48 protein-coding genes and 4 pseudogenes (1 of these 52 running past the window's edge) are annotated in these 55985 nt (G+C 73.0%); 20 read left to right on the top strand and 32 right to left on the bottom strand.

Translation table 11 applies throughout. From position 1 onward, the window contains the following. Nucleotides 1-544 carry the 3' portion of a fasciclin domain-containing protein gene (locus ACF1BN_RS32045; protein ID WP_392335084.1) on the top strand. It extends 104 nt beyond the left edge of the window, so the window shows 544 of its 648 coding nt (coding positions 105-648); its start codon lies off the left edge, out of view; its stop codon occupies nucleotides 542-544. A 139-nt stretch (nucleotides 545-683) separates the two neighbouring features. Here the strand turns inward: ACF1BN_RS32045 and ACF1BN_RS32040 are convergent, their stop codons facing one another. After that, nucleotides 684-3062, bottom strand: a complete 2379-nt coding sequence (locus ACF1BN_RS32040; RefSeq protein WP_392335083.1) for an MMPL family transporter — start codon at nucleotides 3060-3062, stop codon at nucleotides 684-686. 173 nt (nucleotides 3063-3235) lie between these two features. Here ACF1BN_RS32040 and ACF1BN_RS32035 point away from each other — a divergent pair, with 173 nt between their 5' ends. After that, nucleotides 3236-4408: a sensor histidine kinase gene (locus ACF1BN_RS32035; protein ID WP_392335082.1), complete on the top strand. Its 1173-nt coding sequence runs from the start codon at nucleotides 3236-3238 to the stop codon at nucleotides 4406-4408. Beyond that, complete coding sequence (locus ACF1BN_RS32030) at nucleotides 4383-5045, top strand: response regulator (protein ID WP_392335081.1); 663 nt, start codon at nucleotides 4383-4385, stop codon at nucleotides 5043-5045. The genes ACF1BN_RS32035 and ACF1BN_RS32030 overlap by 26 nt, the downstream gene beginning before the upstream one ends. 506 nt (nucleotides 5046-5551) lie before the next feature. Here ACF1BN_RS32030 and ACF1BN_RS32025 read toward each other — a convergent pair. Continuing rightward, nucleotides 5552-5920, bottom strand: coding sequence for a hypothetical protein (locus ACF1BN_RS32025; protein WP_392335080.1), 369 nt, complete (start codon nucleotides 5918-5920; stop codon nucleotides 5552-5554). Between the two features lie 130 nt (nucleotides 5921-6050). After that, complete coding sequence (locus ACF1BN_RS32020; protein ID WP_392335079.1) at nucleotides 6051-6173, bottom strand: hypothetical protein; 123 nt, start codon at nucleotides 6171-6173, stop codon at nucleotides 6051-6053. 246 nt (nucleotides 6174-6419) lie between these two features. Between ACF1BN_RS32020 and ACF1BN_RS32015 the strand changes: the two genes are divergently transcribed. Beyond that, nucleotides 6420-7247: a hypothetical protein gene (locus tag ACF1BN_RS32015; protein WP_392335078.1), complete on the top strand. Its 828-nt coding sequence runs from the start codon at nucleotides 6420-6422 to the stop codon at nucleotides 7245-7247. A gap of 171 nt (nucleotides 7248-7418) precedes the next feature. On the opposite strand, the pseudogene ACF1BN_RS32010 reads toward ACF1BN_RS32015, so the two are convergent. Next, nucleotides 7419-8271, bottom strand: a pseudogene (locus tag ACF1BN_RS32010) (putative RNA methyltransferase). A gap of 488 nt (nucleotides 8272-8759) precedes the next feature. Here ACF1BN_RS32010 and ACF1BN_RS32005 point away from each other — a divergent pair. Next, entirely contained in the window at nucleotides 8760-9059 is a 300-nt protein-coding gene (locus tag ACF1BN_RS32005; protein WP_392335077.1) for a hypothetical protein, read from the top strand. A 1735-nt stretch (nucleotides 9060-10794) separates the two neighbouring features. Here the strand turns inward: ACF1BN_RS32005 and ACF1BN_RS32000 are convergent. From ACF1BN_RS32000 to ACF1BN_RS31975, 6 genes are all read right to left on the bottom strand, one after another. Next, nucleotides 10795-11346: an EF-hand domain-containing protein gene (locus ACF1BN_RS32000; RefSeq protein WP_392335076.1), complete on the bottom strand. Its 552-nt coding sequence runs from the start codon at nucleotides 11344-11346 to the stop codon at nucleotides 10795-10797. A gap of 415 nt (nucleotides 11347-11761) precedes the next feature. Further along, nucleotides 11762-13081 (bottom strand): LLM class flavin-dependent oxidoreductase, encoded by a 1320-nt coding sequence (locus ACF1BN_RS31995; protein ID WP_392335075.1) that lies wholly within the window; start codon nucleotides 13079-13081, stop codon nucleotides 11762-11764. Beyond that, nucleotides 13078-14520, bottom strand: a complete 1443-nt coding sequence (locus tag ACF1BN_RS31990) for an NtaA/DmoA family FMN-dependent monooxygenase (RefSeq protein ID WP_392335074.1) — start codon at nucleotides 14518-14520, stop codon at nucleotides 13078-13080. The genes ACF1BN_RS31995 and ACF1BN_RS31990 overlap by 4 nt, the downstream gene beginning before the upstream one ends. A gap of 591 nt (nucleotides 14521-15111) precedes the next feature. Next, nucleotides 15112-16113: a sporulation protein gene (locus tag ACF1BN_RS31985; protein ID WP_392335073.1), complete on the bottom strand. Its 1002-nt coding sequence runs from the start codon at nucleotides 16111-16113 to the stop codon at nucleotides 15112-15114. Between the two features lie 99 nt (nucleotides 16114-16212). Then, nucleotides 16213-16431, bottom strand: a complete 219-nt coding sequence (locus ACF1BN_RS31980; protein ID WP_392335072.1) for a hypothetical protein — start codon at nucleotides 16429-16431, stop codon at nucleotides 16213-16215. A 406-nt stretch (nucleotides 16432-16837) separates the two neighbouring features. Then, nucleotides 16838-17674 carry a class I SAM-dependent methyltransferase gene (locus tag ACF1BN_RS31975; protein ID WP_392335071.1) on the bottom strand — a complete coding sequence of 279 codons (837 nt, stop codon included), beginning with the start codon at nucleotides 17672-17674 and terminating at the stop codon, nucleotides 16838-16840. A gap of 63 nt (nucleotides 17675-17737) precedes the next feature. On the opposite strand from ACF1BN_RS31975, the gene ACF1BN_RS31970 reads away from it, so the two are divergent. After that, nucleotides 17738-18370: a TetR/AcrR family transcriptional regulator gene (locus ACF1BN_RS31970; protein ID WP_392335070.1), complete on the top strand. Its 633-nt coding sequence runs from the start codon at nucleotides 17738-17740 to the stop codon at nucleotides 18368-18370. Nucleotides 18371-18820: 450 nt separating this feature from the next. On the opposite strand, the gene ACF1BN_RS31965 is transcribed toward ACF1BN_RS31970, so the two are convergent. The 7 genes and pseudogenes from ACF1BN_RS31965 to ACF1BN_RS31935 all read right to left on the bottom strand — a co-directional run bounded on the left by ACF1BN_RS31965 (nucleotide 18821) and on the right by ACF1BN_RS31935 (nucleotide 27214). Beyond that, complete coding sequence (locus ACF1BN_RS31965) at nucleotides 18821-20113, bottom strand: VWA-like domain-containing protein (protein ID WP_392335069.1); 1293 nt, start codon at nucleotides 20111-20113, stop codon at nucleotides 18821-18823. A 12-nt stretch (nucleotides 20114-20125) separates the two neighbouring features. After that, nucleotides 20126-21448: an AAA family ATPase gene (locus ACF1BN_RS31960; protein ID WP_392335068.1), complete on the bottom strand. Its 1323-nt coding sequence runs from the start codon at nucleotides 21446-21448 to the stop codon at nucleotides 20126-20128. Next, on the bottom strand, nucleotides 21445-23295 hold the full coding sequence (locus tag ACF1BN_RS31955; protein ID WP_392335067.1) for an ankyrin repeat domain-containing protein: 1851 nt from the start codon (nucleotides 23293-23295) through the stop codon (nucleotides 21445-21447). Before ACF1BN_RS31955 ends, ACF1BN_RS31960 begins: the two co-directional genes overlap by 4 nt. A gap of 245 nt (nucleotides 23296-23540) precedes the next feature. Then, nucleotides 23541-24710, bottom strand: a complete 1170-nt coding sequence (locus tag ACF1BN_RS31950) for a gala protein (protein WP_392335066.1) — start codon at nucleotides 24708-24710, stop codon at nucleotides 23541-23543. A gap of 56 nt (nucleotides 24711-24766) precedes the next feature. Beyond that, a pseudogene (locus ACF1BN_RS31945) lies at nucleotides 24767-24839 on the bottom strand. 178 nt (nucleotides 24840-25017) lie between these two features. Further along, complete coding sequence (locus tag ACF1BN_RS31940; RefSeq protein ID WP_392335065.1) at nucleotides 25018-25923, bottom strand: aldo/keto reductase; 906 nt, start codon at nucleotides 25921-25923, stop codon at nucleotides 25018-25020. A gap of 367 nt (nucleotides 25924-26290) precedes the next feature. Continuing rightward, entirely contained in the window at nucleotides 26291-27214 is a 924-nt protein-coding gene (locus tag ACF1BN_RS31935) for an NADP-dependent oxidoreductase (protein WP_392335139.1), read from the bottom strand. 124 nt (nucleotides 27215-27338) lie between these two features. Here ACF1BN_RS31935 and ACF1BN_RS31930 point away from each other — a divergent pair, with 124 nt between their 5' ends. The 3 genes from ACF1BN_RS31930 (at nucleotide 27339) to ACF1BN_RS31920 (ending at nucleotide 29854) form a co-directional block, all read left to right on the top strand. Continuing rightward, a complete protein-coding gene (locus tag ACF1BN_RS31930; protein WP_392335064.1) occupies nucleotides 27339-28385 on the top strand; it encodes a GlxA family transcriptional regulator in 1047 nt (348 codons plus the stop codon). Between the two features lie 235 nt (nucleotides 28386-28620). After that, nucleotides 28621-29043: a hypothetical protein gene (locus ACF1BN_RS31925; RefSeq protein WP_392335063.1), complete on the top strand. Its 423-nt coding sequence runs from the start codon at nucleotides 28621-28623 to the stop codon at nucleotides 29041-29043. A 133-nt stretch (nucleotides 29044-29176) separates the two neighbouring features. Beyond that, entirely contained in the window at nucleotides 29177-29854 is a 678-nt protein-coding gene (locus tag ACF1BN_RS31920) for a DUF6308 family protein (RefSeq protein ID WP_392335062.1), read from the top strand. 112 nt (nucleotides 29855-29966) lie between these two features. On the opposite strand, the gene ACF1BN_RS31915 is transcribed toward ACF1BN_RS31920, so the two are convergent. The 4 genes from ACF1BN_RS31915 to ACF1BN_RS31900 all read right to left on the bottom strand — a co-directional run bounded on the left by ACF1BN_RS31915 (nucleotide 29967) and on the right by ACF1BN_RS31900 (nucleotide 32693). Then, on the bottom strand, nucleotides 29967-30260 hold the full coding sequence (locus tag ACF1BN_RS31915) for a hypothetical protein (RefSeq protein ID WP_392335061.1): 294 nt from the start codon (nucleotides 30258-30260) through the stop codon (nucleotides 29967-29969). A gap of 57 nt (nucleotides 30261-30317) precedes the next feature. Continuing rightward, complete coding sequence (locus ACF1BN_RS31910; RefSeq protein ID WP_392335060.1) at nucleotides 30318-30908, bottom strand: TetR/AcrR family transcriptional regulator; 591 nt, start codon at nucleotides 30906-30908, stop codon at nucleotides 30318-30320. Next, nucleotides 30905-31267 (bottom strand): DUF1304 domain-containing protein, encoded by a 363-nt coding sequence (locus ACF1BN_RS31905; RefSeq protein WP_392335059.1) that lies wholly within the window; start codon nucleotides 31265-31267, stop codon nucleotides 30905-30907. Before ACF1BN_RS31905 ends, ACF1BN_RS31910 begins: the two co-directional genes overlap by 4 nt. Nucleotides 31268-31418: 151 nt before the next feature. Then, the gene (locus ACF1BN_RS31900; protein WP_392335058.1) at nucleotides 31419-32693 is read right to left on the bottom strand and encodes a DUF6357 family protein; all 1275 of its coding nucleotides are present in this window, start codon (nucleotides 32691-32693) and stop codon (nucleotides 31419-31421) included. Between the two features lie 156 nt (nucleotides 32694-32849). Between ACF1BN_RS31900 and ACF1BN_RS31895 the strand changes: the two genes are divergently transcribed. Then, nucleotides 32850-33173, top strand: a complete 324-nt coding sequence (locus tag ACF1BN_RS31895; protein ID WP_392335057.1) for a hypothetical protein — start codon at nucleotides 32850-32852, stop codon at nucleotides 33171-33173. 332 nt (nucleotides 33174-33505) lie between these two features. On the opposite strand, the gene ACF1BN_RS31890 is transcribed toward ACF1BN_RS31895, so the two are convergent. Continuing rightward, complete coding sequence (locus ACF1BN_RS31890) at nucleotides 33506-34450, bottom strand: SMP-30/gluconolactonase/LRE family protein (RefSeq protein ID WP_392335056.1); 945 nt, start codon at nucleotides 34448-34450, stop codon at nucleotides 33506-33508. 235 nt (nucleotides 34451-34685) lie between these two features. Then, nucleotides 34686-36398 carry an FAD-binding oxidoreductase gene (locus tag ACF1BN_RS31885; protein ID WP_392335055.1) on the bottom strand — a complete coding sequence of 571 codons (1713 nt, stop codon included), beginning with the start codon at nucleotides 36396-36398 and terminating at the stop codon, nucleotides 34686-34688. 70 nt (nucleotides 36399-36468) lie between these two features. Between ACF1BN_RS31885 and ACF1BN_RS31880 the strand changes: the two genes are divergently transcribed. Further along, nucleotides 36469-37278 (top strand): TetR/AcrR family transcriptional regulator, encoded by an 810-nt coding sequence (locus ACF1BN_RS31880; protein WP_392335054.1) that lies wholly within the window; start codon nucleotides 36469-36471, stop codon nucleotides 37276-37278. Next, complete coding sequence (locus ACF1BN_RS31875; RefSeq protein WP_392335053.1) at nucleotides 37275-38504, top strand: metallophosphoesterase; 1230 nt, start codon at nucleotides 37275-37277, stop codon at nucleotides 38502-38504. The genes ACF1BN_RS31880 and ACF1BN_RS31875 overlap by 4 nt, the downstream gene beginning before the upstream one ends. A gap of 126 nt (nucleotides 38505-38630) precedes the next feature. Here ACF1BN_RS31875 and ACF1BN_RS31870 read toward each other — a convergent pair whose 3' ends face one another. Both ACF1BN_RS31870 and ACF1BN_RS31865 read right to left on the bottom strand, forming a co-directional pair. Further along, nucleotides 38631-39164: a hypothetical protein gene (locus tag ACF1BN_RS31870; RefSeq protein ID WP_392335052.1), complete on the bottom strand. Its 534-nt coding sequence runs from the start codon at nucleotides 39162-39164 to the stop codon at nucleotides 38631-38633. A 33-nt stretch (nucleotides 39165-39197) separates the two neighbouring features. Then, nucleotides 39198-39416: a hypothetical protein gene (locus ACF1BN_RS31865; protein WP_376601790.1), complete on the bottom strand. Its 219-nt coding sequence runs from the start codon at nucleotides 39414-39416 to the stop codon at nucleotides 39198-39200. A 292-nt stretch (nucleotides 39417-39708) separates the two neighbouring features. Here ACF1BN_RS31865 and ACF1BN_RS31860 point away from each other — a divergent pair, with 292 nt between their 5' ends. Further along, nucleotides 39709-40452 carry an SDR family NAD(P)-dependent oxidoreductase gene (locus tag ACF1BN_RS31860; RefSeq protein ID WP_392335051.1) on the top strand — a complete coding sequence of 248 codons (744 nt, stop codon included), beginning with the start codon at nucleotides 39709-39711 and terminating at the stop codon, nucleotides 40450-40452. 104 nt (nucleotides 40453-40556) lie between these two features. On the opposite strand, the gene ACF1BN_RS31855 is transcribed toward ACF1BN_RS31860, so the two are convergent. Then, nucleotides 40557-40760 carry a DUF5708 family protein gene (locus ACF1BN_RS31855; RefSeq protein ID WP_392335050.1) on the bottom strand — a complete coding sequence of 68 codons (204 nt, stop codon included), beginning with the start codon at nucleotides 40758-40760 and terminating at the stop codon, nucleotides 40557-40559. Nucleotides 40761-41085: 325 nt separating this feature from the next. Beyond that, complete coding sequence (locus ACF1BN_RS31850) at nucleotides 41086-41529, bottom strand: PPOX class F420-dependent oxidoreductase (protein ID WP_392335049.1); 444 nt, start codon at nucleotides 41527-41529, stop codon at nucleotides 41086-41088. A gap of 238 nt (nucleotides 41530-41767) precedes the next feature. On the opposite strand from ACF1BN_RS31850, the gene ACF1BN_RS31845 reads away from it, so the two are divergent. Together ACF1BN_RS31845 and ACF1BN_RS31840 are read left to right on the top strand one after the other, a co-directional pair. Beyond that, the gene (locus ACF1BN_RS31845) at nucleotides 41768-42505 is read left to right on the top strand and encodes an ATP-grasp domain-containing protein (RefSeq protein WP_392335138.1); all 738 of its coding nucleotides are present in this window, start codon (nucleotides 41768-41770) and stop codon (nucleotides 42503-42505) included. A 184-nt stretch (nucleotides 42506-42689) separates the two neighbouring features. Continuing rightward, a complete protein-coding gene (locus ACF1BN_RS31840; protein WP_392335048.1) occupies nucleotides 42690-43346 on the top strand; it encodes a hypothetical protein in 657 nt (218 codons plus the stop codon). Between the two features lie 33 nt (nucleotides 43347-43379). Here ACF1BN_RS31840 and ACF1BN_RS31835 read toward each other — a convergent pair whose 3' ends face one another. Next, a complete protein-coding gene (locus ACF1BN_RS31835; protein WP_392335047.1) occupies nucleotides 43380-43814 on the bottom strand; it encodes a hypothetical protein in 435 nt (144 codons plus the stop codon). 616 nt (nucleotides 43815-44430) lie between these two features. Here ACF1BN_RS31835 and ACF1BN_RS31830 point away from each other — a divergent pair. After that, nucleotides 44431-47328, top strand: coding sequence for a BTAD domain-containing putative transcriptional regulator (locus tag ACF1BN_RS31830; protein WP_392335046.1), 2898 nt, complete (start codon nucleotides 44431-44433; stop codon nucleotides 47326-47328). A 108-nt stretch (nucleotides 47329-47436) separates the two neighbouring features. Here the strand turns inward: ACF1BN_RS31830 and ACF1BN_RS31825 are convergent, their stop codons facing one another. Further along, entirely contained in the window at nucleotides 47437-48117 is a 681-nt protein-coding gene (locus ACF1BN_RS31825; protein ID WP_392335045.1) for an NAD(P)H oxidoreductase, read from the bottom strand. A 110-nt stretch (nucleotides 48118-48227) separates the two neighbouring features. On the opposite strand from ACF1BN_RS31825, the gene ACF1BN_RS31820 reads away from it, so the two are divergent. Next, the gene (locus tag ACF1BN_RS31820; RefSeq protein ID WP_392335044.1) at nucleotides 48228-49157 is read left to right on the top strand and encodes an AraC family transcriptional regulator; all 930 of its coding nucleotides are present in this window, start codon (nucleotides 48228-48230) and stop codon (nucleotides 49155-49157) included. Between the two features lie 496 nt (nucleotides 49158-49653). Here ACF1BN_RS31820 and ACF1BN_RS31815 read toward each other — a convergent pair. Then, a pseudogene (locus ACF1BN_RS31815) lies at nucleotides 49654-50949 on the bottom strand (PAS domain-containing protein); the annotation flags it as partial. Nucleotides 50950-51238: 289 nt separating this feature from the next. Continuing rightward, nucleotides 51239-52891, bottom strand: coding sequence for a PAS domain S-box protein (locus ACF1BN_RS31810; RefSeq protein WP_392335043.1), 1653 nt, complete (start codon nucleotides 52889-52891; stop codon nucleotides 51239-51241). Nucleotides 52892-53274: 383 nt separating this feature from the next. Between ACF1BN_RS31810 and ACF1BN_RS31805 the strand changes: the two genes are divergently transcribed. From ACF1BN_RS31805 to ACF1BN_RS31795, 3 genes are all read left to right on the top strand, one after another. Continuing rightward, the gene (locus ACF1BN_RS31805) at nucleotides 53275-54054 is read left to right on the top strand and encodes an MHYT domain-containing protein (protein WP_392335042.1); all 780 of its coding nucleotides are present in this window, start codon (nucleotides 53275-53277) and stop codon (nucleotides 54052-54054) included. Between the two features lie 310 nt (nucleotides 54055-54364). Further along, a complete protein-coding gene (locus ACF1BN_RS31800) occupies nucleotides 54365-54862 on the top strand; it encodes a hypothetical protein (RefSeq protein ID WP_392335041.1) in 498 nt (165 codons plus the stop codon). Between the two features lie 298 nt (nucleotides 54863-55160). Then, on the top strand, nucleotides 55161-55868 hold the full coding sequence (locus ACF1BN_RS31795; protein WP_392335040.1) for a response regulator transcription factor: 708 nt from the start codon (nucleotides 55161-55163) through the stop codon (nucleotides 55866-55868). Here the strand turns inward: ACF1BN_RS31795 and ACF1BN_RS31790 are convergent. Then, a pseudogene (locus tag ACF1BN_RS31790) lies at nucleotides 55858-55985 on the bottom strand (class E sortase); the annotation flags it as partial. The gene ACF1BN_RS31795 and the pseudogene ACF1BN_RS31790 sit on opposite strands and share 11 nt — an antisense overlap.

Raw genomic sequence — 55985 nt, 5'->3', positions numbered from 1 at the left:
CGCCCCGTCGAGCGCGGCGGGCAACGAGGCGGAGACCGGCGCGACGCCCACCGAGGACGCGATGACCGACGACCAGCCGTTCGGCCCGGCCTGCGCCGGCGTGCCGAAGGAGGGCGCGGGCTCCTTCGACGGCATGGCCAAGGACCCGGTCGCCACCGCCGCGTCGAACAACCCGGCCCTGTCGACCCTGGTCACCGCGGTCAAGCAGGCCGGCCTCGTCGACACCCTCAACAACGCGGAGAACATCACCGTGTTCGCGCCGACCAACGACGCCTTCGCCAAGATCCCGAAGGCCGACCTCGACAAGGTCCTCGCCGACAAGGCCACCCTCACCAAGATTCTCACCTACCACGTGGTCGGCCAGAAGCTCACCCCGAAGCAGCTGGAGAACGGCAGCTTCGAGACCCTCCAGAAGGGCACGGTCACCACCAAGGGCTCGGGCGAGGACTACACCGTCAACGACACCGCCAAGGTCGTCTGCGGCAACGTCAAGACCGCCAACGCCAATGTGTACATCGTCGACACCGTCCTGATGCCCAAGTAGCCCGCGGCGACAGCCTGAACGGCCACGGGCCGGTGACCCCGCACCCTTCCCAGAAGGGCCGGGGCGACCGCCCCGTGGCGTGCCGCCGGACGCGTCCGGCGGGCGACGAACACGTCGAGTCACCCGAGAACGAGCCGATTCACATGCCGACCGGCCGCGGGCCGGGGGCCTCACCCGTGGGCTCCGGGCCGAGGTGGTCGGTGTCGGCCGGACCTCGGGGCAGGATGCGCTCCAGCCACTTCGGAAGCCACCAGTTGGCCTCGCCGAGGAGGGTCATGGTCGCCGGTACCAGCACCATGCGTACGACCGTCGCGTCGAGGAAGATCGCGGTGGCCAGACCGAGTCCGAACATCTTGGCGGAAGGGTCGTCGGCGACGGCGAAGGACAGGAAGACCGCCACCATGATGAGGGCGGCCGAGGTGATGATCCGGGCGGTGCCCGAGACGCCCTCGACGATCGCTGTGGCGTTGTCGCCGGTGCGCAGGTACTCCTCGCGTACGCGGGAGAGGAGGAACACCTCGTAGTCCATGGACAGGCCGAACAGGATGGCGAAGAGGAACATCGGGATGAACGACACGATCGGAACCGTCGCCGCCAGCCCGATGAGCGCGCCGCCCCAGCCCCACTGGAAGACCGCGACCATGATGCCGTAGGCCGCGCCGATGCTCAGCAGATTCAGCAGTACCGCCTTGAGCGGTACGAGCACCGAGCGGAAGACCAGCATCAGCAGCAGGAACGACATCGCCAGCACGGCGGCGACGAACAGCGGCAGGCGTTCGCTGGTGCGTCGGCCCACATCGGACAGGCTCGCGGCGGCACCGCCGACATGAGCCCTGGCCGGGCCGGTCCCGATCGCCGCGGGCAGCACGTCGGTACGCAGCCGGGCGATGGTGTCTGCCGTGGCTTCGTCCTGGGGGCTGGTCGTCGGGAACACCACGAGGGTCCCGATGCCCGTGGTCCCCTCGACGCGCGCCGGCGTCACGGACGCGATGCCCGGATCCGCCGTGACCCTTGCGGCGATGCGGTCCAGCACTCCCGGATCACCGTGGGGGTCAGCGGCGATGACGAGGGGGCCGTTGACGCCCGGGCCGAACCCCTCGGCGACGAGGTCGTGGGCCCGGCGTTCGGTGCGGTCGTGGGGCAGTGAGCCGTCGTCGGGCAGGCCGACGCGCAGGCCGAGCACGGGCAGCGTCGCGATCAGCAGCAGGGCCGCCGCGCCGATCGCGTACGCCACGGGGTGCCGGCCGACGTGCCCGATCCAGCGCCGCCAGCCGACGGCGGGAGCGGCGCCCGGCCCCGTGTCCCTCTGCCGCGCGGGGAGGTCCGACTGCCTGGTCCGCGGCGCCCGCCCGATCCAGCCGATCCGGCCCACCCGACCGATCCGGCCGATCCGGCCGACCTGACCGATCCGACCGCCCCGGCCGATCCGGTCGATGTGGTCGATCCGGCCAATCCGGCCAATCCGGCGGGCTTGGGCCAGGCGCGGGCCCGCTGCTCCGAGGAAGGCCGGGAGCAGCGTCACCGACGCGAGCATCATCGTGAGGACGACGATCGAGACGGCGAGCCCGCCCACCGTCATGAACGGCACGTTCGCGACCGCCAGGCCGAGGATCGACACGACGACGACACCGCCGGCGAAGACCACGGGCCTCCCCGCCGTGGCCACCGCTCGCCCCGCCGCCTCGTGCGGATCGAGCCCGCGCGCGAGGTACTCCCGGTGCCGGGCGAGCACGAACAGCGCGTAGTCGACGCCCACTCCGAGCCCGACCATGCTGCCCAGGACGGGGGCGAAGGCCGGGACGTCCGTCACCCCCGCCAGCAGCCTCATCGTGGCGACTCCGATGGTCAGCCCGAAGACCGCCATCCCGATCGGCAGCGCGGCGGCGACGAGCGAACCGAACGCCAGGAAGAGGATCGCGGCCGCGGCGAGGAGACCGATCAGCTCGCTCACTCCGCCGTCGGGGTCGGAGAAGGCGTAGAAGAGGTCTCCGCCCATCTCGATACGCAGCGGCAGCTCGGCGCGCAGCCGGTCCCCGAGTTCGACCAGGGCGTCGAGGTCCTCGGCCGACAGCCGGCTCTGGTCGGGGTACTGCACCCGGACGACCGCGATCCGCCCGTCGGCCGAGAGGAGGCCGCCGCGCACGGCGGTGTCCCGGCCCAGGTCGAGCGCTCCCGCCGGGTCGCCCGTGCCGAGCACGTGCGGCAGCCGCGCCAGGTCGGTCTGAAGCCGCGTGAGTGCGGCGCGCGCGCCGCCGTGCCGGAAGAACGTCGCGTCGTCGTCGACGGGGGTGACGACCACTTGGGCGGTCATCCCCGCCTGGCCGGTGCCTGCCCGCTCGATCAGTTCCGCGGCCCGCTGGGAGTCCAGTCCCGGTGCGGTCATCGAGTCCGTGGTCCGCCCGCCGAAGGCGACGGCGGCGAGGACGGCGAGCGTGGCGGCGATCAGCCATCCCGCGATCACCCGCCAGGGACGGCGGGCGGCGCCTGCCCCCAGGCGCGACAGGGCTTTCGAGAGCATCGGGTCCTCCAACCAGCATGCCGGCCGTCCTTGTGCGGCCGTCGAGCCGAGGCTCGTCGCCACGGCCCTCCCGGGCATCGGCCCGGGGGCCGCGGATCCGTCGGCCCCGGGGAGGAGTGACGACCCGTCCTTTCGGCCGATGCGCGGTACGCGGTGGTCCCTAGGCTGGGACCGTGCTCCGAGACGACCTGCGAACCCTGTGGACCGAACCCCGGCCGTCCGACGCGCCCGTCCGGGTGCGGCGGGACTGGGCGCTGCTCGCCGCGGGCCTTGCCGGTGTGGCATCGGAGGCCGCCCTGCGCGAGAACGTCATGTGGCGGCCGGTGGCGGTGCTGTTCGCCGTGTGGCTGTGCGTGCTGCCCCTGTGGCGCCGGACCCGTCCGCTGGAGATGGTGGCCCTGGGCTTCGGCTCGGTGGTCCTGCTTCAGGTGGGCTCGCTCGTCGCCGCGTCGCGCGAGCCCGTCGGCCTGCACACCGGCGCGGTCGTGCTCGTGCTGGTGTACGCGCTGACCAGGTGGGGGTCGGGACGCGAGATCGTGCTGGGCGGCGCGGTGATCCTCGCGGCCGGGGCGCTGTGTTCCGTCACGGACGAGGCGCCGCTCGCCGAGAACGTCGTGGGCCTCGTCTTCCTGCTGCTGCCCGGGGTGGTCGGGGTCGCCGTGCGGTTCTGGGTGACGGCTCGCGAGCGGCAGTGGGAGCAGGTGCGCTCCCGCGAGCGCGAGCGGCTCGCCCGGGAACTGCACGACACGGTGGCCCACCACGTCTCCGCCATGGTGATCATCGCCCAGGCGGGCCGGGTGCTCGCGGGCACCGACCCGTCCGCCGCCGTCGAGGCGCTGGAGGGAGTCGAGGAGGAGGGGGCGCGCACGCTGGAGGAGATGCGTGCCATGGTCGCCGCGCTGCGCGACCGCGGGCTCGGCGCCGAGCTGGCGCCGCCTGCCGGTGTCGCGGATCTGGAGCGCCTGGTGCGCACCCCGGGTGGCCGCCTCAGGGTCGACCTGGGGCTCGACGGCCCACTGGACGCGCTGCCCCCGGCCGTGGACGCGGCGGTCTACCGGATCGTGCAGGAGTCGGTGACCAACGCGCTGCGCCACGCGGTCGACGCGACCGAGCTCGTCGTTCGGGTCGCCGCGGAGCCGCACACGGTACGGGTGAGCGTGCGCGACGACGGCCGGCGTACCGGCCGGGTCCGCGACGGGTACGGGATCGCCGGGCTGCGCGAGCGCGCGACCCTGCTGGGCGGCACCCTGCGAGCCGGCCCGGATGCCGACCGGGGCTGGCGTGTCGAAGCCGAACTGCCGAGAGCGAGGAGCGGGAACCGTGTCCATTCGCGTCCTCGTCGCTGACGACCAGACGATCATCCGCACCGGGTTGCGGATCATGCTGAACGCCCAGCCCGGAATCGAGGTCGTCGGCGAGGCGGCCGACGGACGGGAGGCGGTTCGCCTGGCCCGCGAACTGCGCCCCGACGTCTGCCTGTTCGACATCCGCATGCCCCTGCTCGACGGCCTCCAGGCCACCCGGCTGGTCACCGGCCCGGACGTCGCCGACCCGCCGGCCGTGGTCGTCATCACCACGTTCGACCTCGACGAGTACGTCTACGGCGCGCTGCGTGCCGGCGCGCGCGGCTTCCTCCTCAAGGACACGGGCCCGGATCTGCTGGCCCAGGCCGTACGCTCAGCGTCCGGCGGTGAGGCGCTCATCGCGCCCAGCGTCACCGTCCGCCTGCTCCAGGCCTTCGCGGAGCTGCCCGCCGGCCGGCCCGTGGCCCAGCCGGTCTCCCCCATCACCGCCCGCGAGGAGCAGGTGCTCCTCGCCGTCGCCCGCGGGCTGACGAACACCGAGATAGCCGACGCGCTGCACATCAGCCTCAGCACGGTGAAGACGCACCTGGCCAGCCTGATGGCCAAACTCGGCGCCCGCAACCGGGTCGAGATCGCGATGTGGGCGTACGAGACGCGCCGCGTCCTCCCCGGCACGTGAGCCGGTCGCCGAGTGCGCGGTGGCGGGCGGCGGACCGGGGCTCCGTGACGCGCCCGGTACGTCCGCCCACCATCGCGCCGTGGTTCCTCTCGCCGCTCTGGTCCTGGCCGGCTCCGGTCGACCGGACCACGGTGCTCGCGGCGTCGCACACGTCGATGTCGATACCCATCCCCGTGTCGTCCCGTCGGGACCGGGCGCCGGACGCCACCGCCTCCCGGGCGAGCGACAGAACGCGCTCGCGGGAACCCAGCACAGCCGGGGGCCAAGGATCGTCGCTGTAGGCGTCGATCTGCGCGGAATCGATGCGGGCGCGCAGCACCCTCAGCGCTTCACGGTGAACGAGCGCCACGTCCGAGGGGCTCAATCCGGCGATGAGTACGAGTGCGCGGTCCACGCCGCCGTGCTGATCGCTCACGACCATGCCCCTTCCACACGTGCGCCTGATGCTCGTCCGCCAGAGGCGCACCACCCGCCCCCAGGTCCCCTGTGCTCTCACGTCCCCGCTTTCACTGTTTCTCGTCCAGACGGATGGCACGCCGCAGCTCATCGGCTGCTTCATGACTCGTGCCCTCGCGCTGCTCCAGCAGCGCCGCGGCAATCGCGTCCAGCTTGCGCTGCACGGCGTGCGTGTCGCGTTGTTCGGCGTTCTTCAGCAGGGCGAGCAGCAGGAGGTTGAGCGATGCCATGACGTCTCCGGCGAAGATCAGCCAGGACAGGGGCGGGTGCACGAAGTGCAAGGCGATCGTGCCGAGGACCAGGAGCACGCAGAGGACGTAGAAGAGCGGGGAGCTGGTGATGTTGGAGGCCCGGTCCGAGAACCGCGCGAACCTGTCGTGTCCGGCACCGCCCCGCTCGGCGGGATGATCAATGGTCATGGGCGCCATGTTCCCTCAAACCCCTCCGCTCCCCCACCCTCAGGACCGCGCCCCGGCACAACCGAGACCGAGAAGTCCCGACAGCTTCCTTCAGCGGATAGCCGTCCGCATGCCGGCACACGGACCGAAGTCACCCGTCCGTCTGCTCTGCGCAGGCAGGACCCGACGTGGACTCGTCGGCCTCGGGGAGTTTGGGGATGATCGCCCGCTCCAGGCCCGTCATGGTACGCAGGAACGCGTCTTCCGAATCCACCCCGTAGAGCCTGGAGAGGACGATCACCGGACAGCGGCAGTTCGTCAGAGCTGAGCGGGGGGAGCACACGGTGGACGGACCCAACGGCAGCGGAAACAGCGGCCAGGGCGTCCGGCGGTTGCGCCGAGGTGGAACTGGAAGGTCTCGCCCACGCGACAGGCGCGCCGATACGCTCGGTGTGTCCGCGCGGCCGACCGCAGCCGGACCGGCCGAGGCGGCCGCGCACCGAGAGCTGGGGAGCACACGGTGGACTGGCTGCTGACCGACGGCGAGGGGGTCCTGGTTCTCTGGTGGCTGGTCTTCGCCGGGTGCAACGTCCTGCGTGGCGCGTACTGCCTCGTCCGGGACCGAGGCCGACAGCGGACGGTACGGGCCATGACCGCCGAAGGCGTGGACCCGGTCCGCGCGGCATGTCTGACCGGGGGCGTGCGGGACGCGGCGGAGGCCGCGGTGTTCGTCCTGGCCGCCGACGGAGCGCTCCGGATCGCCGACGACGGCGGCTTGCGGCTCGCGTCCCGCCGCAGAGGGCCGCGTGACCCGATCCTGGCGGCGTTCCTCCGGGGCATGGAGGGCGCCACCGATGTGAAGGTGCACCAGATCCCCGACCATCCTCGGTTCGAGGAGTTCCGCGCGCTCCTGCTGGAGCAAGAGCTGCGCATGAAGCTGGTGATGACGGCCGGTTCGAGCAGACCCCTGATCACGGCCTTCGCTGCCATGTCGGCCTGCGCCCTGGGCCTTCACGTACTGACGGTCGAGCCGTCCGTGCCGTTCGAGGCGGACGGGCGGCCGGAAGCCTGGATCTTCTGGGGACTGATCGACTGGACCGCCATGGCCCTGGTGTCGTTCCTGTGGCCCCCGGACGGCAGAAGGCGCTGGCCGGAACTCGACGCGCACTGCCGAGAGCAGGTGGAACGCGCACGTACGGCAGTGCCGGAGCGCACCCGCCACGCCGTGACGGCCTCGAAGCACCCGCCGCCGGCCCCTGAGGTCCGACGGTCAGGCGACCGCCCGAACAGATCCTGGGCTGACGACATCGGCATCGATACGTGCGGCGGCTGCGGGGGCGGCGAGTGACTCCACCCTGAACCCCGCTCTCGTCAGGGAGCCATCGGCGGCCGAGGGTTCACCGCCCGCGCAGACTCGCCGCGAGCACGCCCTGCCGTCCCCGCATCTGCGGGGACGGCAGGGCGTCAGGCGCGCCCACCGCTCGTCGACGGGCGCACGCTCCTGCGTGTGGTCGTGTGGTCACCGCGTCCGGTAGGCGGTGGCCAGCACGGAGACGGTGACCCGATCGGGCAGGGTGGCGCCGTCGCTCAGGTCCGCCTGACTCACATGGCGCGCACTCGGGGTCATGGCCACCAGGTCGAGCACCTCCCGCCTGGACAGGGTCGCCGAGTACTCGACCTGCTCGGTGACGACGGCCTCGAACAAGGGGGGTGAGCGCGCGGTGCAGGCGCTGTTCCTTGGCCGGGTCGATCGTGACCATCGCAGGTACTCGGCCCCGCAGCTCGGCCAGGTGCCGAGCGGTGGGCCGGACCACGATCAGCCGGCCGGCCGGGCTCAGTACGCGGTGGAACTCGGCCGGGTTGCGCGGGGCGAACACGTCCAGCACGACATCGGCCGACCCGTCGGCCAGCGGGAAGGGACGGAAGACGTCCCAGGCCACCGCGGCGGCCCGGTCGTGGGCACGGGCTGCCAGACGCAGGGCGCGCACCGAGGTGTCCAGCCCCAGGCCTCGGGCGCCAGGCAGACGGTCGAGTACGCCGGCCAGGTAGTAGCCCGTGCCGCACCCCACCTCCACCACCGTGGCCCGCTCAGCCACGGCGTCGGCCGCCAGGCGGGCCCCGACTTCGCGGATGGGCGCGTAGGAGCCGGTGGACAGGAACCGGTCCCGGGCCTGGACCATGGCCGCGTCGTCACCACTGGTGGCGCGGATGCCCGTCAGCAGGCCGGCGTAGCCGTGACGGGCGATGTCGAAGGTATGGCCCCTCGGACAACGGAGTGCAGCGTGGTCGGCGTACAGGCGGCGCGTATGGCACACCGGGCACCGCAACAGGTCGAGGGCCAGATCGAGGGCAGGGGGGAACGGCACGGGCACGGGGCACTCCTGGCGAAGGTGAAGGGTGAAGGGAAGGGAGCGTGCCTGCGCGCCGGGAGCCTCACTGCCTCAGAAGACACCGGCAGAGGGGACGTGATGCATGCGACGTCAGGCACAGCAAGGCGGGCGACGCCGCCCGGCGTCGCCCTCAGCGCCTTCCGATCACAGGAAGCAGCAGTGCGGGGTGCTCATGAATGCCACGTCGTCAGTCTACGAACACGGCGCCGGCACTTCATGCCCGTGGAGCGCTCGGCCGCACGCGGTTCTCCCTCGGCAGGCCCGATCAGTCCCGCGAGGAGCACTCAGGATCCCGGCGGCCATCCGTGCGCGGAGTTCTCAGATTCCAGCCAAATTGGTTGAACGGCAACGAAGTTGAGCGATTCATGTTTCTTCTGGGTTCTTGTGGGACTGTTCGTCGTCGGCTCCGCGTCGCTGTTAGCTTCTCGTCCGGAGCGAGACACGCTCCAGAACAGGGAGACGAAACAAGAATGAAGAGATCCTTCGTACGTCTGACTTTCGCCTTCGTAGCAGTGCTCGGTATGACGGGCCTGGGCGGCGCGGCGACCGCCACCGCGAGCCCGGCGCCCCTGACGACCGAGTACTTCACCGGCTTCGGCACCGGGTCGAGCGCGTGGACGGCTGAGAACTCGGCCCACAACGACGCTTACACCAAGGCGTCGTTCGCCGGCTACGCCCGGTACACGTGCTTCCCGTCCGGTATCCCGTACACGCGGCAGATCAGCCAGTTCATGTACTGGTCCAATGCGACGGTCCGGTGCACGAAGTGATCACCAGGCCTTGAGTTCCTGACCTCCCGGCCGGTCGATCGCCTGGTTCGTCTCGGTCAGCGGTGAGCGGTGAGCTCTCGGCCCGATAGGACCGGCTTCCGTGCGGGCGGCTCTCGCGCAGACGGGTCTGACCAACCCCCTGCTCCTCACGTCCGAGGGCGCACGACACACTCTGGGTCGTCTCCTGCCGCCCCACCCGAACAGAGGGTGGGGCGGCAAGGGGACGCCTGCTCCTCCCGGCTCTTCCCGAGGAGGCGTGTGCCCTGGGCTCAGCAGTACCTCGGTGGACCATCCTGTCGGCGGAAAGGCGCCCTGCGCCGGCCCGAGCCTCCCCACAGTCGCACGCGCAGAGTGGATCGCGCGCAGTCCACCGCCCGGATCCCGTGCCGTGGCGAGGTCGGACTGGCATCACGCTCGCGTCAGGGCGAGCCGCGCTGGAGCGGCGGTGAGCATCGGCGGGACGCGGAACTGGGGCCGCCTCGAAGGGCCGGGGCTCCGCACGCCCGGAGGTGTCCTGCGGTGGCTTCGGAACAGATTGCCACGTCCCGGCCGATGTGCCGGTCGCGAGCGGTCGACACATCGCCGCCGCCACCCCCGCCGAGTCGATGGTCGAGTTCGTAGCGATCCCCCACCCGCTTCCCCCGCACCGCTGTCCTCTCACGTGCATAGCGCCGGTCCCGATGCCCCACTCTGTTCGCGTATGGGCTTCCCGACTTCGAGATCGTGAGTCCCGCCTGGGGCTCGCGGGGGCGCCGGCCCCTTAACAACACATCGCACGACAGCAGTTGAGTGGGCGGCAGTATCCAGGCGATTCACAGGCCTGATCTACCCAGGCCTCCTGCGCCGACGGATCCCGAACGCATCCGTGCTCGGGTCGGGGCGAGGCGACGACGGGCGGCTTCGGGCGGACGGCCGCCCCGCACCCGGAAGGGGGTACGGGGCGGGGCGGCCGCGGAACCACGGGCCGGCGACCGGGGGAAAGGCCGCGAGCGGGTGGCCGAGTGCAGTCCCATGCGCTCGTCCCGCCGCCTACCCCCGCATCGCGCACCTACACACTCTGTCCCGACCGGGCCGCCGTCCTCGGCCTCCGGGCTGCCCCTCCCGGGCCTCGTACCCCACCGAGGCCGAGGCCCTTCGGTTCCGGGACGTGCGCTCGTCCCGGAACAGAACCCCTGACCCCGTTGTCGATGACGTCGGCGTACTTGAGCCGCTGGTCTGCCCCTCGATGCGTGGAGGACGGACGGCCGGTCGTTCGTCGAGGGTGCTGGGGATCTCTGCCATGCCCGTCCCCGAAGTGCAAGGGTCCGACACCCGTGTACGGCGTGAGCGCGCACTCGACGCGCTCCTCCTTCCGGGCGATCCGCCACGGTCCGCCGTATCCCGGTCTGCTCCCCGGAAGGGCCGCGGGCCGCTGAGGACCCGGACCGGTCGGGGACGCCTGTACAGACGCGGTCCGGTCCACGCACCGAACCCGGAGTCGTTCCGGGGCCGCGGTGTCCTCCGGTTGCCGCTCCAGCCAACGGACGGACTGCTCCTGCGCCGCCCCGAACGGGCCGTCCGCCCCTTCACGTGCTCGGCCGCCTCCCTCACCGACCTCCACTGCCCGCGCCCGGCGCCCCGCATCGGCGTCCAGCACAGGTGTCAGCCGTCTCCGGCACGAGGGTTCCGACGACCGCAGCACACCGGGGACGGGCGGGGGCCTCTGGTGGGCGGGCGCGCGAGGACTCGATCTGCTCTAGGCGGTGTCGGGGGTGGGGAGGAGGCCGCAGAGGTGGTTGCCGGGGTCGGTGGGGGTGTCGCTGGTCCAGAACTGGATCCACAGGGAGGTGAATTCGGGACGGTCCAGGTAGCCGTCGCCGTCGCCGTCCAGGCGCGCGAAGACGCCCGTGGTGTCGATGGGGCGGCCGTGCCAGGTGTCGACGAGGGTCTGGTGTTCGGTCGGCGAGATGCGGCCGTCGCCGTTGGTGTCGACGGCGTCGAAGACGGTCTCGGCGGTGGCGGCGACGGCGTCGGTCATGGTGGGCAGGAGGTCGACCATGACGAGGAGTTCTTCGAGGTCGATCCTGCCGTCGTGGTCGGTGTCGACGTGGGCGGCCAGGTGGTCCCACCAGCCGAGCATGACGTTCTGCACGCGGGTGGCGAGTTCGGACCCTGGACGGACGCGGGGCAGGGTGTTCCAGCGGGCGGCGAGGGCCTGGAAGTCCCGCTGGTCGAGGTAGCCGTTGGCGTCGGCGTCGAAGGCGTCGAACATGCTGAGGAGCTTGGTGCGCTGGAAGGTGCTCGCCATGATCCGGATCGGCCCTTTCGGTGGGGTGGTTCGGGTCGATCCTGCCCGGGAACGGGCGGGTGCAGGCGGCGGGCGGAGGTGCGCGGGGGCGCGCGAGGTGCACGCACGCGCCGGGGGCGGCTGGGACAGGAGGGCTGAGACAGGAGTCGGCGCGAGGTGGTGCGGTGCGAACGAGGGGCGGGAAGGAGCATGGGCGGCGGGGCGCGCGGGGCGGTGGCCGTGATGGTCGGCGCCTACGTTGGTGAGCGCCGAGTCGGTCCGGTGCTTTCGGTGGATACGGCGACGGCGTCGTCGGCCTGAGAACCGCCCCGCAGCCGCCCCGACGTCGGGCGCGGATCCGGGGGCCGGCACGGATTCGGGGGCCGGCACGGATTCGTACGAACCCGTGCCGGGGTCCTCGTGACGCGTCAGTCCGTCAGTCCGTCGTCGCGTATCGGCTGGCCGGGCGGGGCAGGCCCAGGTGGCCGCGCAGCGTGGTGGAGGTGTACTCCGTGCGGAAGACGCCGCGTCGCTGAAGCTCCGGGACCAGGCCCCGGGTGATCGCTGTGAGGTCGTGCGGGAGGGTCGCTGGGCGGAGGCGGAAGCCGTCCAGGCCGGCGGAGCGCCAGTCGAGCAGCAGGTCGGCCAGTTCGGCGGGGGTGCCGGCGAAGATCTCGGCGTCTGAGGCGAGCGGGGACCCGGCCGCCTCGTCCAGGCGTGTCTTGCGGCGAGCCGCCGCCCCCGGTTCGTCGTCCAGGAGGACGACGAGGTCCGCGAAGGTCCGCAGCGGGCGGTGCGTCAGGTCCCGCCCGGTGCGCTCCGCGGCCTCGGCGAGCTGGGTGAGGATCGCCGAGGTACCGGCGCGGTCGTGCGGGGTGACGGCGACGACGTCCGAGCTGAGCGCCGCGAACTCGTACGGGGTGGTGGCGTGCGCGAGGCTCACCACCAGCGGCTGTCCCTGGGGGCTGCGCGGGGTGATCGACGGGCCCTTCACACTGAAGGTGCTGCCGTGGAAGTCGACGGGGTGAACCTTGTCGCGGTCGATGAAGCGGCCGTTCGCCGCGTCCCGTATCTCCGCGTCGTCCTCCCAGCTGTCCCAGAGTCGCCGCGCCGCCTCCACCACTTCGGCGCCCTCCGCGAAGAGGGCGCGCAGCGGCCTGGAGATGGACTCCGGGTCGGTCACGTCGGCCTCGGTGAGCGTCGGTGTGGTCCGGCGGCCGAAGTGGGCGGTGTCCGCCGCGCGGGTCGAGATCTGCGGTCGCCAGCCGGCGCGCCCCCGGCTCGCGTGGTCGAGGGTCGCGATGCCGATGGCCAGGTGAAACGGTTCGGTGTGGGTGACGTTGGTGGTGGGGACCAGGCCGATGTGTGTGGTGAGCGGAGCGAGGTGGGCGGCGAGCAGCACCGCGTCGATGCTGCCCCGGACCTGGTCGGTGCGGTTGTCGGGGACGTGGAAGGCGGCGGACTGGAGGCCCAAGGCGTCTTCGAAGGTGACGAAGTCGAGCAGGCCGTGCTCCGCCTCCGCGACCAGATCGGCCCAGTAGGCGGCGTCGAGCAACTCGCTGGGCCGTGCACCCTCCTCGCGCCAGGCCGCGGGGTGCCAGCCCGCGCCGTCGAGCGCCACGGCCAGGTGCAGCAGGGGTCCCGCCTCGGCCTGGCTCCCCGGTGTGCTCGGGATCTCCTGCGTGTCTGTGGAGTAGGGGGTGCCGGTCGGTGCGTCGGTCGACGCGGCCGTGGCGGTCTCGCTCGTGCCGGTCATGCGGAGGTCTCCTTGCCGTTGTGCCCGCTGTGCACGCTGTGCCCGTCGATGCCGTCGATGCCTTCGCGCAGACGCTGTCCCGGGCCGCCCCACCCGGCCGGCCGGGGTGCGGCGGACAGGCCGAGGTGGTCCCGGAGTGTGCTGCCGGTGTACTCGTCGCGGTGGACGCCCTTCTCCTGGAGGATCGGCACGACGTGGTCCACGAAGTCGTCCAGGCCGCCCGGGGTGAGGTGAGGGACGAGGACGAAGCCGTCGGCGCCCTCCGTCTGCACGTAGTCGTCGAGGGCGTCCGCGACCGTCCGCGGGCTTCCGACGAACGTCTGCCGTCCACCGACCTCGATGACCAGCTCGCGGATGGAGAGGTTCCGCTCCTGGGCGAGCCTGCGCCACTGCCGGGCCGTCTCCGCCCGGCCCTTGCGGAACACGGAGTGCCCCTTCAGGAAATGGGCGTCGTCCTCGGGCTCGATGTCGGGCAGTGGGCCGTCCGGGTCGTAGGCGGACAGGTCGCGGCCCCAGACCGCCTCCAGGTGCGCGATCGCGGTCTGCGGGCTGACCAGGTCCCGGCTGATCTCCTCCGCGTACGCGGCGGCCTCGGCGTCGGTGTCCGCGACGACCACGCCGGCCGTGGGGAGGATCAGGAGGTCGTCGGGACGTCGGCCGTACGCGGCCAGGCGCCGCTTCACGTCCCGGTAGAACTCCCGGGCCGCATCGATCCGGTTGTGCTTGCTGAAGACGACCTCGGCGTCGGACGCGGCGAACTCCCGCCCCGCGTCGGACTCACCGGACTGGATGATCACGGGGTGGCCCTGCGGGCCGGGGGGAGTCGTGAAGCGGCCGGAGATGTCGAAGTGCCTCCCCCGGTGTGCGAAGCGGCCGGCGCCGGGGGCTATGAACTCCCCCGTGTCCGCGTCGGCCTTCAGGTCGTCGCCCGACCAGCTGTCCCACAGCTTCCGCGCCGCGGTGAGAAACTCGGCGGCCCGTGTGTAGCGGTCGGCCTCGGGGAGGAACCCGCCCCGGCGGAAGTTCTCGCCGGTGAAGGCGTCGTAGCTGGTGACCACGTTCCACGCGGCACGGCCGCCGCTGAGCCGGTCCAGGGTGGCGAACCGGCGGGCCACCTCGTACGGCTCGTTGAAGGTGGCGTTGACCGTGGCGGCGAGGCCCAGATGGGTGGTGACGGCGGCCAGGGCGCTCAGCACGGTGAGGTTCTCCGGGCGTCCCGCGATGTCCAGGTCGTAGACCTGTCCCTTGTGCTCGCGCAGCCGCAGCCCTTCGGCCAGGAAGAAGAAGTCGAACTTGCCTCGTTCGACGGTCTGGGCGAGCCGGATGAAGGAGTCGATGGATATCTGGCTCTCGGAGCGCGGGTCCGACCAGACGGTCACATTGTGGATCCCGGGCAGCTGGGCCGCGAGATGCACCTGCTTCCTGGCGGTGGCGGGCATGGGGCGGTCTCCTCCTGCGAAGTCCGGCGGCGGGACGGTGAGCGGGCCTCGGGACGGGAGCGAGGCGTGCGCGTGGGCGTGAACGGTGAGGGGCGGAAGGGGTGACCTGATCCCCTTCCGAGCCTGCCTGCGGAGGGCGGCTCCTGCCCAGCCCGACCGGACCTGCTTCACGAGGTGTTCATGGCCCGGAGACAGGCGTCGCCTCCGGAATCCTGGATGCCGCGGCGACGGCCGGCATGGCGGACAGGCAGGGAGGACACGGCTGACCACCTGCGCCGTGAGCGCCTTCGGACAGGGCTATGGGGAGGTCGGCGTCGACACTCACCCAGCACCCCGGCGACCCTCTCCGCCCCTGCGACCCTGCGACCCGTCGCCGTTCCCGCCCCCGCCTCCCGTACCGGACGGGTCGCCAGCTCGGCAGGTATCCGGCCGCCCGTCCCCTCTCGCCTGCCACAAGGTCCGCCGGTTTCGCCCCGGCGCTGTCCCGGCCCGAGGCGAAGTTCCTCCGCCCCGCCCGGGTGCTCGGCGACCGGGCCGCCTCCAGCCCCCGGGCGGGAGGCGGTCCGGTCGGGCGTCCACGACGACGGAGGGTCAGGCTTCGCTGTCGCCCTCGTCGCCCTCGTCGTCGCCCTCGTCCTCGAAGAAGTCGCCGACCTCGTCGACGACTTCGGCGGCGACGAAGCCGACGGCGAGCCCGGCGGCGCCCGCGGCAACGGCGGTGCCCACGCCGGGGCCGGAGCGGTGCGCGTCGTGGTCGCCGTGGAAGTGGTGACCGCCGTGGGCGTCGGCGTGTCCGTGAGGTGCGGAGACGCCGTGGTGGCCCTGGGCGGCGGGCAACTCGCGGATCCAGGCGTCGACGACGGCGTTCCAGTCACGCTGGGCCACGTCGTCGTGGCTGACGACGTGGCGGTTGAGGACGTCGCGGCCGGAGGAGAGGAACCCCCCGGGCCGGTCGGCCTCCAGGACGACTTCCATGCCGCCGGGGCCCGCCAGGAAGGTGACCTCCAGCTCCCGCATGACCTGCGCGTACTGCGGGGCGGGGACGAGTTCGATCTCCTGGTAGAACGGCAGTTGCTGGCCGGCACCGCGGATGTGCCCGTACTCCAGGTCTGCGGACTTGAAGCCGAAGCCGAGCCGGCCGAAGGCTTCGAGGACCGCCTCCTGGACGGGCAGCGGGGTGACGGCGACCGGGTCGAGGTCGCCCTTGTCCTTCGCCCCGGCCAGGGCGAGTTCCGTGCGGATGCCGAGCACGATGCCCAGGTCCTGCCCGTACAGCTCGGTGATCGGTGTCTCCCACGGAAGCGCCACCGTGAACGGTACGCTGCGCCGCTCGCCGGCCGCGAGGCTGAAGCCGCCGGCGACGGTGAACGTGCCGAAGGGCGCCACGCCCTCGGTCTCGCCGTCCTCGTGCTCGGCCTCCACCCGGGCCACCAGCTCCAGGGTGATCCGCTCGATGTCGAAGTCGGCACCTCCGCCCTTCAGGTGCACCTGGCCGGTCAGACCGTCGCCGGGCCGGACCGGGCCCGGGTCGAGGACCGTGTCCACGGTGGGGCCGCCCACCCCGAGGGAACCGAGCAACTTCTTGAACACCATCGCGGCGTTCACTCCTTCATGTACGGGATCAGCCGGCGCGGCGCCACAGGTCCCTCTGTTCGAGGTCACCGACGGCACCGCGCGGCAGGAGGACGGTGACTACTTGGCCGAGTCCAGCGCGGCCAGCGCCTGGGCCCAGCGGGTGTACTTCAGTTCGGCGAGCTCGGCGACGGTGGTGACACCGAACGCCTCCTTCAGCAGCTCCCCGTCACGCTCCGACACCCCCTTCAGCGCCGCGACGGGCGCAGCGAGGATCTCGGGCAGCGGCTTGTCCGCCCACGCCTTGTCCAGCACCTTGTCCAGATCGATCGAAGCCACGTGTGCCCTCCCAGGCCAACAGCGAGTCAAACCAGCGGTGCGCTTCCGCGCGACCCGCGGGCGCCGCCCGGAAGCGACGCCCGCGCGCGCGGAACCAGGGGTGATCGGGAACAGCAGTCGACCACCCCACGTGTTTCTACACGACTGTAGAAGCATAGGGGCAGGCCGGCGGATCACGGGCCGGTTCGAGGCCACGAGGACATGAAGAGTCCGGAAACGCATCGCGACCGGCCGGCTCCACCGGACTCCGGCCGACACCAGCGCACTCTGGCCGGCTCCACCAGCCTCCGGCCGGCTCCAGCGGACTCCGGCCCGCTCCACCAGACTCCGGCCGACTCCAGAGGTGCGGCGCCCGTCGGCAGAACCCGTACACACCCTGGCGGCCGCGCCGTTCGGCGTCGTGCGGTCAGGGCCGAGTCGCCGTGGTCAGCCAGACCGCGCCCCCGAGGCGGACGCCCTCCGGGGTCTCGTGCCGCCGGAGCGCCGTGGTCACCTCCTCGCGGACCGCGGCGATGACCTCGGCGGGGAGGCTGTCGAGATTGAAGCGGACGGGGCTCATCGCGAAGAAGAAGTCGGCGGCGTCGGCGGCGTCCCGCCCCCAGTGGACCAGCCCCTCGACCGGCGTCGTCGTCACGTCGGCGAACCCGGCGGCGGTGAGCACCTCGTGGACGCGGGCGGGGTCGGAGAGCGACATCATGCCGCGCGCGGCCGGGGAGGGCTCGCGCATGAGGGCGTTCGCCGGGGCGAACACCCGGGCGGACTCCCGGTGAGGGTCGGGCATCGAGGGACAGATGAAGGCGAGCCGGCCGCCGGGGCGCAGGGCCCGGCCGACGTTGGCGAACGCGGCGGCGTGGTCGGCGAAGAACATGACTCCGCCGCGACTGATGGCCACGTCGGTACCGCCGGGCGGGAAGGGATGGACCTCCGCGTCCCCCTGCTCGAAGACCGTGTTGAGGGTGCCCTCTTCGGCGGCGAGGGCGCGGGCGCGTTCCAGCATCGGCGCGGAGATGTCGACGCCCACCACCTGCCCGGAGCCGGCCCGGCGGGCCGCGCGGCGGGTGGTCTGTCCGGTTCCACACCCGATGTCGAGGACGCGGTCGCTCTCGCCGATGGCGGCCGCGGCGAACAGGGCGTCGTCGAAACCGCTGTTCAGCCTGTCGAAGCGGTCGTGGTGGTCGGCCCAGTGAGCCCCTTCGGGGCCGTTCCATGCCTGTGCTTGCCGGTCGTTGGCGATCTGCTGCATCAAGCGTCACCAATTTCACTAGAGTTGACTTCTAGAGTTCACCTCTAGGGATAGAGTTCCGGCATGGCAGATGTCAAGGGAACGGGGAAGCGGGCTCTCAAGGCCCGACAGACACGGGGGCGCATCCTGCAGGCCGCCCGCGAGCTGTTCGTGGAACGGGGGTACGGCGCCACGATGCTCCAGGACGTCGCGAACCTGGCCGGGGTGGCCGTGCAGACGATCTACTTCGTGTTCGGGAACAAGCGGAATCTGCTCAAGGAACTCGTCGACACCACGATCGCCGGTGACCAGGCGCCCCTCGCCACCATGGAGAGGCCGTGGTTCCGCGACGCGGTGGCCGCCGGGACCTCCGACGCGCACCTGCGGGCGCACGTACGCGGGACGCGGGAGATCCTCGAACGCGTCGCGCCGATCATGAGCATGGTCGACAGGGCTGCGGCGTCGGATCCCGAAGTCGCCGGGCTCTGGCACCAGGACGAGGACCCGCGGTACGTCGTCCACGCCGCCGCCGCGACCGCCCTGATGGCCAAGCCGGGAGCTCGTACCGACGTGTCCGCCGCACGGGCCGCGGACATGCTGTTCTGCGTGCTCAGCCCCGAGCTCTACCTGCTGTTCGTACGCGAGCGCGGGTGGTCGCCCGAACAGTGGGAGGAATGGTCCTACGACTGCCTGCGCCCACAGCTCTGCGCCGTCTAGATCCTCCGCCGGCGCGTCCCGCCGCGAGGAGCGGGGGGGCGTCGTCGAGGGGGCTGTCCTCGTCGACCGGGGCCGTCGCCGTCCAGGGTCGCGTTCCATGTCGGTGGCGGTGGACGCAGGACGGGCGCCGGCCCCGTCCGTGGCCCTCAGTCACACGGCATACCGGCCACAACTCCTCCCCAGGCCACAGGATGGGGCCGCCCACCGTGCTGTGCGACGCCTTCGGGGCGCCCGGCCCCGGGCGCGAGCGTGCAGGTCCCCTCCACCGCGTGGGCCCGGCGAACTCGACCTCTCCGCCTGCCCCGTCGATCCCGACCACCCCCACCGCTGGAGCATCCAGCGGCTTCCGGGCGCACCGGCCGACGTGGGCCGGTGTGTCCGGCCGCCGTCAGGACGTGGGCCAGTGAGTCCAGCCGCCGTCAGGACGTGGGCCGGTGTGTCCGGCCGCCGTCAGGACGTGGGGGGTGCGAGGGATGCGGGGGCGATCCGTACGGTCTCGACCCACGGCGGGGGCGCGGGGGCGTCCGGGCCGATCAGGGCTGCGACGAGCCGGCAGGAGAGCGGCTCGTCCGGCCACGGCGTGAAGCCGTCCGTCATGACGACCACGATGTTCGGCCGGTCCTGTGCCGCGAGCGCCGCCCGGATGCCGACCGTCATGTCCGTGCCGCCGCCCCCGGCCAGTGCGATCTGATCGACACCGGTGACCCGGGAGACGGCGTGCACGTCGGCGTCGCAGGCGAGGACGGCGACGCGGTTGCCGCCGACTCCCACCTCGCGCAGCACGCCCGACACCTCGGCCAGCGCGGCGGCCAGCTCCTCCTCCCCCATGGAGCCGGAGGTGTCCACGACGATCGCCACGCGCGGCAGCGGTCGGCGCAGGCTCGGCAGCACCACGCGCCCGCCGAGGGCGGAGGTGCGGCGGGAGGGGCGTCGGTAGGTGTAGTCGACCGCGCCGCTCGCCCAGGCGACGGCCTCCCGCACGGCGCCCGCCAGGGCCGTACGCCAGTCGACGGTGGGTTCGAGGACCTGTTCCGCCCAGCGCTGCCAGCCCACCGGAACGGTTCCGCGCGCGCCCCTGCGCGCCTGGGCGCGGATCGCCTGGGCGGTCTGCCTGCGCAACGCCTGCGCCTCCACCGGGCCCAGCCGGGCCAGATCCGCGCCGTTCTCCCCGAGGTCCCAGGGCGACGGCCGGCCGTGCGCGCCGGAGCCGCAGTCGACCGGATGCGGCGGGGAGGCGGGGATGCCCGGCAGGTAGCTCTCGAAGAGCCCTCCCGTGGGGAGCCCGAAGAGGCCGGGTTCCATGCGGCCCTGCGGGAGCTTCAGCCGGTCGGCGAGAAGGTCGTCGTTGATCTCGCAGTCCTGCGCGATGTTGACGCGCAGCGGATCCCGCTGGTCGGCCGCGGGAAGCCGGTCGGCCCGCCCGTGGTGGTCGCGCAGCAGGTGCGCGACCTCGTGGATCCACACCCCGGCGAGTTCCTCGATGCCGGTCTCCTCGACGAACCCGGGGGCCACGTAGCACCGCCAGAAGCGGTCGACGGCCATGGTCCGCACCCGTGGTGACGGCACGACGGTCAGCGCGTAGAGCGCGGAGGCCAGGTAGGGGCGCGCCTCGGCGGCCTTGTACCGGGCGGCCAGCAGTTTGGTCCGGTCGAGAGCGGGTGCGGGTACGGCAGCGGCTGGACGCTCGGGGACGGTGCGGGGGTCCGGGTGGGGGTCGGGTACGGGGCCGCTCGGGGGCGTCATCGGGGGCGTCCCTCAGCGGGCGGCCGGGAGCGTGCCGGCGAGGTGGAGAAGTTCCAGGAAGGCGTCGATCCCGGGCGGGACCGGCCACTGCGGCTCGCGGAGGGCGGCGAGGTCGCCCGCGGCGCGCGCCGCGACGTCCGGCACGCCCGCGTCCACGGCCTTGGCCAGGACCTCCCAGCCCGCCTCCCAGCGAGGGCGCGTGGGCTCGCTCTGCACGGCGGCCACCACGGCGATGAGGAAGGCCAGTTGACGGTCGCCGCGCTCGGGGAGGGCGAAGGCGCCCGGGTCGGCGAGGACCCGGTCGGGGTCGGGTAGGTCGAGGTTCTCCAGGTACGACACCAGCTCGATCCCCGCCGCCTCGCCGACCGCGCCGATGACGGCGGCGGACTGCGCCTCGCGCCCGGCGCCGGAGGCGTACCCGGTGGCGAGCAGCCGCAGCGCCATCTCCCAGGTGCGGGGCGACGGCCAGGCCCGCCCGCGCCCCTCGGCGGCGGGCGGCATGTGGTGGGCGAGGCCGGGCCGTGCGGTCAGGAAGCCGGAGATCACTCCGCGGGCGCGGGCGATCGCTCCGGAGATCCGCGCGGGGTCCACGCCGGGGAGCGCTGTCTCGGGCCAGGTTCCGGCCATGCCGCGGGCCACGGTGCGCGGGTCGTGGGTCCAGTCGAGATGGACGAAGCGGTTGGCGAGGGGCGGGGTGAGGTGCCAGCCGTCGGCGGCGCTGGAGGGCGGGTTGGCGGCCGCGACGATGCGGATCGAGGGGGGCAGCGCCAGGCTTCCGACCTTGCGTTCGAGGACGACACGCAGCAGGGCGGCCTGCACGGCGGGCGGCGCCGAGGAGAGTTCGTCGAGGAAGAGCAGTCCGTGGCCGGTGGTCGCGAGCCGGACGGCCCAGTCCGGAGGGGCCATCGGTACGCCGGTGGTCGCGGGGTCGTCCCCGACGACCGGGAGTCCGGCGAAGTCGGAGGGCTCGTGGACGCTGGCGACGACCGTCTCCAGGCGGACGCCGAGGGCGGCGGCGAGCTGTTCCATGCCGGCCGACTTGCCGATGCCGGGCTCGCCCCAGAGCAGTACGGGCTGATTGGCCGTCACCGCCAGCGCGAGTGCCTCCAGTTGGGGGTTCGCCGCAGGCTCGGTTCGGGTGATGTCCAGACGGGCGCCCAGCGCGTCGGCGGCCGCGAGGGCCGCGGAGGGCGCGGCGGGGGTGGGAGCGGCCGTTCCCGACGGGCCGGGGCGGGCGGCCCGCGTGTCGTCGGCCGCGAGAGCGGCGCCTGGTGCGGCGGGGGTGGGGATGCCGGTGGGGACGGGTTCGGGTCCGCCGGGCAGGGGGGTCGTCATGGTCCGGTCGCCGTTTCCTCGTCGTCGCTGTGCTCCGCGCCGCTCTCGCCGCGGTGGGGCGCGTCCTCCGCGTACGCCCGCGCGTCCTCGGGCGGTTCCTCGTCCCAGTCCGGCTCGCCGTCGCGTTCCGCGATGTAGTCGTCGTACCAGTCGGAGCCGATCCCCGGGTGCTCCGCCAGGACCCGGCGGCGCAGGAACATGAGGTCCGTGCGGGCGTACTTGCGGACGATCTGGGCGAGGGAGAGCTCCATCTCGTCGGTCGCGTCGATGCGGGCGCCCGCGGCGACGAGGTCCCGGACGAGGTCGGGGGAACCGCCGCCGCACACCGCGGCGACCAGGGGCGTCCGCCCGTTCCTGTCGACGGCCTCCAGGTCCGACCCGGCGGCCAGCAGCCGCGGCAGCAGGGCGCGGTGGTCGAGCAGGTGGAGCAAGTGCAGGAGGCTCCGGCGGTCACCGTCGCGGATCAGGGGGTCGGTCCCCGCGTCGAGCAGGGCGAGCACGCCCGGGGTGTCCCCGTGCTGGACGTGCAGGAAGAACGCACGGCGCTCGTCCCGCAGGGCGTGCGGAAGCCGTCCTTCGCCGCTGGTCCAGGCGTGGCGGGTGGCGAAGCAGCCCGACACGGCGCCGCCGAAGGCGCGCAGGGCCAGTTCGCGCCGCTGCTCCTGCTCGGTGTGCGGGACGTCGAGCGTGCCGTCGCGCGAGACGACCTGGTGCCACTCGCCCCGGCAGCGGACGTGGACGGGTGCGGGTGGTGTCGGCCCGCCCGGACCGGTGGCGGGACCGAGCTGAGGGAAGAGCGCGGCGGCGACCAGCGGGTGCAGGGCGTCGGGGCCGATCCGCCCGGCTCTCAACAGGCCGATGTCGGGCAGGCGTTGCCAGGCGTACGAGGGGAGGTACGCGACACTCTCCGCCGTACGCGTCAGCGCCGACACCCGTGCCGGGGCGTGCGCGGCTCCCCCACCGGAGCCGGTGACGCCGGCGGAGGCGGGGGCTCGGTCGAGGACGGGTACTCGGTCGAGGACGGGTGCCTCGGCGGGGTCGAGGTCGAAGCGCAGGTCGCCGCGCCAGGTCACGCGGACGCGGAAGCTCGTACCGCGTCCGGCCGCCTGGAGCAGACGGATCTCGGGAGCGATGCGGGTGAGGTCGAAGGCGGTGCGACCGATCAGGTCGTGGACGTCGAGCGGTGGTCGGCTCGGCCGTTCCACCGGCGGGGCCGTCAGGTCGAGGTCGAGGCCGGCCGCGGCGAACGCCTCGACGTGGTCGCCCCGGCCCTGGAGCACGGCCACCCATTCGGCGAGGGCCGCCGGATCGGCGTGCCCGGGGTCCTCGGCGGGCAGCTCCTCCGGGGTGAGAGGGGTGCCGTCACGGTGGAGGAACGGCAGCCGCTCGGAGCCCGTTCCGCCGGCGCAGAGCCGCAGCTCGGCGGTGCGGCGGGCGTCCCAGAAGCGGCGGGCGGCGGTCCAGTCCTCGGTGGTGTAGTTGAGGCCGTGCAGTGTGTCCCGTGCCGGATCCACGGCCGGGCCGAAGCGCAGTGCGAGCCGCTGCGGTCCCGCCAGCATGGGCGAGGTGGTGACCGAGAGGACGGGTTCCCGGGGTCCGTAGACGGCGAGGACGATCCGCCGGCACGGCGCCAGGGTGGTGTGCCCGCCGAGGACGCGCGGCAGGTGCCAGCGCAGCAGGTCGGGTGCCAGGTGACACAGGTCGTCGGCGACCCGGGCGGCCACGTCGGTGCCGTACCGCTCGGCGATCCGGTCCGGATCGAGGTCGGCCGGGACGTCGACCGCGGCGACGGCGCAGGCGGTTCGCCAGTCCCCCGCGAGCCGGGCGTCGGTCGCCCGCTCGATCATCCAGTCGGGTACGGCGTGGCGGCGGATCCGGGTCCAGGCGGCGGCGTCCTCGGGCGACAGGCCCGCGGGCTGCGCGGCGCGGAGCCCGGACGGCCTGCGGCTCCGCCGTCGCGGGACCGAAGGCCCCGGGACCGACTGCCCTGTGGACGCCTGCCCCGTGGTCAGCTGCCCAGTCGCCGTCTGCCCCAGGGTCGACTGCCCAGCCGCCGTCTGCCCCGTGGTCGACCGGGGTGTCGCGCTCCCGCTCACCGGTACACGCTGCCGATCGCGCGGAGGTCCTGGTGGCTGGGCCGCGCGGGGTGCAGCCGCTCGGTGAAGATCCGCTTGACGCGGCGGGGCAGACCGGGGCCGAGGCCCACGTACTCCAGGTGGTGGCCGTCGCCCAGCGCGGCGAGCAGGGCCTTGGCGCCGCGCCCGGTGATGCCGGTGTGGCGCAGTTCGAGACGGCGGAGGGGGCTGCCGGGGAGGGCGGCGGCGAGGGCGTGCGCGCCGTCGTCGCCCGTGGCGTTGCCGGTGGCGCCCAGGCTCCGTTCGGACATGGTCCGGCCGAGGTCGAGGGACTCGATGCCGTCGAGGGCGTCGGCCAGGGCCCGGGCGCCCGCGGGGCCGATGCCGTTGCCGCCCAGGCCGAGGCGTACGGGTCGGGCCGGGTCGACGACCGCGGCCAGGACGGCGGCGCCGGCGTCACCGAGGTGGTTGGCCGGCAGGTACAGCTCACGCACGCCGGCGTCGCGGACGAGGGCGGCGAGGACGGGGGCGTCGGCGGCGGTGAGTCCGTTGCCGCCGAGGAAGAGCCTTTCGAGCGGCACGGCGCGCGCGAGGAGCGCGTCGAGGAGAAGCCGGACGCCTTCGGGCCCGATGCCCGAGTTGACCAGATCCAGGGTGCGCAGCGCGGTGTTGCGGCGCAGCAGCCCGGCGAGGGTGCGGGCGCCGGCGGCGTGGACGGGGTTCCGCTTGAGCCACAGGGCGCGGACCGTGGTGTCGTCGGCGAGGGCTCCGGCGAGGGCCGTCACGCCGTCGGGGCCGATCCGGTTGCAGCCGAGGTAGAGGGTCCGGATGCCGTGTCCGGTGCCGCGGCCCGCAGCCTCCTCCTCGCCGGTACGGGAGAGGGCGGCGGCCACGGACGCGGCGCCCTCGTCGCCGAGGGCGTCGGTGCCGAGGAGCAGGTGGACGGCGTGCGGGGAGGCGGCGGCCACGGGCAGCAGCCGGGCGGCCCCGCCGGGACCCAGGCCCTGCTTGCACAGGTCGACCCGGCCGTCGGCGCGCAGCGTTCCGAGCGGGAACACCTCGTCGGCGGCGACCTCCCGCTCCTCGCCGAGCCGGTCGAGCAGGGGTCCGAGCGCGGCGGGATCGGCCTGTGGCAGATCCGGGTGCTCGATCGCCGGGCACCGTACGGGCGTTGTCGGCTGGGTCATCACCACTCCACCGGTCCTCCGCCGGGGCCCGGCGTCCGCGTCGACACAAGAAGGCGCAAGACCGGTCGGATTCGAACCGACGTCCTCCAGCTCGATGCGTGGGCGCGACGACCTCTGCGCTACGGCCTTGCTGCGGGTGATCATAGCCACCCCCACCGACAATTTCGATCACCAGTACGGATCCGGGGGGAGGCGAACGAAGAGCGGGGTCGCCTATCCTCGGTCCTCTCCCATGAACGACCCTCAGGGCGCCTCGTGAGAACGACGGGCGAGACTCCTCGCGCCGCCCGTTCCCGGGAGTGGGGTCTCAGCCGGCGCCCTCGTCCGGCGCGTCGAGGAGGGCCATGTCGTCCTCGGTGAGGCGCAGGCTTCCGGCGGCGATGTTCTCCGCGAGGTGCGCCGGGTTCGTCGTACCGGGAATGGCCAGCACGTGCGGACCCCGGTGGAGGGTCCAGGCGAGCCGCACCTGGGCCGGCGTGGCGCCATGGGCGCGGGCGACGGCACGGACCCGCTCGTCGCGCTCCTGGCCCGCGGCCGCCTCGCGCCGGAGGCCGGCGACCGCGAAGAAGGGGACGAAGGCGATGCCCTGCTCCCCGCACAGGTCCACCAGTCCGTTCTCGTCGGCGCGGCGCCAGTCCAGACCGTAGGAGTTCTGTACGCAGCACACGGGCGCGATCTCCTGGGCCTCGGCCAGGTGCTCGGGCAGGACGGCGGAGAGTCCGAGGTGCCGGATCAGGCCGGCCTCGCGCAGCTCGGCGAGCGCCCCGAAGTGCTCGGCGATCGACCCCGTACGGGGGCCTCCGACGCGCAGGTTCACCACGTCCAGACAGTCCCGGCCGAGCTGACGCAGGTTCTCCTCCACCTGCCCGCGCAACTGGTCGGGGCGGACGATGCCGAGCCATTCCCCGCCGGGATCGCGACCCGGGCCGACCTTCGTCACCACGACCACCTCACCGGACCAGGACGACAGGGCGCGGTTGATGAGCTCGTTCGCGGACCGCAGGGCCGAGAAGTAGAAGGCGGCCGTGTCGATGTGGTCGACCCCCTGCTCGAAGGCACTGTGCAGCAGGCCGACCGCGACGTCCCGGTCGATCGGCGCGCCGTCGGAGTTGCCCCTCATGCCGTTGCCCGTGAGCCGCATCGCGCCGTAACCGACGCGGTTCACCTCCAGGTCCCCGAGTCTCCAGGTCCCCGCTCCCGCCGCTGCGTTCACCGTGCTCCTCCACCCTCCGGATCATCAGGTCCTGGAGTATGGAGCCGCCACGGTGCGCCGCGACAGGTCCTCAGGCTGGGCGAAACGCCACACTCCCCTCGGGAACCAACCGTCACCGCCCTCTCGTTGTACCCGACAGGAAAGCACGGCTGATGGTCGGGAGCGGCGCTGACGATCACACCACTCCCGCGACGGGTGCGCAGCGCGACCTCCGAGCGACTCGGGCGGACGCGCGGGGTCTCCAGAGCCTGGGCCACCGGCCGGCGTGACGCCGGCCTGTGGTCCCCGCCCCTCACGGAAGGAACGCCCCGCTCATCCCACCGTCGGCCCGCCCTCGGACGACCATCAGCCCAGCGTCAACCCGCCCTCAAGCGACCGTCAGAACGATCTTCCCGGTCGTACGGCCCCGTTCGCCGAGCTCATGGGCCTTCGCGGCCTCGGCGAGCGGAAGGACGGTGTCGACCACGGGCCTCAGCCGGCCCTGCTCCACGAGAGCCGCGATCTCCCGCAGCCCGAGGTGGTCGGGCTCGACCAGGACCCAGTCCGCCCGGATGCCGTCCGGGGCGGCGGGGACGTCGTCCGGGCCCGGCAGGGTGATCAGCCTTCCGCCGGCGCGGAGCACCGCGAGGGAGCGCCTCGCCGTGTCCCCGCCGAGGCCGTCGAGCACGACGTCCACGTCCGTGACCACGTCCTCGAAGCGGGCCTCGCGGTAGTCGATCACCTCGTCCGCGCCCAGCTCCCTCACCAGGTCGTGCTTGGCGGCGCTCGCGGTGCCGATCACGTACGCACCCCGCGCCTTGGCGATCTGCACGGCGAAGTGCCCCACCCCTCCGGCCGCCGCGTGCACGAGCACCCGCTCCCCGGGGCGGACGTCCGCCGTGTCGACGAGGGCCTGCCACGCGGTGAGCGCCGCCAGCGGCAGTGCGGCGGCCTCGACGTGCGTCAGGGAGGCGGGCTTGGGGGCGAGGTGCCGCGCCGGGGCCACGACGTACTCGGCGTACCCGCCCGCCTGCCTCGGGAAGAGCGGCATGCCGAAGACCTCGTCGCCGGGGCGGAAGATCCCCACTCCCGGGCCGACGGCCTCCACCGTGCCGGACACGTCCCATCCGACGGCCGGGACGGCACCCCACTCGATGAGGGCACCGCTCGCGCGGGTCTTCCAGTCCACGGGGTTCACCCCGGCCGCGTGGACCCGCACCAGGACCTCGTTCAGGCCGGGCTCGGGGCGCTCCACCTCGCGCTCCACCAGGTTCTCGGGTCCGCCCCACTGCTCCACGACCACCGCACGCATCGCGTCCGCCTCGTTCCGCTCGATCGGCGCCCCCGGATCCCTTCCGGCGGCGATGCGTCCACGATCCGGTACGGCGTCCACAAGTGGTGTTGGCCGTTCGGCCAGCATGTGACAGGATCTGGCCATGAGCGAAACGGTCGGCCCGATGACGACGGAAAGCGACGCGGAAGCGCGGACGGAGCCCCACCGGGTCGCCGTGCTCGCGCTGCCCGGGGTGCCGCCCTTCGAGCTCGGCATCCCCTCCCGGGTCTTCGGCTGCGTCGAGGACCCTGCGGGCCGTCCCCTGTACGAGGTCACGATCTGTACGGCGGACGGCGCGCCCGTCCTCAGTGACGCCGGGTTCACCGTCCAGCCCACCGCCGGGCCCGAGGCCCTCGCCACCGCCGACACCGTCGTCCTCCCGCCCACGCACGCCATGCCCGAGCTGGGGAACGGCGGCCCGCTCCCGCCCGAGGTCGCCGCGGCCATCGCCGGCATCCGGCCCGGCACCCGCCTGGTCTCCATCTGCACCGGGTCCTACGTGCTGGCCGCCGCCGGTCTCCTCGACGGCCGACCGGCCACCACGCACTGGAACCTGGCCCCGGAGTTCCGCCGGGCCTACCCCCGGGTCAAGGTCGACGAGGACGTGCTCTTCGTCGACGACGGCGACGTGCTCACCTCCGCGGGCGTGGCCGCGGGTGTCGACCTGTGCCTGCACATGATCCGCCGCGACCACGGCGCCGCGGCGGCGAACCGCGCCGCCCGCATGTGCGTCGTGCCGCCGTGGCGCGACGGAGGACAGGCCCAGTTCATCGACCGGCCCGTCCCCGAGCCCACCCTGGCCAGCACCACGGAGACCCGCGCCTGGGCCCTGGAGCACCTGACGGAGCCGCTCACCCTCGCGCGGCTCGCCGAGCACGCGCGGATGAGCCTGCGTTCCTTCACCCGCCGCTTCCGCGACGAGGTCGGCATGACTCCGGTGCAGTGGCTCACGGCGCAGCGCCTCGAACTGGCCAAGCAGCTCCTGGAGACGACCGATCTCCCCGTCGACCTCGTCGCCCACCGCGCCGGCCTCGGCTCGGGCAACTCCCTGCGCGCACACATGCGTACCGCCTTCGGCACCTCGCCGGCCGCCTACCGCCGAGCCTTCGGCCCGACGGCCCCGCCGACGCCCGCCGGAACCCACGGGTGATCCGCCCGCCCCGCTGACACCGAGCACGAGCGGCTGCCCTCAGGGCGCGGTCGCGAGGTGCCTGGTGTGGGGCGGCCGGGATCCGTGGTGACCTCACCGCCGCTTCATCCGGGCCAAGGCGGACGGAACCCGGCCCAGTCCCGCCAACACACCTCACAGCCGGCTGGGACACCCACCACTCCCCCGCGCTCGACCCGGTTGGCGTGAACACGCAAGGGGAGGTCATGATGGGGCCATGGCAAACGGGGTGGACAACGGGACGGCGGACGGGCCGGTGGCGTGCCCCCGGTGCGGCGCGGCCGACACCGTGCCGGTCGCCGACGCGACCGATACCAGCGGATGCGTGCACGTCGCCGAGGGCACCGTGCTCGCGCTCATGGCCGGGGCCGCGGGCACGTACTACGCCGACGAACGGGACCTGCCGTGGCTCACGGCGGTCGGGGCCGTCGTCGCCGTACTCCTCCTCGCCGGCACGATCGCCGTCGTGCGCGGCGAGAACCGGGACGCGCGAAGAGCACGGTCCGCCGTGGACCGCGCCGCCGCGGCGGGTACCGTCGCCACCCACTACTGCGCCGCGTGCGGGGAGGCGTCCTCCCCCGTAACGCCCGGAACAGACGCCCCCGTCACGGGCAGGACCGACCTTCCCGATGGGCCCTGAAGGTCACCCCGGAGAGGGTCGCGGGGCGGGCACCGTGCGACCGAGGGGTACGGGGGGGGCGAAGGGTCGGTTCCACCCGATACGCTCGAATCTCGAATGAGGATTCATCACGTCCTGATCCGGGGGAGTCGACGTGTCGTCGGACATTTCCGAGCGGGTGCGCGTACTGCTGACCACGACCGGTGCGTCTGCCGACCTGGGGCGCTACTTCGGCGTCGACGAGGCGAAGGGTGATCCACCCGCTTTCACCGGTTCCCGCTTCGAGCACCTGGACGGTGGCGGCGATCGGGCAGACGTCGTCGACGTCATCACCGCGGCAGACCTGATAGCCGTACAGACACTCTCGATCAAGGTGCCGGCCTCGGCGGCGCTCGCCCTCCTGGAAGGGAGGGTCGCAGAGGAGCTGTCCGTGCTCCTCGCCCAGATCCCCGCCGACCTGGATATGGCAGATGCGGACCCCGCTCTGCTGGAGCCCGGATCTCCGGCCGACCGGGCCTGGCGTCTCATCCGAGGCCAGAAGGGCCTGGGATGGGTGACGGCCGGCAAGCTCCTGGCTCGCAAGCGGCCGCGCCTGTTGCCGGTCTACGACCAGGTGGTGCGCTGCGCGGTCGGGCACCCTGAGTCGTTCTGGTCGTCACTGCGCGCCGCGTTGGCCGCCGATGGCGGGGCCCTGCACAAGGAGCTTCTCTCGCTGCGGGACGGCGTCGGCGTGCCGAAGACAGTCTCCGCGCTGCGGGTCTGTGATGTCGTGCTGTGGATGAGCCATGCGGCAAAGCACAGGGAGAGGGACTGCGGAGACGTCCGCGCCTGATCCCCCCTCCCCGGTCTCCGTCGCCGCGTCGGCCACGTTCCGGATGCCCAGCTCCCCGGACAACAGGGCCGACACGCTCACGACGCGAGTCGGTCGCCTCCGCGACGACGCCTCAGAACCCGGCCATCGATTTGTCGAACACTCCACCCACGGCACCGTAGGCGCTGCAACGCATCGAGTGACTGGCTCTGCGGCGGAGTCCGTATCCGACGACGAACGACAACGCGAAGAGCGCACCGATGACCAGGGCCACGACCGGGTTGTAGACGACGTACGCGAAGCCCGCGGCGCCGGTCCAGACGAGGATCGGCAGCAGCGAGCCGCGCAGCACCGACCAGAAGCTGATCCGTTGTGGCCCCGAGGGCAACGCGCGTTCGTGCCACACGTCTATGTGGTTCCTGGTCACACAATGCTCCGGCCGCATGAAGCCATCACAGCACAGTTCGGAGCGTCGCTGAGATCGTCAGGATTGCGCCTGGCTCGTGCGGTCGGGCCAGGGGGTGCGGTGGAGGGTCACCAGGAGGCGCCAGATGTTCTGGGCGATCTGGTCGGCGGTGGCCTCGATGAGGCCGTGGAGCCAGTCGGCGAGGACGCCTGCGAAGGTCGCGGCGACGGCGGAGGCGATCAGGTCGGGTTCCGGGGCGCCGGCCAAGGCGCGCTCGGTGCGGCTGCGGGCCCGCAGCTCCTGGTGCAGGACGTGCCCGAGGGGGCCGCTGCCGCCGGGGCGCAGCAGCTCCCGGTAGAGGCCCGCGTGAGGGGCGAACGCCTCGAAGAAGGCCGACAGGGCCGGGGGCGGGGTCGCGGGGTCGGGGACTCCTCGCCAGGCGTGGAGGGCGTCGACGGCTTCGCGGACGATGTCGGCGCAGGCGTCGACGGCGAGCGCCTCCATGTCCGCGTAGTGAAGGTAGAAGGTCGCGCGGCCGACGCCCGCCCGGCGCACGAGGGCGGCGACGCCGACCTCCGCGAGCGGGCGGTCCGCGCATTCCTCGAGCAGGGCTCCGCGCAGCTTGGCGCGCGTGCGCGCCGTACGGGGGTCTGCCTGCGCTCTGGTCACCGGGCGAGCATAACGGCGGTCAAGGTCAGGGCCCCGGGCAGCGCCTGGGCGAGGAGGATGCGCCGGTTGGCGGTGAGGCCGCCGTACAGTCCCGCGACGACCACGCAGCCGAGGAAGAAGACCTGGACGCGGAAGCCGGTCGGCTCGTCGGCGACGAGCCCCCACACGAGCCCGGCGGCCAGGAAACCGTTGTAGAGACCCTGGTTCGCGGCGAGCGGCGCGGTGGCGCGGGCCATGTCCGCGTCGAACCCGGAGAGGCCGCGGCCCGGCTTCCGCTCCCAGAGGAACATCTCGAGAACGAGGATGTACGCGTGCAGCGCCGCCACCAGCGCGACCAGCACGTTCGCCGTCATGTCCACCCATACTCCTTCTGCGCAGCGCGACTTTCTGGATGAGTGTCCAGAATACATGGACACCTGTCCAGAAAGTTCGAAGGGTGGTGGGTAGGCCCCGTCCGGGCGGCGCGCGGTCGGCCGCACACGGGGCGCGCCCGGAGGTTCACCCCCGCCGTCAGGAAGTCGGCGTCCCTTCTTCCCGGCGCTGCGCGTCGCGCCGGCGTCGCGCGCGCTCGAACTCCGCCACGTCCCGTATCCAGGGGCCGTACGGGTCGAGCGCGGCGCAGCCACCACGGGCGAATGCGCTCACCAGGGTGCGGTAACCGCCCATCCCGTCGACGAGGCCGTACTCGACGAGGTACTCCGGCTCCGCGCCGTCCCCGCCCGCGCGCAGGGTCGTGACACGGGCGAGGGAGTCGGCGTAGAAGTGCAGCTGGATCCCTTCGCCCAGTTCCTCGTCCTCGATGGTGAACACCTCGTTGTCCCCGGCGGAGCGGTCGCCGACGAACTCCCAGAACTCCGCGGCGGCGGTACGGGGGCCACCCGGTCGCCATTTCTCCTCGGCGCCCTTGTCGTCGGTGAACGTCAGGGCGTTCCTCCTCGCGCCCCCGGCGGGGCCCGCGGCCTCCTCGCCGTCGTCCACGGGCGCGTTCCTCGCTCGGGCAGCGGCCTCGGAGCACATCAGGAAGCCGACCGAGCGCACGGCGTCGGCGGCGAGGCCGGGGTGCCCGCGACGCAGGGCGACCTCGACCGCCCTCTCCATCCGGGCCCAGTCGCGCTTGTCGGTGGCGCGCTTCCCCCGTCGGGGATCGCGGCCGATCCTCATCCCGGCACAGGCCCGCTCCGCGGTGTCGATCACCCGCAGGACCTCGGGCAGCAGCGCGGGATCGACGGCGTCGGGGATCCTCTTCGGCACCGTCGACCGGTGCAGGTACTGGCCGGTGTAGCGCAGCAGCGCGGTGTCGAGGGGCCGGAGCACCACTCCGCGCCGGGCGCGTTCGCGGTTCGCGTGATGCTCCTGGGCGCGCTTCGGGTTCGCGGTCTCCGTCGCCCCGCGCATCGCCGCGCACACCTGGCCGCGGTCGAGCAGGCCGATGTCGGCCCCGTGCGACACGAGCCCGCTCCTGTTCCAGCGGACGCGCCGGAAGAACGCGTCGACGTCCTCCGGCGCGGCCAGCAGAACCGGGTCCAGGAGCGCGACGGCGGCGTCCTCGTCGAGCCGGCCCCGAGTGCCGGCGTCCTCGCACAGCGGGAGGACCACGCTCCACAGCAGCAGGTGCCTGCCCAGGTCCTCCTCGATCACCGCGCGGTGCGCCTCGCCGATCGGGAAGGTGAAGGTGCGCGGCTCGTGGTTGGCGTCCGCCCCCGCGCCGAGCAGCAGCCTCAGCTCGCCGTCCTCGCTGATCACTCGCGGGATCCAGCCACTGCGCGCGAAAACCGTCTCTCTCATGGGCCCAGTCTTCCGGACCGGCACCAGGCGGCATCGGGGTGGGTCCGGCCGGGGCCCGGCACCCGTTCACCCCACCCCGCGTGTCCCCCACCGCCCCGGTCGCGTTGGGTCTAGGCCGGAGCCGAACGTGCCCTGGTCAAGGAGAGGTGCACCCTCATGAACAAGACGCGCCAGGCGTTCTCCCTCGCCGCGCTGCTGCTGACAGCCACCGTCCTGCCCGCCCTGCCCGCGCACGCGGTCACGCCGACCGACGCGAGCGCCTTCTGCCCGTACGGCGACGCCGGCTCGCTCGTGGGAAGCCGTGTCGCGGAGACGGGCCGGGGCCACACCGACATCGTCACGCCGGACGGCGAGGCGGTCCGGCTGGTCGGCAACGTCCGGACGGCCGAGGAAGGGGACATGCTCACCATGGACTACGACGAGTCCCGGCTGACCCTGCTCCACCGGGGCGCCCGCGTCGTACGAGCCGAGTGCACCTGACAGGACGGCCGCTGCCGGCCGCCGCGCGGCCGGGGGTGAGCGGGGCGGTCTGCGGTGACGGGGGGGGCGGCGACGACCGGGGGGCGGCGGCGACCCGGGTGCTGGTTCGGCACGGACGAGGCCCTGACCAGCATCACTCGTCGACCGAGGGTCCCCCGGGATAGCTGACGCGGAACCCGCGGGGTGTCCGCGCGGAACCCGGGATCACCGGCGCGGAACCCGGGGGGTGTCGGCGCGGAACCCCGGGTTTCGGCGCCGAACCCAGGATTGTCGGCGCGGAACCCGGGATTGTCGGCGCGCCCGTCAGATGCCGCGGCGCGGATCACGACGCTTCAGGGGCGGGCGCCCTCGGGCGGGAAGGCGAGGCCCGTCGGCGTGTTCAGGCCGGTGGCCGGGAGGGTGGTCTGCCCTCCGCCCGTCTCCTGGACGCGAACCACCCGGTCGTTGAAGCCGTCGGCGATGTACAGGCCGCCGCAGCCGTCGAGGGCGAGGCCGAGCGGGCCGCTGAGCCCGGTGGTGGGGACGGTGGTCCGGCCGCCGTCCGCCGCGATCCTGACCACGCGGTTGTTGCCGCTGTCGGCGATGTAGAGGTCTCCCGTGGCGTTGACTGCCAGGCCGGTCGGCTGCGAGAGGCCCTGGGCGGGAACGGTGGACTGGCCGCCGCCGTCCGCTGCCACCCTGACGACGCGGTCGTTGACGAAGTCGGAGACGTACAGGTTCCCGGCGGCGTCCAGTGCCAGCCCCCAGGGGTGCAGCAGCCCGGTGGCCGGAACGGTCGTCTGTGTGCCGCTCGCCAGGGACACCTTCACGACGCGGTCGTTGAAGCTGTCGGCGACATAGAGGTTCCCCGCCCGGTCGAGGGCGAGACCGAGGGGGCGCGAGAGGCCGTCGGTGGGGACGGTGGACTGGCCGCCGCCGTCCGCCTCCCTCACGACCACGCGGTTGTTGCCGGTGTCCGACACGTAGAGGCGGCCCGACGCGTCCCAGGCCATGCCGGTCGGCCGTACGAGGCCTTCGAAGGGCACGGTCGTCTCGTCACCCTCTCCACGCGTGGAGAGGGTGACGACGCGGTTCTCGCCGTAGTCGGACACGTACAGGGGCGCATGCGCCGGGATGCGGCCGTCCCGCGGCGGGGCCGCGTCCGCCGCCGTCGCCGGCAGCGCGCACATCGCCGCGATGCCGAGCGCGGCGGCGAGCCGGCGGGCCCACCGGCGCGTGGCACGCCCATGTGGGAGTGCGAGCGTCACCGTTCCGGGCCTGGTCGTCGTACGTGCCATGACTCCCTCTCGGGTCCGAGTGGCCGGCCCACTGCCGTGCCTGCGCCGACCCTAGGAAATGGCACCGGAGGACACGGGAACCACGCCGTCCGTCCTCCGCGGGTCACTCCGATGTCCCGGGCGGACGCGGGCCGCCGGGGCAGGGGGCCGGATGCCGGCTCCCTGCCCCGGCGGGCACGTCACGGCACGTAGGCGAAGCTCGCGCGGCAGCACGGCCGCACGGCAGCTGTCCCGCTCAGTCGAGAAGGACGCCGGGGTTCAGGATGCGGTGGGGATCCAGGGCGTCCTTGGCCGCGCGCAGGGCCAGCGCGAAGGGCTCCGGGCGCTGGAGGTCGTAGCCGGCGCGGTGGTCGCGGCCGACGGCGTGGTGGTGCGTGATCGTGGCGCGGTGACGGTGCAGGACCTCGCCGGCGACGGCCTTGATGTCGTCCCAGACCTGGACCTCGTCGCCGGGCCGGCCGGCGACGGCCACGGTGAAGTAGGGCGCGGCCCCGTCGGGATAGACGTGGGTCAGGCGGCAGTTGACGGTGGCCGGGTGCCCGGTGATCTTCAGGGCGGCGGCACCCACCTCCGTACGGACGGCGTCGATCAGGGCGGGGATCCGGTCCCAGGTGGCGGCGGTCTCGAAGGTCTCGACGACGGCGCCCATGCGGGCCAGGCCGTCCCGCAGGTAGGGCATGCGCAGGAACGCCGAACGCCAGGCGTTCACGGCCGAGCCGTCCGACCCGGACGAGCCGACCGAGCCGGACGAGCCGACCGAGCCGGACGAGGTAGCCGACCCGGGCGAACCGACCGACCCGGACGCGGCAGCCGACCCGGACGCGGCAGCCGAGGCGTCGCCGGCCGCCGGGGGCGTCTCGGGCCGGCCGCCATACGCCCGGGCCAGCTCCACCGCGCTCGCGAGGCGGTCGCCGACGGGCCCGGTGGCGGATTCGAAGCCCAGGACCAGGAGGGAGGAGCCGTCGTGGGAAGCGCCGGAGAGGAGGGCCTCACCGGCGTCGAGGAGGCGGCAGTTGGCCGGGGCGAGGTCGGACTGGGCGAGGGCGCGTACGGCGTCCAGCGCCTGATGGAAGTCGGTGAAGGCGACCGACGCGGAGGCTTTGTGGCGAGGACGTTCCTGGAGGCGCATCCACGCCTCGGTGATGACGCCGAGCGCGCCCTCGGACCCGAGGAACAGCCGGTCGGGCGACGGGCCGGCGCCGGAGGCGGGCAGGCGCCAGGAGGTACCGGCTCCGGCGGGTGTGATCACACGCAGGGACTGCACGAAGTCGTCGATGTGGGTCCGGCCGGTGGCGTAGTGGCCGCCGGCCCGCGTGGCCAGCCAGCCGCCCAGGGTGGAGAACTCGAAGCTCTGCGGGAAGTGGCGCAGGGTGAGGTCGTGGGGCCGCAACTGCTCCTCCAGCACGGGGCCGAGGGCTCCCGCCTGGATGCGGGCCGCGCGGCCGGTGGTGTCGATCTCCAGCACGCGGTCCATCGACGTCAGGTCGAGGGACAGCACGGCGCGATGGGAGTCGCCGCGGTACTCCACACCGCCGACGACCGAGGAGCCGCCGCCGAAGGGTATGACCGCCACGTCGTGCTCGCCGGCCCAGTCCAGCAGGTCGGCCACGTCCCGGTCGCCGGTGGGGTGCGCGACGAGATCGGGGATCCGGCCGGGGCGGGCGCGAAGGGCCCGGATGACGTCGCGGTACGCCTTGCCCATGGCGTGGGCGGCGCGCGCCCGCGGATCCTCGGTGACCAGGTGCGCGAGGGAGGGCGGGGGTGTCACGGCGGGCCTGGCGATGGGCAGGTCCGCGACACGGGGGACGGGCAGGGGGCGGGCCAGGGTGCCCGGGAGCAGGGCGCCCATCGCGGTGCACTCGGCGTCGTCGAGGTGGGCGTCGGCATGGCCCCAGCCCCACCAGGAGCGGGTGCGGACGGGGCGGGGCTCGGAGGGGATCGCGGACATGAGCGTGCTCCCAGTCGGGTCCGATGGAATTTACCCAGTGGTAAATTACCTTAGGGTAAGATCTGTTTCCATGACAACGCTCTCCTCCAGGGCCGGCACCAAGGGCGTGCCGAGGGCCGATCGCGAACAACAGATCCTGGCCGCGGCCACCGAGGAGTTCGGCCGCCACGGCTACGAGGCGACGACCGTGGCGGCCATCGCCGTACGGGTCGGCGTGACCAAGCCGCTGCTGCACCAGTACTTCGGCAGCAAGGAGGGCCTCTACCTCGCCTGCCTCGACCCGGTCGGCGACCGGCTGCTGCACGCCATCCGCACCGCCATGGCCGGACACGACACCGCCGCGCCGTCCACCCCCCTGCGCGTCCTGAGCGCCCTCTTCACCGCGCTCGACGCGCAACGCAGGGCCTGGTTCGTCCTCTACGACCCGTCGCTGCCGCCCGGCGGCGACGCCGCCCGGCGCGCCGCGCACTACCGCGACGCCATCGACGACCTCGCCGCGACCGGCACCGCCGATCTCCTGCGCACGGCCGGAACCACCGACCCCCTGGACGCCGACGCCCTCATGTACGCCTGGCGCGGCCTGTGCACCGCTCTGGTCCGATGGTGGATCGAGCACCCCGACCAGTCGCCCGAGGCCATGACCCGGCGCTGCGCCCGCATCGTCCGGGCCGCCCAGACCGTCTTCGCCGCCGGCGACGACAGCGGCCCGGGGACGTCGGCGGGCCGGGCCGGGACGGAACCGGAGCAGAATGGGTGCGCGGACGGCGGCGCGGGCCGAGGTCACCGGCTGAGGGACGGCGCGGTGAACGCACCCGCGGGCGTCACCCGGCTCCGCCACTCGCAGGGTCCGCCGGACAGCACCTCAGGAGGGGAAGCGTGACAGACACCAGCAACACCCGATCCGCCGAGCAGGAGGCGCGAGAGGCACAAGGGGCGTCGGCGAGCCGCTTGCGGCGCCTGATGCGCTGGATCCCCCTGATCGCCCCCCTCCTGCTGTGGGCCGTGCCGTGCTGGGTGCTCCTGCACACCGGTCAGGGCTGGCCGCTCTCCGTCACCGTGACGGGAACCGCGCTCTTCGCCCTCGGCCTGATCGTGATGCCGCTCGCGATGGCACGCGGCCACGGCCGTCGCCAGCAGGACGGGGCGGCGATCGTCGGCGACACGCTGCTGGGCGTCAGCTGGGTCCTGTTCACCTGGTCCGTGCTCCTCGGTGTCCTGCTGCGGCTCGTCCTGGCCGTCGCCGGTGTCGGTGACGGCCAGAGCCGGGCGCGCCTCGTCACCTGGGCCGTCCTCTGCACGGCCGCCGTACTGCTCGCCTGGGGGTACGCCGAAGCCCGGCGCGTGCCGCGCGTGCGCCGGCTCGACGTACCGCTCCCCCGCCTGGGAGCCGGTCTGGACGGCACCCGGGTCGCTCTGATCACCGACACCCACTACGGCCCCCTCGACCGGGCCCGCTGGTCGGCACGGGTCTGCGAGACGGTCAACAGCCTGGACGCCGATCTGGTGTGCCACACCGGTGACATCGCGGACGGCACGGCCGAACGCCGTCGCGCCCAGGCCGCGCCCCTGGGCACCGTGCGGGCGAAGCGCGCCCTGGTCTACGTCACCGGCAACCACGAGTACTACAGCGAGGCCCAGGGCTGGGTCGACCTGATGGGCGAGCTCGGCTGGGAGCCGCTCCGCAACCGGCACCTGCTCCTCGAGCGCGGCGGGGACACGCTCGTCGTGGCGGGCGTCGACGACGTCACGGCCGAGTCCTCGGGGCTGGCGGGGCATCGCGCCCACCTCGACGGAGCCCTCCAGGGCGCCGATCCCGACCTGCCCGTCCTCCTGCTCGCCCACCAGCCCAAGTTCGTCGACCGAGCGGCGACCCACGGGATCGACCTCCAGATCTCCGGCCACACCCACGGCGGCCAGATCTGGCCCTTCCACCACCTGGTGCGCATCGACCAGCCGACCGTCGCCGGTCTCAGCCGCCACGGCGCTCGCACCCTCCTCTACACGAGTCGTGGCACCGGCTTCTGGGGGCCGCCCTTCCGTGTCTTCGCCCCCAGCGAGATCACCCTGCTCGTCCTTCGCTCCGTGCCGCCCACCGGCTCGGCGTAGGTCGTCCTGCCGGCCGGGCACGCAGCTCCGGGGTGACCGGGCGTGCCCGGAAGCGTGCGAGAGCGGCCCCACCCGGGTTCCCGGGTGGGGCCGCTCGGCCCTGTCGACACTCGACAGGTCACTCGTTCACAGCGAACTCCGCGAGGGCATCGCGGCCGGGCGCGGCTCGTCGGCCTCGTGCGCCTCGTCCGCGTCCGTTCCCGCGATCCACGCGTCGAGCTGCTCGCGCGTGGTGGCGGGGTCGGCGACCAGGGCGCCCAGGTCGTCGCCCTCCACGACGGTGGTGGCGACGGCGGGGCAGCGGCGGCAGCCGTCCACGCCGACCTGGGCCCACCACTTGCAGTGGGCCCGCAGATGACACCGCGGCACGTTCCGGTCCTCGTCGGCGGGTGTGGCCGCCACCCGCTCCACCAGGGTGCAGTCGTTGCCCCTGCGGTGCAGGCAGGCGCTGACGCAGTGCGACGCGAAACGCAGCACCCTGGTCGGCTCCACGCCCTCCGGGACGAGCGGGAGGACGTCACGGGCCGGGACGGGGTCGGCGAGGTACACGACCTCCCCGCCCTGCCCGGAACGGACTCCCAGCACGACCGCCTCCGGGGCGTCGGGCCTGCCGCTCGGACACCAGGTGCTCTCCTGCTCGGAACGGTCCGCGATGATCATCTCTCGGCCTCCTCGTCGGTCCGCAGCTGTCCGCTAGACGATCTGGCCGGCACAGGCCGGCGTGCAGGAGGCGGCCAGGCGCTCCTGCGCGACGGCCTCGCCGAGGTGCGCCCGCAGCTCGGCCGAGCTGATCCGCTGCGGCCCGGACGACGAGGACTGCGCGGACGCGGTGCCGGCGCCGCCGATGAGCAGCGCGGCGGCGGCAGCGGCGACCGCGGCCCCGCCGATGGCGGAACGACCCGAATGTGACATGTCGAAACCTCCTGGATTGTCCTGTGAAAGGGAGACGTAGGAGGACGGTAGGGCCCGCCTGCCGCGACGGGCGGCAGTCCGGGGCGGCAGCTTCGACGGCCCGCACGGGACGGTGGGACCGTGGCGGGCGGGCCCGGCACGGTCGCCAGGAACCGGCCCCGCGGACCTCGACGGCCGCTCCGCACGCGCCGCGGAGGCCGCCCCGGGCCGCGGGATCGCAGAAGCACGGGCGTGCTCATCTGGCATGATCGGAGCGGGCGCGGCAGAGCTGAGACACGAGAGGCACTGCCGTATGAGCAAGGAACAGCGCGTCGCACTGGTCACCGGGTCGTCGTCGGGCATCGGGGCCGCCGTGGCCAGGCGGCTGGCGGCCGCGGGGGTCCGCGTCGCGGTCAACTCCGCGCGCTCCGTCGAGGCCGGCGAGCAGCTGGCCGCCGAACTGCCGGGCGCTGTCTACGTCCAGGCGGACGTGTCCGACGAAGCGGATGCCCAGCGGCTCGTGCGCACCGTGGTCGACACCTACGGGCGGCTCGACATCCTGGTGAACAACGCGGGCACCACGCGCTTCATCGACCACGCCGACTTCGAGGCCGCCAGTCCTGAGGTGTGGCGCGAGATCAACGAGGTCAACGTCATCGCGGTCTGGCAGACCACGGTCGCCGCGATCCCCTTCCTGAAGGCTTCCGGAGCGGGCAGCATCGTCAACGTGTCCTCGCAGGCCGGCCTCTTCGCCAACGGCAGCTCGATCCCCTACGCCGTGAGCAAGGCGGCCCTCAACCACATGACGCGCCTGCTCGCCAAGCAGCTGGGCCCCGACGGCGTGCGGGTCAACGCGGTCGCGCCCGGCCTGATCGACACTCCTTGGTACCGAGGCCTGGAAGGCATGGACAAGGTGAGGGACGAGGTCGCGCAGCGGCTGCCGCTGCGCCGGGTCGGGACCGCCGAGGACATCGCGGAGGCCGTGTGCGACCTCGCCGACGCCTCGTACATCACGGGCGAGGTGGTTCTGGTCGACGGCGGCGGGCACCTGCTCTGACCCGGGCGGTCGGCGGGGGCCGGCAGGGGGCGACATCGGCGTGGGACAGCGGCGCTGACCCGACGTCACCTGCTCGACGGCACCTCGCCGCGTCGACAGGGCTGTCAGGAGCCGGACTTGGCGCTCCTGCCGCGCGCCGAGCGGTACGCGCCGTAGAGGACCTCGATGCCGCCGACGACCATCAGCACGACGCCGACCTTCGTGAGGGTGAAGAGGGGGATCTCGACATCCTCGGTGAACAGGCGGAGGACGAGCCCGATACCGAACAGGACGGTTCCTTCTGCGAAGTACTTGGTGGGGGATGCCATGGTGCTCGTCTCCTCGCGTCTCGGAGTCGGCCGCGCAAGCCTGTTCACTCCTCACTGTTCAGGCTAGGACGGCCCGGGACGGGGGGCCTCCGCCCGCAGGATGACTCGCGTCCCCATACTTCGTCGGACCGGCAGGTGTGACGGCTCCTCCTCTTCGCCGAGAGGAATCTGTTCGCAGGCGCACAGCGTGATCCGCTCGCCGGGGCGGGATCTACGCCGGTCCCATGGAGAATGCCGAGGTGCCCGCGACGGCCCGGTCGGCTCCGTGTCCCACCACCGACACCACGGTGGCGAGCAGGCGGCGCCGGGCGGGTGCGGCTGCCCCTCAGGGAGCGGGTACGGGGCCTCCGGGCCTGAACCGCTCGACCCCGACGATGTGCCGTACCTTGACCGGGCGCACGATCACCGCGACCCGCCGCTCCCCCGGCATGGTCCACGCGTAGTCGCCGCCCAGGTACTTGCGGGACAGCCGGTCCATCCGGTCGTGCGCCTCCGGGCCCTCGACGAAGCGGGCCACGACGCCGCTGATCTGCACTCGGTCGAAGGGATCGGCGGCGTCGGCGTGGGAGAGGTAGACGCGGGGGTCGCGGCGCAGGTTCTCCTCCTTCACCCGGCCCACCGAGGTGTTGAACGTCAGCTCCCCCTCCCCCTCCAGATCCACCCACATCGGGCTGACCTGCGGTGCCCCGTCGGCGCACACGGTCCCGACGTACCAGATGTGAGGGGCCCTCAGCCGGGCGCGGACAGCTTCGTCGAAAGTCGCGGTCATCCTGGGAGGGTACTCACCGCGATCGGGAGAGTGCGCGGGAAGCCACGGAAGCCTTGCGCTCTCCTCACGGCCTGCTGCCGTGGCCGCCCCCTTCCGCACTGCGCCCCTCGGTTCCTCGACCCCTCCGACCAGGGATTCTCGGCTGCGGTGAGCGGCCCGGTCGGGCTAGCGTGGCGGTCTCGCGGAGTACAGGGGAGGGTACGCGGTGCTGGTCATGCCCGGGCGGCGGACGTCGACGATGGAACTGCTGGCCGTCGAGGCGGCGGGCCGGGGGATGCCGGTCAGGGCGGCGGAGGAGCCCGGCCTGGCCGGTCCCGCGTACTGGTACGGGGGCCCGATCGCGGGTGCGCGACTGGCCGGCCGCCTCGGGTTCGCGCTGCTGGAGCCGTCGGACGGATGGCTCGCCGAGCTGCCGGAGGAGTTCACCGGACGCCGGGTCCGGGCGGGGACCGTCGCGGACGCGTGGGCGATCGACCGGCCGACGTTCGTCAAGCCGCCCCGTGAGAAGTCCTTTCCCGCCGAGGTCTACGACGACGGCTCCCGGCTGCCCGGCACGCTGGACCCGGCGGCGCCGGTGCTGCTCTCCGACGTGGTGACCTTCGCGGCCGAGTACCGGCTGTTCCTGCTGGACGGCCGGATCGTCACGGCGAGCCGGTACGCGGTGTTCGGCCGCCTCGACCCCCGCCCGCTCGGCGCCGATCGCGCGGACCGGGTCGTCGCCGCGCAGATCTCGGAGTTCGTCGACGGGCTCACCGCCGAAGCCGGGAGCACGCTGCCGAGTGCGGTCGTCGTGGACGTCGGGCAACTGCTGGACCCCTATCGCCCGGGCCACCGCTGGGCCGTGGTGGAGGCCAACATGGCGTGGTTCTCGCACGCCTACGCGGCCGACCCGGCGCGAGTGCTGGACGTGGTCCTGCGGGCGGCGGGACCGCGCGAGCACGTGCGACCAGGTGACAGGGCGTTCGAACGACGCTGACCCGCGCCGCCCGGCCCGCGCCGCGTCCCGCCCACCCCGCCGCAGGCCCGGCGTGCCCCGCCGGGCCGCCTCGCGGCCTTGGTCCCGGCTCTCCGAAAACCTGTGGTGCTCGCGCCAAGAGTCATGATGGGCTGCGACTCGCGAAAGATCCGGCAAATCGTCCGCCGTACGGCAATGGAGAGACATGGGACTGCGCGTCCTCATCCACAGGGCCCGCAAGGGAGCCGAAGAGTTCCGGGTCATCCGCCCCGCCGAGCCGCCGGCCCGTGCGGTGCTCCTCGACCACGACCGGTACCTGGGCGCCTACGTCGACGAGCACGCCGCCCGGAGCATCGCCGAGCTCTGGCTGCTCGCCGCCCGGTCACCCCGCTCGCTGATCCACGTGCCCCTGCGGGCCAGCGCCCTGTCGGCCCGCGCGGTGCCGGATGGATTCGGGGCGCCGCTCGACCTCGTACTCCTGCACCATTCCCTCCAGTTCGCGGCTTCGGACTGGAAGCAGGTGCGTCGCCGTCTCGGCCCGGGCCGCCCTCAGACCGTGAGCCTGCGCGAGGCGGAGGCGGACGCTCCCGCCGTCGACCACGGGGCCCGTCACCACCGGGAGAACCGCGACCTGTTCCACGAGCACCTTCACGCGGAGACGCTGTTCATGACCGGCAGCGCGAAGGTCTTCCGGGAAACCGCGCGGCACTTCCTCGACGTGTCCCGGAACGGCCCCCCGCACACCCCCGACCGCCACCGGAACACGCACTACTGCTCGCAGCTGTACGCGGACGCCGGCATCCTCGGAAACGCGCGCGAACTGCACATCGAGTACTGCGACCAGTGGGACGCCTCGGCCTGACCGGGCTCCCGAAGGGCCCGCACGCGGGGCCCGTCAACCGACACCCGGACCGTCCCCGGGGAGAGGACTCAGGAGCCCACTGGTCCACCAGAACAGCGTCGCTCCCACTGCCAGCAGGACGCCGGCCCCCGCCAGGAGCCTGGCGGTCTTCGGGTGTCGTCCCGGGTCCGAGAACGCCGAGAGGATCAGGAGCGGGGCCGACGGGGCGAAGACGAGCATCCCGACCCAGGAGCCGCACAGCGACCACGGCAGCAGCACCGCCGCGACGATCCCGGCGGCCGGTCCGAAGGCGGCGGGCCGGGCGCAGAGGACCAGCGGTACGGCGGTCAGTGCCGCGGTCACGACGACGAAGGGGAACACGAAGAAAGGTGACCCCGAGGCGACGACCGGTATCAGCGGGACGACCACGGCGCACGCGGCCAGGCCGAACTGCCACGGATGGACAAGATCTCGCGCGGTGAACCGCATGGTCGCCCCCACAACTCGACACTTTGAACACGTTCAAGATATCCCATCCGGTGACGGCCCGGGCCGCCGGCCGCGACCGCCCGGCCGGGGCGCCGCGCGACGCCGCTGCGGGACCGCGGGGGCGGGGAGGCCGGCGGACTCCGGACCGGTGTGGCGGGCGTGTGCGAGGACCTCCCGGACAGCCGCCCGCAGGTCGGGCAGGCCGGTGGCCACGCGGTCGTCGGCGAAGATCCGGCCCGGGCGGGAGCGGGCGTAAGCACACCAGGAACCGTCGTCCTCCCGGATCGCCCGGCCGATCGGGAAGCCACCGGGAAACCCGTCGTCCAGGCAGACGTACACCACACCGCCCCGCCCGGCGGGACGGTCCGGGACCAGCAGGATCCCGCCCTGGTCCGACGGCGGTACCGGCGGCGTCGATTCGGCAGCCATGTCTCTGTCCCTCCAACTCGGCACCTCGACGGACGGACGGCCCGAACGGTGTCCGGGCACACCGCCCGCCGTCCGTGCCCGGAACGGCGTTCCCGGATGGCCGGGACTCGGCGGGGCACTTGCGCGAGCGTCGCGGAAGCCGCTGCAATGCCGATGAAATTCCGATGACGGGAAGCGGAGGCGACACGTGGGGGCGCAACAGCCGCGACCGTTCCGGCTCGTGCTGCTCGGGCCGGTACGGCTCTGGCACGAGGACGTCCGGCTGCCGCTCGGGCCGGTCCGCCGGCAGGCGGTGCTGGTCGCGCTCGCGCTGCGCCCCGGCGCCCTGGTCACCCCGGAGCAACTGCTCGATTCGGTCTGGGGCGACGATCCTCCGAAGAGCGGCCGGAGCGTCCTGCCCAGCTATGTGTACGCGCTGCGCCAGGATCTGGAGCTCGCGGGCGGCGAACCGGGGAAGTCGCTGATCCTCGGGGAACGGGGCGGATACCGCCTGTCCTCCGACCGTTTCACACTCGATCTGACGGATCTCGCCGAACGCGCCGACACCGCCCGGCGGGCGAGGACGGCCGGCGACCCGGCCGGTGCCGCCGAGCAACTGGCGCGCGCACTGGCGCTGTTCGACGGCGAGCCACTGGCCGGGCTGCCCGGGCCGTTCGCCCGGCAGGAGCGCGAACGGATGCTGAACCGGCGGCGCGAGGCCCGCGTACAGCGACTGGAGTGCCTGGTCGACCTGGGCAGGTACGGCGAGGTCCTCGACGATCTCGCCGAACTGTGCGCGACCGGCCCTTACGACGAGCCGCTCGCGGCGCTGCGGATGCGGGCTCTGTACGGCAGCGGCCGCCAGGGCGAGGCCCTCACCGTCTTCGCGGACCTGAGCCGACTCCTGCGCACCGAACTGGGCGCCAGCCCCGGGGACGGGCTCAGCCGGGTGCACGAGGCGATCCTGCGCGGGGATGCGACGGCCCTGCGCGGGGAAGCGCCAGTCCTGCGCGGGAATGCGACGGCCCTGCCCTGCTCGCCGGCGCCCGCCCGCCGCGTCGTCAACGAGCTGCCCGGCGACGCGGGCCGCCTGATCGGGCGGGAGGCCGAACTCGCAAGGCTGACGGGGGCCGCGACCCCCGGGGCCGTGACCGTCCGCACCGTCGACGGACCCGCGGGCGTGGGCAAGTCGGCACTCGTCGTACGCGCGGCCCGCGAGCTGGGCGGCGGGTTTCCGGACGGTTGCCTGTTCGTGGATCTACGGGCCCACAGCGCTCAGGGACGGCAGACGCCCGTGCGGGCCCTGCAACGGCTGCTGCGCGCGCTGAGCACCGAGACAGGTGAACTCCCCGGCGAACTGGACGAGCTGGTCTCCGTCTGGCGGACGGCCACCAGCGGGCTGCGGCTGCTGATGGTCGTGGACGACGCTCTGGACGCCGATCAGGTACGGCCACTGTTGCCCGCGGGCTCGGGCAGCCGGGTCCTGGTGGCGGGCCGCCGCCGCCTCGCGGGGCTGGACGCGGATCTGCGGGTCACCCTGGAACCGCTGGAGGCGGACGACTCGGTGTCGATGCTCGCCGACATCATCGGGGCACAGCGGTCGCGCCAGGAGCCCGAGGCGATCCGGCGGCTGGCCTCGCTGTGCGACGGACTCCCGCTCGCCCTCCGCCTGGCCGGTTCACGGCTGCAGAACCGGGCCGGCTGGACCGTGGAGCATCTGGTGGGGCGGATGACGGGCGACGACCGGCTGGGGCAGCTGAGCGCCGGGGACCGCAGCGTGGAGGCGGCGTTCCAGATGTCCTACGACCATCTGCCGCCCGGACAACGGCGCGCCTTCCGGGCCCTGGGGGCGACCCCCACCGTGGAGTTCGACGTGCTGACACCGGCGGCCATGCTGGGCCTTCCCGGCGCGGCGACCGAGGTGTTGCTGGAGGAACTCGTCGACACCAGCCTGGTCCAGCAGCCCCGGCCCGGCCGCTACCGACTGCACGACCTCGTCCGGGCCCATGCGCGGCGGCTCGCGACGGGGAACCCCGGCGAGACCACGGACGCCCGCGCCGCGCTCCGGCTCCATCTGGACGCCGCCCGGATGGCCAGCGACTGGGGTGTCGACGGCTTCCCGACCGGTCCTCCGCCCCCGGCGGGTCCGTTCGCGGGGTGGCAGGAGGCCCAGGCCTGGCTGGACACGGCAGGGAGCGAACTGGCCGACGTCGTCGGCCACGCCGCGAGCCTGGGGGACGCCGATCACGCCTGCTGGCTGGCCGAGGCCCAGACCGACTACTTCGTCCGGCAGGGCCGCTACCACGAGGCCGAGACGGCCTTGGAGACCGCCCTGGCCCACGTGGACGGGGCGACGGACGCGCGGATGCGGCCCGCCCTGTGGAACTGCCTCGGCTACACGGCGATCCACCAGCGCCGGTACGAGCGGGCCCGCACCTGCCTGGAACAGGCCCTGAAACTCCTCGCGGACCGTCCCGACACCCATGAGCAGAGCCGGACCCGTACCGCCATGGGTGCGAGGGCCCTGAGCCTGGGCGACGCGGGATCCGCCATCCGTCACACGGAGGAAGGCCTCGCCCTCGCCAGACGCGTCGGCAGCGACTGGGTCGCGGCGACCGCCCTGGTCGTCCAGGGACTGTCGTACCACTTCGACCGCCAGAACGAGCGGGCACTGGCCTGCTTCAGCGACGCCCTCGCCCACGCGGAGGCCATCGGCCGCCCCCGCATGCTGGGCCGGGCGCTGAGCTGCGCCGCCGACGCCCACCTCCGGCTCGGGCAGTTCGCACAGGCCAAGCACCACCTGCGGGCGGCGGTCGTCCTGGTCGACCAGGTCAGCGACTTCTTCCTCTGTGCCCGCAGCCTGACCCGGCTGGGTACGGCGGAGCAGGCCGACGGCGACCCGGAGGCCGCGGTCGCCCTGCACCATCAGGCGCTGCGACGGCACGCCTCGCTCTCCCGCCTCACCGAACCCAGTTACGACTGGCTGGAGATGGACATCCGCACCCGGCTCGGCCACGCCTATCTGGCGACGGGGCGCTGGCGTCAGGCCGAACGCGAGTTCCAGACCGTGCAGGACACGCACACCCGCTCCAGAGCCGGCCGCTGACGGCCGCCGGCGGCGGCACCGGACCTCGCGGGCCTCCCGGGTCGCCGGGCCGGGCCGCCAGGCCCCGTACGTACGGCCGGGGGGTCGGCCCGCGCGATCCGGGGACGGTCAGACGGCGACGAGTTCGTCGGAGAGGAACTCGTCCACGAACTTCTCCGCCCGACGGTCGAAGTCGGCGTACTGCGCCTCCCGTTCGGCACCGGCGGCCGCATCGCCGACCAGCAGGTTGCCCTCGGCGTCGATGCGCTGCGGCCGCTCCTCCGCGTTCAGGAGGAGGCCCACGGTGGAGCGGGAGAAGCCGCAGTAGTAGGCGATGCCGTCGCTCAGGTTGGCCTCCAGGGCGGCGTGCATGGACTCCGCGAGGGGGTCGTCGGCGGTGGCGCCGGCCAGGGCCAGCCACAGCATGCGCTTGCCCGCCAGACGGGGCTTGCTGCGACCGTAGGCGAAGCCGTAGTTCCACACCCGGTCGATCCATCCCTTGAGGACGGCGGGCACGCTCTGCCAGTACACCGGGAAGACGGCGACGACGACGTCCGCGTCGAGGATCCGCCGCATGTGGGCGTGCGTCTCCTCCGAGTACGGCTTCTCCCGGTTGCCCCAGTCCGGCTGGTCCTCCACGTTCATCCGCGGGTCGAAGCCCTCGGCGTGCAGGTCGAGCAGGTCGACGCGGTACCCGGCCGCCTCCAGCCGGGCGGCCGCGCGGCGGGCGGTGTGGGCGGTGAGGGAATCGCTGCGGTGGTGCGCGACGACGACGAGGGCCGTCCTGGTGTCACTGCTGGGCTGCGGCACGGTGTCTCCCGAGGGCTCGATCGGTGCAGTGGGTCCAGTACAACGGCGGCGCCGTAGATGATCCATGGGAGAAAATCTCCGCAACATAGGAGATCGTCTACGCTGGCGCCATGGATCCTCTGAGCTCGCTCCTGAGCGGCATCCGGGCCGAGGGCTCGGTCGTCAGCCATGCCGTCCTGAAAGCGCCGTGGAGCATCACCTTCGCCGACGCCGCTCCCCTCACCATGATCAGCGTGCTGCGCGGCGGCGGCACGCTGCTGCTGTCCGACGGGACCCGGCGGGCGATCGGCGCGGGCGACACGGCCATCGTCCGAGGCCCCGCGCGGTTCCGTCTGGCGGACGAGCCGGCCACCGTCCAACGTCCCCACACCGCTTACGAGATCCACTGCTTCACCGGCGACGCCGCGTGCGCGGACCAGGAACTCGACGGCATCCACTGGGGCGACAGCCCGGAGGGCGCGACCGCGCTGATCGTGGGCGCCTACCGCGCGTCGGGGCACCGCCACGAACGGCTCCTGCGCGCTCTGCCGCCCGTCCTGGTCGTCGCCGAGGACGCCGAGGTCTGCGCCTGGCTGGAGGACTCCGCCGCCGACGCGGCCCGGCTCTCCGCCGGCTCCCAGGCGATGATGGACCGGCTCCTCGACTGGGCCCTCGTCTGCACACTGCGCACCTGGTTCGACCGGGCGCGCGACGACGCGCCCGGCTGGTACCGCGGCCTCTCCGACCCGGTCCTCTCCCCCGCCCTGCACGCCTTCCACAGACGCCCGGCCGAGAGCTGGACGGTCGCGTCACTGGCCGCCCAGTCCGGCGTCTCCCGGGCGCTGTTCGCCCGGCGCTTCACCGAGCTGATGGGCCGTCCACCCCTGGCTTACCTCACCGAGTGCCGCATGGACGACGCCGCCGCCCTCCTGGCCGACACCGACCTCAGCATCGCCAGGATCGCCAGGACCGTGGGCTACGCCGACGCCTTCGGCTTCAGCGCCGCCTTCAAACGCCACAAGGGCCTCAGCCCCAGCACGTTCCGCACCACGGCGGCGTGAGTCACGACCCCGCCGACCGCGCGCGGCACGGTGGTGCCGTTCAACGCGCCGTCGCCTCCTCCCGGCGCCATCAGGCGGGGCGTTGCCTGATCCTGGCGAGGAGGTCGGCGAGGCGCTGCTGCTCTCCGTCCGAGGCGATCCGCGGGCGCTGCGGGGTGGCGTAGGGGCGGGTGCGGGCGGCCGCGCGGTCCCGGCGCGCGTCGACCGCCGCGCCGATGATCCAGGAGCCCGCGACCGGCACGCGGACCGGGGACGAGGAGACGGGCAGGGCCGAAGACGGAGCGGCCGACAGAACGGACGGGGCCGTCCGCACCGGGGCCGACAGGGCGGGTGGGGCCATGGGCGTCGAGGCCGAGGCACGCGCGGCGGCCGGCAGGAGAGGCGGCAGCGGGGTGTGGGGGAGCTGGACGACGTAGGTCAGTCCGGAGCCTCGGGGGTGGTGCCGAACGGCGAGGTCTCCGCCGTGCGCGTCGACGATCCCGCGCGCGATGAGGACGTGCGTGGGGTCGTTGACGGCGCGAGGGCCGCTGATCTCGATGCGCAGGTGGTCGGCGCGGGGTGAAGCCGTGATGACGACGGTGGTGTCCGTCCGGGGAGAGGGCTGGGACCGCGGGCGGACCGTGCCCGTGGACGTGACCCCGGACGCGTCGGCGATCAGGTGGGCCAGGGCGGTCGACGCGCGATCGGGGTCGAGCGTGACGACCACGGGTGGGGCGTGCACGGCGAACTGCCTGCGGTGCAGGCCGGTGAGGGCCGTGGCCTTGTCGATCCCGGCGGACATGACGGTGCCCAGGGTGGTGGGGTGCCGGGTGACGGCGGCCGGATCGCCGGGCCGCGCCAGGGGTTCGACGGTGCCTTGCGCGAGCGGGTCCGGGCCTGCGGACCGGGGCTCGGGGAGTACGGCGGTCAACTCGGCGTACCGGGCCGCGAGGGCCGCGTACCGCCGCGCGTGTTCGGCGAGCTCGGCCTCGTACCGGGCGACCAGTTCCTCGTGCGGCCTACGGTCGGTGAAGGTCATCACGGCGCCGACGAGCCGGTCGCCGTCCCGCACCGGAGCGGTCGTCAGGTCGACCGGTACGCGGGCGCCGGCCTTCGACCACAGCACCTGGCCGCGCACCCGGTGCTTGCGGCCGGACTTGAGCGTGTCGGCGAGCGGGGACTCCTCGTACGGGAACGGCGTGCCGTCGGCGCGACGCGCGAGAACCAGGGGATGCAGTGCGGCACCGTCGAGCTCCTCGGTGCGGTAGCCGAGGATCTGAGCGAAGGCGGGGTTCACGAGGACGACCCGGCCGTCGGTGTCCGTCCCCACCACGCCCTCGGAGGCGGCCCGCAGGATCATCTCGGTCTGCCGCCGCGAGCGGGCCAGCTCCGCCTCGGTGTCGAGGGTGCCGGTCAGATCGCGGACGACGAGTATCAGCAGCTCGTCGCCGCTGTGGCCGCTGTGCGAGTCGTACGATTCCCGCCCGTCCTCCAGGCCGGCGCTCGTCACCTCGACCGGGAACTCGCCGCCGTCGGTCCGGCGGGCGATCATCCGCATCGGCTTGGTGCGGCCCCGCTCGTCGTCCGGGTCCGGCAGACGCATGGAGCCGGGGATCAGGCGCGAGTCGAACATCGGCAGCAGATCGAGCAGGCCGCGCCCGACCAGCGCGGTGCCCGGGGACTCGAACATGCCGAGCGCGATGGTGTTGGCGTTGACGACCGTGCCGTCGCGGTTGACGAGCACGAGACCGTCGGGCAGGGCGTCGAGTACGGCCGCGAGGCGAGCGGCGCCTCGGGAGAGGGGAAGGACCATGGCGACGTTTCCTTTCCGGGCTTGGGTCAAGGTCACCGGTGGGGACCGGAGGGGGTGTGCCGCACCGGGCGGAGGGGCCGCCCGGCTCCACCCGGTGCGGAGGACGGGGCCGGACCGGTGCGTCGGACGCCGGGAACCGGTGCGGTGAGCGGCGGCCCGTGGGACATGGGATCGGGTGGTGGAAACCTAACCACCTGGTGATGGCATATGTGAGGACCAAGACTGCCGAAAGGCACTTCTTAAGGATTCCTTCATGCCATGATCAGGCAGGGCTGAGACACATCCCTGGTCAGGTGGGCAACCGCTCGGTGAGGGCCGGCACGGAGCCGGACGAGCGGTGTCGCCCCGTCGGCCGGAGGGCCGCCGAGGAGGTGTCGCCCGGGGCGGCGTCCGCCGCGGCCTCGTCCTGGAGGGCCGAGGGCAGTTCGAGAACATAGGTGCTGCCGCTGACACCGGCCGCCCGGTGGGTGCGCAGCGTGCCTCCGTGGGCCGCGGCGATGCCCTGCACGACGTCGAAGTGCTCCCGCGCACCCCCGCCGCAGGGGCCGCGCACCTCGATGCGCAGCAGACCGTGCTGATGGAGGGCCGCGACGAACACGTGGTGCGGCCCGGAGTCGGCCTGCTCGTCGCCGGCGTGGACGACATCCGCGATGAGCCGTGCGACGGCGGTCGAGATGTCGTCGGGATCCACGTGGACGGCGAACCTCGGGGCGTGGACGGAGAACTGCACCCGGCTCGGACTCGTGAAGGACGTCGCGGCCCGCACCCCCGCCTGCACCACGTCGTCGACGAGCACGGTGCGCCGCCGCGGTCCCGTCGGCGCGCTGTCCTGGGGATACCACCCGGCACGGTCGGTCACGAGGGCCATGACCGTACGCAGGTCGGCCGCCAGGGCCTCCAGGCTGGTGGTGGCCTCGGGCCACAGGGGGCGTGAGCTGTCGTCGGCGAGCCGCGTCAGCTGGGCGTGGAGGTGGTGCAGCGCACCCGTCAGCGGGCCGGAGAGGAAGTCGGCGAGCTCGCGGGTGTGTTCGACGGCCCGGTCGGTCAGTTGTCGCTGCTGTTCGAGTTCGGTCCGGTGTTCCCTCAGGCCGCGGTTCCGCGCGGCGACGTACTCGTCGGCCATCCGCTGGTACGGGCGACGGTCGCTGAGCGCGACGACCGTGCCGACCGTCCTGCCGTCGTCCATGACGGGGCGGACGGTGATGTCGGCGGTGAGGCGGGCGCCGTCGGCGGGCTCCAGTTCCAGGCCGGTGAGCCGGCTGGGGTGTCCGGTTCTGAGGGCCTGGGCCAGAGGTGCGTGCTCGGCGTTCACGGGGTCGCCTGTGGGCCCGACCGGGACCAGGCGGGAGAGCAGTTCGCAACCGCCGAGGTCCGAGGCCCGGCCCCCGAGCAGGCGGGCCGCGGCCGGGTTGACCAGGTCGATCCGGCCCTCGGCGTCGATGCCGATGAGCGCATCGCCGGTGGTCCGCAGGACCGCTTCCGCCTGGAGCAGGGAGCGAAGGAGGACGGCCCGCGCCTCCTCGGCCTCCGTGACGTCGCGGAGCGAGACGACGAGAGAGGACTCTTGGGGGAGGGCGTCGTGCGGGGTGCGGCGGTCCACCCGTACCGTGCTGATCTCGGCGGGGAAGGTTCCGCCTTCGGAGGTCCTGGCCGTGGTGCGGAGCCGGCGCGCGGGAATGCCGCCCGGTCGTCCGGTGTCTTCGGACCCGCGCATGAGGTTCCAGTCGAAGGACGGCAGGAAGTCCAGGACTCCGCGCCCCTCGACCGTCCACCGGTCGTAGCCGAAGAGGGCCGCCGCGGCCGCGTTGGCCCTGACCACGGTGCCGTTGTCGTCGATGACCAGGACGGCGTCGGGGACGAAGTCCACCACGGCGTGGTGAAGGGCTGCGAAGCCCGTCGCCGCGCCGGAGGAAAACACCGCTGGGCTGCTGTCGAAGTTCACCGCTGTTCTCTTCCCGCCTTTCGCGCCGGCTGTGGAATCCCGCTTCTCCGGCAGGAAGGATGGAGGGGGAGTCTTCTGCCCCCGTACCCGGTGGCCGCGCCGCCTTTCCGGCGGCCTGCCGCTTACCGCCTCGACTTCAGGGGGCCGCTTTCGGGCACCTCCGCACCGCCGGTCGTATGGTCTGTGCCGCCGTCACATGGAAGCACGAGGAGATCCGCTCCAGGTGCCGGGAAACATGGGCTTAGGACTTCTTTAAGGAAGAAGCGCTGTGGCACCAGAGGTGCGGTGTCATGTGCGGTTTCCGAGACACATATGTCAGGTAGAGTCCGCCGGGATCTCGCGAGTTCCGACCCACACCTCTCATGAACGCCCAGGGGAAATTCATGCATGGCACGATCGACGGATTCAGTTATGGGCTGATCACCCCGCTGGCGGGCTACATCATGGCCTGCCTCGGTTCCGCGCTGGGACTCCGATGCACGGTCCGGTCGGTACGGAGCGGACGGAGGATGCCCGGCTGGCTCTTTCTGGGCGCCGTCTCCATCGCGTGCGGGATCTGGACCATGCACTTCATCGGAATGCTCGGATTCACGGTGCGGGAGACCGGAATCGACTACGACGGACCGCTGACGCTGGCGAGCCTGTTGTTCGCGGTGGTCTCCGTCGGCGTAGGAGTCGGAGCAGTCGCCTACCGCGGTACCCGTCCTCCCGTGCTGCTGACCGCCGGCCTCTTCACCGGTCTGGGCGTGGCCGGGATGCACTACACCGGCATGGCCGCCATACGGATGGGCGGCAGCCTCGACTACGACCTGCCGACGGTTGCCGCTTCGGTGACGATCGCGGTGGTGGCGGCGACGGCGGCCCTCTGGGCCGCCGTCTCTGTGCGGGGCCTGTCGGCGGCGATCGGCGCGAGCCTGGTCATGGGGATGGCGGTGACCGGCATGCACTACACGGGCATGGCCGCGCTGTCGGTACGGCTCCACGCCCATGTGCCCGAGACCGCGGGGGCCGGATCGCCCATCGCCGTCGTCCTGCCGATGCTGGTGGCGCCCCTGGTGTTCCTCATCGTGGCCGGAACGATCGTCGTGTTCGACCCTCTGCTGATCCTGGGGGACGACGAGGCGGACATCGACCGACGCCCGCGGAGCGCCGCCCTCCGCTGACCCCTGACGCGCGGCGGCCCTCCCCGTCGCGCGACGATGCCCGTTCCCCGGTGGCGGCCCCGGCGGAGCGGGCATCGTTGTTTATCCCACAATTTCTTAGACGCAAATTGGTCACCTGACCAATAAATCGTCGCCGGCGCCCCTCCCCCGGCATGCCCCGCACCAAAACCCAGGACGGAAGGCCCATGCCTTAGAGTGGTCGTCGGCCGAAGCCGTCAGGCATGTGTCACGTCCCGCCCGGTGCGCTCGGAAACAGCACCCTCACGTGACACCCTCGACGCGTCCGACCACATGCGACGAAGAGGGAGTCATGCCGGGAGAAACGGAACTCACGACCGCTTACAACAGCAAGGTCGCCGGAGATCTCGAACGCAATGTGGCGGAGCAGGAGCGCATCCGGGGCGAGGTCGCTCGCCTCACGGCCGAACTGGACGAGCTGATGCACGATCACGGCGTGCTGCTCAATCTCCAGAAAGCACTCCAGGCCGGCGCCGCGGAATCAGACCGCACGGTTCCCCGGCAGAAGAGCGGAAAGACCGGAAGGGCCGGAAAGGGTGGCCGGGGCGGCCGCCATTCCGGCGCCGGAAAGGCCACACTCGTCGACCTGATCCGCGATCACCTCGCGGCGAGCGATGCCCCTTGTTCCGCTTCCGAGGTGACGACCGCGCTCAGCGAACAGCATCGGGACCGCCACATCCAGACCACGGTCGTACGCACGTCTCTGGAGAATCTCGTCGCCAAGGGTCGCGCCCGCCGCACCAAGCAGGGTTCCTCCGTCTTCTACACCGCGGTCGATCCCGCGCCGTAGCCGGCCGGGAGTTCCGTGCGGTCGCGGGGCGCCGCCGGTGGTTCATGCCATCTTAGGATCCAGGGTCGCCGTGGGGAGTTAACGCGACCTTGCCGATGCCTTAAAGATCTTTAATCGGTCGACCGACCGAGGGCACCCTTCTTCTTCCCCCTCGCCTTCTGACGTCGCCTTCTGGCTCCGTCACCCGACCGTACCCGACCGCTTCCGATCGCGTCCGACAGAATATGCCATGTTCTGTCAAGGAAGAGTCAGCACCCCCACACACTCGAAGACATATGTCTCGCGTACCGTGCCCCGCATGGCAAAGGTGCTTCTCGTCCTGGACGACCCCTCCGTTCGCTCCGCCCTCCGTATGTGCCTCTCGGAGGCCTCGTACACCGTGCGGGAGTGCGGTACGGCTCTGGGCGCGCTGCGCGCCGTGCTGGACGAGCCGTCCGACGTGATGGTGCTCGGCCTCGGCCTGCCCGACATCGAGGGCCTGGAGATGCTGAAGATGCTGCGTACCGTCTCCGACATCCCCGTCGTCGCCGTCGCGGACCGACAGGACGAGCGTGAGCTCGTCCGGGCGCTGGGCAGCGGCGCCGACGACTTCCTGGCCGGGCCGTTCTCCGGCGCCCACCTCGTGGCCAGGTTGACCGCGGTGCTGCGGCGAGCGGCGACGGGAGTCGTGCCCGCGGACGTCGCCCGGGTGGGCGGGCTGGTCGTCGACTCGAAGCGGCGCGAGGCGTTTCTCGACGGTGTCCCCCTCGACCTGAACCGCAAGGAGTTCGACCTCCTCGAGTTCCTCGCGTGGCGGCCCGGTGTCGTGGTGCCGCGCGGCGAACTCTTCAAGCGCGTGTGGCTGCGGACGTACCGCGGCGAGCGCACCGTGGACGTGCACCTCTCGTGGCTCCGGCGGAAGCTCGGCGAATCGGCCGCCCAGCCCCGCTACCTGCACACGGTCCGGCACGTCGGCATCAAGCTGGAGGCCCCGCAGCCCGCGCGCCGAAGGCCCGTCAGCCAGTGAGCACGCCCGGCTTTCCCTTGCCGCGCGGGCGTTCCTCGACCAGCTTTCCCCAGACGATCATGCGGTAGGTGCTGGTGAACTCGGGGGTGCAGGTGGTCAGGGTGATGTACCGGCCGG

It is taken from the genome of Streptomyces sp. NPDC014861, from assembly GCF_043081625.1.
Lineage (GTDB): Bacteria > Actinomycetota > Actinomycetes > Streptomycetales > Streptomycetaceae > Streptomyces.
Note: the sequence above shows the minus strand (reverse complement) of the source record. Positions and strands in the feature narration are given on the sequence as shown.

What these genes read in the sequence shown, in the direction of transcription:
- ACF1BN_RS32000 (WP_392335076.1), bottom strand. Translation starts at nt 11,346, where the DNA reads ATGGCGAGCACCTTCCAGCGCACCAAGCTCCTCAGCATGTTCGACGCC.
- ACF1BN_RS31855 (WP_392335050.1), bottom strand. Translation starts at nt 40,760, where the DNA reads ATGGCATCCCCCACCAAGTACTTCGCAGAAGGAACCGTCCTGTTCGGT.
- ACF1BN_RS31795 (WP_392335040.1), top strand. Translation starts at nt 55,161, where the DNA reads ATGGCAAAGGTGCTTCTCGTCCTGGACGACCCCTCCGTTCGCTCCGCC.
- ACF1BN_RS32025 (WP_392335080.1), bottom strand. Translation starts at nt 5,920, where the DNA reads ATGACCATTGATCATCCCGCCGAGCGGGGCGGTGCCGGACACGACAGG.
- ACF1BN_RS31995 (WP_392335075.1), bottom strand. Translation starts at nt 13,081, where the DNA reads ATGACCGGCACGAGCGAGACCGCCACGGCCGCGTCGACCGACGCACCG.
- ACF1BN_RS32005 (WP_392335077.1), top strand. Translation starts at nt 8,760, where the DNA reads ATGAAGAGATCCTTCGTACGTCTGACTTTCGCCTTCGTAGCAGTGCTC.
- ACF1BN_RS31935 (WP_392335139.1), bottom strand. Translation starts at nt 27,214, where the DNA reads ATGCGTGCGGTGGTCGTGGAGCAGTGGGGCGGACCCGAGAACCTGGTG.
- ACF1BN_RS31965 (WP_392335069.1), bottom strand. Translation starts at nt 20,113, where the DNA reads ATGACGCCCCCGAGCGGCCCCGTACCCGACCCCCACCCGGACCCCCGC.
- ACF1BN_RS31805 (WP_392335042.1), top strand. Translation starts at nt 53,275, where the DNA reads ATGCATGGCACGATCGACGGATTCAGTTATGGGCTGATCACCCCGCTG.
- ACF1BN_RS31865 (WP_376601790.1), bottom strand. Translation starts at nt 39,416, where the DNA reads ATGTCACATTCGGGTCGTTCCGCCATCGGCGGGGCCGCGGTCGCCGCT.
- ACF1BN_RS31870 (WP_392335052.1), bottom strand. Translation starts at nt 39,164, where the DNA reads ATGATCATCGCGGACCGTTCCGAGCAGGAGAGCACCTGGTGTCCGAGC.
- ACF1BN_RS31950 (WP_392335066.1), bottom strand. Translation starts at nt 24,710, where the DNA reads ATGACCCAGCCGACAACGCCCGTACGGTGCCCGGCGATCGAGCACCCG.
- ACF1BN_RS31955 (WP_392335067.1), bottom strand. Translation starts at nt 23,295, where the DNA reads ATGATCGAGCGGGCGACCGACGCCCGGCTCGCGGGGGACTGGCGAACC.
- ACF1BN_RS31850 (WP_392335049.1), bottom strand. Translation starts at nt 41,529, where the DNA reads ATGACCGCGACTTTCGACGAAGCTGTCCGCGCCCGGCTGAGGGCCCCT.
- ACF1BN_RS31820 (WP_392335044.1), top strand. Translation starts at nt 48,228, where the DNA reads ATGGATCCTCTGAGCTCGCTCCTGAGCGGCATCCGGGCCGAGGGCTCG.
- ACF1BN_RS31970 (WP_392335070.1), top strand. Translation starts at nt 17,738, where the DNA reads ATGGCAGATGTCAAGGGAACGGGGAAGCGGGCTCTCAAGGCCCGACAG.
- ACF1BN_RS31960 (WP_392335068.1), bottom strand. Translation starts at nt 21,448, where the DNA reads ATGACGACCCCCCTGCCCGGCGGACCCGAACCCGTCCCCACCGGCATC.
- ACF1BN_RS31990 (WP_392335074.1), bottom strand. Translation starts at nt 14,520, where the DNA reads ATGCCCGCCACCGCCAGGAAGCAGGTGCATCTCGCGGCCCAGCTGCCC.
- ACF1BN_RS31800 (WP_392335041.1), top strand. Translation starts at nt 54,365, where the DNA reads ATGCCGGGAGAAACGGAACTCACGACCGCTTACAACAGCAAGGTCGCC.
- ACF1BN_RS32040 (WP_392335083.1), bottom strand. Translation starts at nt 3,062, where the DNA reads ATGCTCTCGAAAGCCCTGTCGCGCCTGGGGGCAGGCGCCGCCCGCCGT.
- ACF1BN_RS31985 (WP_392335073.1), bottom strand. Translation starts at nt 16,113, where the DNA reads ATGGTGTTCAAGAAGTTGCTCGGTTCCCTCGGGGTGGGCGGCCCCACC.
- ACF1BN_RS31975 (WP_392335071.1), bottom strand. Translation starts at nt 17,674, where the DNA reads ATGCAGCAGATCGCCAACGACCGGCAAGCACAGGCATGGAACGGCCCC.
- ACF1BN_RS31900 (WP_392335058.1), bottom strand. Translation starts at nt 32,693, where the DNA reads ATGAGAGAGACGGTTTTCGCGCGCAGTGGCTGGATCCCGCGAGTGATC.
- ACF1BN_RS31860 (WP_392335051.1), top strand. Translation starts at nt 39,709, where the DNA reads ATGAGCAAGGAACAGCGCGTCGCACTGGTCACCGGGTCGTCGTCGGGC.
- ACF1BN_RS31880 (WP_392335054.1), top strand. Translation starts at nt 36,469, where the DNA reads ATGACAACGCTCTCCTCCAGGGCCGGCACCAAGGGCGTGCCGAGGGCC.
- ACF1BN_RS31835 (WP_392335047.1), bottom strand. Translation starts at nt 43,814, where the DNA reads ATGCGGTTCACCGCGCGAGATCTTGTCCATCCGTGGCAGTTCGGCCTG.
- ACF1BN_RS31925 (WP_392335063.1), top strand. Translation starts at nt 28,621, where the DNA reads ATGGCAAACGGGGTGGACAACGGGACGGCGGACGGGCCGGTGGCGTGC.
- ACF1BN_RS31895 (WP_392335057.1), top strand. Translation starts at nt 32,850, where the DNA reads ATGAACAAGACGCGCCAGGCGTTCTCCCTCGCCGCGCTGCTGCTGACA.
- ACF1BN_RS31840 (WP_392335048.1), top strand. Translation starts at nt 42,690, where the DNA reads ATGGGACTGCGCGTCCTCATCCACAGGGCCCGCAAGGGAGCCGAAGAG.
- ACF1BN_RS31885 (WP_392335055.1), bottom strand. Translation starts at nt 36,398, where the DNA reads ATGTCCGCGATCCCCTCCGAGCCCCGCCCCGTCCGCACCCGCTCCTGG.
- ACF1BN_RS31845 (WP_392335138.1), top strand. Translation starts at nt 41,768, where the DNA reads ATGGAACTGCTGGCCGTCGAGGCGGCGGGCCGGGGGATGCCGGTCAGG.
- ACF1BN_RS31930 (WP_392335064.1), top strand. Translation starts at nt 27,339, where the DNA reads ATGAGCGAAACGGTCGGCCCGATGACGACGGAAAGCGACGCGGAAGCG.
- ACF1BN_RS31890 (WP_392335056.1), bottom strand. Translation starts at nt 34,450, where the DNA reads ATGGCACGTACGACGACCAGGCCCGGAACGGTGACGCTCGCACTCCCA.